The sequence below is a fragment of the Shigella sp. FC1544 genome (genome assembly GCF_001722145.1).
GTDB lineage: Bacteria > Pseudomonadota > Gammaproteobacteria > Enterobacterales > Enterobacteriaceae > Escherichia > Escherichia coli.
On sequence record NZ_MECT01000022.1, the window covers coordinates 1 to 44,074 of the forward strand.

Sequence of the window (44,074 nt, forward strand, 5' to 3'; positions counted from 1 at the left end):
GATGCTCAAAGAATTAAACTTCGTAATGAATTACGTGTTCACTCTTGAGACTTGGTATTCATTTTTCGTCTTGCGACGTTAAGAATCCGTATCTTCGAGCGCCCACACAGATTGTCTGATAAATTGTTAAAGAGCAGTTGCAACGCGCTTTAGCGCACTGTCGCGAGGTGGCGTATATTACGCTTTCCTCTTTCAGAGTCAACCCTGAATTTCAGGATTTTTCTCTTCAACCGAACCGGCTGTTTGTGTGAAGTGATTCACATCCGCCGTGTCGATGGAGGCGCATTATAGGGAGTCGTCTCAGGAAGACAAGTGGAAAAATGCATTTTTATTTCAATCGCTCATCTTTTAATCATTATGCCGGTTTTTGCTGCTTTTTTATCGCTTGCGGCAGGTCTGCCAGGCTATTTAACACCCAATCCGCCGCGTTTTCTGCTTCAGGCGTAATAGGTTTACCCGTACGCACCAGCACTTTTGTTCCCACGTTCGCCGCAGCCGCTGCCTGCATATCTTCTAATTTATCGCCCACCATATAAGAAGCGGCCATATCAATATGCAAATAATCGCGTGCTGACAAAAGCATCCCCGGATGTGGTTTACGGCAGTCGCAGACCTGGCGAAACTCTTCAACACTACCCTGCGGATGATGCGGGCAATAATAGATACCATCCAGATCGACATCTCGGTCCGCCAGCGACCAGTCCATCCACTCGGTCAGCGTTTCAAACTGTGCTTCGGTAAATTTACCGCGAGCAATGCCAGACTGGTTGGTTACTACCACCAGCACAAAGCCCATTTTTTTTAGCTCGCGCATGGCGTCAATAACACCGTCGATAAATTCAAAGTTGTCGATCTCATGGACATAGCCGTGATCGACATTAATGGTGCCATCACGGTCAAGAAAAATTGCGGGTACGCTCTTTGCCACCTTTTATAGCTCCTTAATAAGGCATGTGACGCTAGTATCGCATGTTTCGACCTGCAAGAAAGTGCTCTTCGCATAAACCTGATTGATTTAGACGTCTGGATGCCTTAACATCCATTTCATTGACGGCGTTGCCCGTTTCAGGCATTCGAGATGCCACGACTAACTTAATGACGATAATAAATAATCAATGATAAAACTTTCGAATATCACCAAAGTGTTCCACCAGGGCACCCGCACCATCCAGGCGTTGAACAACGTCAGCCTGCATGTGCCAGCTGGACAAATTTATGGCGTTATCGGTGCCTCAGGCGCGGGTAAGAGTACGCTTATACGTTGTGTAAACCTGCTGGAGCGCCCAACCGAGGGTAGCGTGCTGGTCGATGGCCAGGAACTGACCACGCTGTCAGAATCCGAGTTGACCAAAGCTCGCCGCCAGATTGGTATGATTTTCCAGCATTTTAACCTGCTCTCTTCGCGTACTGTTTTTGGCAACGTGGCTCTGCCGCTGGAGCTGGACAACACACCGAAAGACGAGATCAAACGTCGCGTGACGGAATTGCTGTCATTGGTTGGTCTTGGCGATAAGCATGATAGCTACCCGTCGAATCTTTCCGGTGGGCAGAAACAACGTGTGGCGATTGCCCGTGCATTAGCCAGCAATCCCAAAGTATTGCTGTGTGATGAAGCCACCAGCGCGCTGGACCCGGCAACGACACGTTCTATTCTCGAACTGCTGAAAGACATTAACCGCCGTCTGGGTTTGACGATTCTGTTGATCACCCACGAAATGGACGTTGTGAAGCGTATTTGTGATTGCGTGGCGGTCATCAGCAATGGCGAACTGATCGAGCAGGACACGGTAAGTGAAGTGTTCTCGCATCCGAAAACGCCGCTGGCGCAGAAGTTTATTCAGTCGACCCTGCATCTGGATATCCCGGAAGATTACCAGGAACGTCTGCAAGCGGAGCCATTTACTGACTGCGTGCCGATGCTGCGTCTGGAGTTTACCGGTCAATCGGTCGATGCCCCACTGCTTTCTGAAACCGCGCGTCGTTTCAACGTCAACAACAACATTATTAGCGCGCAGATGGACTACGCCGGTGGCGTTAAGTTCGGCATCATGCTGACTGAAATGCACGGCACACAACAAGATACGCAAGCCGCCATTGCCTGGCTGCAGGAACACCATGTAAAAGTAGAGGTACTGGGTTATGTCTGAGCCGATGATGTGGCTGCTGGTTCGTGGCGTATGGGAAACGCTGGCAATGACCTTCGTATCCGGTTTTTTTGGCTTTGTGGTTGGTCTGCCGGTTGGCGTTCTGCTTTATGTCACGCGTCCGGGGCAAATTATTGCTAACGCGAAGCTGTATCGTACCGTTTCTGCGATTGTGAACATTTTCCGTTCTATCCCGTTCATTATCTTGCTGGTATGGATGATTCCGTTTACCCGCGTTATTGTTGGTACATCGATTGGTTTGCAGGCAGCGATTGTTCCGTTAACCGTTGGTGCAGCACCGTTTATTGCCCGTATGGTCGAGAACGCTCTGCTGGAGATCCCAACCGGGTTAATTGAAGCTTCCCGTGCAATGGGTGCCACGCCGATGCAGATCGTCCGTAAAGTGCTGTTACCGGAAGCATTGCCGGGTCTGGTGAATGCGGCAACTATCACCCTGATTACCCTGGTCGGTTATTCCGCGATGGGTGGTGCTGTCGGTGCCGGTGGTTTAGGTCAGATTGGCTATCAGTATGGCTACATCGGCTATAACGCGACGGTGATGAATACGGTACTGGTATTGCTGGTCATTCTGGTTTATTTAATTCAGTTCGCAGGCGACCGCATCGTCCGGGCTGTCACTCGCAAGTAACGTTCAACACAACATAAATAATTGAAGAAGGAATAAGGTATGGCGTTCAAATTCAAAACCTTTGCGGCAGTGGGAGCCCTGATTGGATCACTGGCACTGGTAGGCTGCGGTCAGGATGAAAAAGATCCAAACCACATTAAAGTCGGCGTGATTGTTGGTGCCGAACAGCAGGTTGCAGAAGTCGCGCAGAAAGTTGCGAAAGACAAATATGGCCTGGACGTTGAGCTGGTAACCTTCAACGACTATGTTCTGCCAAACGAAGCATTGAGCAAAGGCGATATCGACGCCAACGCCTTCCAGCATAAACCGTACCTTGATCAGCAACTGAAAGATCGTGGCTACAAACTGGTCGCAGTAGGCAACACTTTTGTTTATCCGATTGCTGGTTACTCCAAGAAAATCAAATCACTGGATGAACTGCAGGATGGTTCGCAGGTTGCCGTGCCAAACGATCCAACTAACCTTGGTCGTTCACTGCTGCTGCTGCAAAAAGTGGGCTTGATCAAACTGAAAGATGGCGTTGGCCTGCTGCCGACCGTACTTGATGTTGTTGAGAACCCAAAAAATCTGAAAATTGTTGAGCTGGAAGCACCGCAGCTGCCTCGATCTCTGGACGACGCGCAAATCGCTCTGGCAGTTATCAATACCACCTATGCCAGCCAGATTGGCCTGACTCCAGCGAAAGACGGTATCTTTGTCGAAGATAAAGACTCCCCGTACGTAAACCTGATCGTAACGCGTGAAGATAACAAAGACGCCGAGAACGTGAAGAAATTCGTCCAGGCTTATCAGTCTGATGAAGTTTACGAAGCAGCAAACAAAGTGTTTAACGGCGGCGCTGTTAAAGGCTGGTAATTTTTAGGCTGTTTCCACAATTTGTAATATCATTCAGGATGGGCACTTGCCCGTCTTGTCATTTTTACAAGCTCCTGATTCAATATTGACGTTTTGATCATACATTGAGGAAATACTATGCGTGCTTTACCGATCTGTTTAGTAGCACTCATGCTAAGCGGCTGTTCCATGTTAAGCAGATCCCCTGTCGAACCCGTTCAAAGCACTGCACCCCAGCCGAAAGCGGAGCCTGCAAAACCGAAAGCGCCGCGCGCCACGCCGGTCCGAATTTATACCAATGCAGAAGAATTAGTCGGCAAACCGTTCCGCGATCTCGGTGAAGTCAGTGGCGACTCTTGCCAGGCCTCTAATCAGGACTCTCCGCCGAGCATTCCAACCGCGCGTAAGCGGATGCAAATCAACGCCTCTAAAATGAAAGCCAATGCGGTATTACTGCATAGCTGCGAAGTCACCAGCGGTACGCCAGGCTGCTATCGTCAGGCTGTATGTATCGGCTCTGCGCTTAACATTACGGCGAAATGAGCAGTTTCCAGTTCGAGCAAATAGGCGTTATTCGCTCGCCCTATAAAGAAAAATTCGCCGTTCCGCGCCAGCCAGGTCTGGTAAAAAGCGCCAACGGCGAACTGCATCTCATTGCTCCCTACAACCAGGCCGACGCCGTTCGCGGCCTGGAAGCGTTCAGCCATTTATGGATCCTTTTCGTCTTTCATCAAACGATGGAAGGCGGCTGGCGTCCGACTGTGCGTCCACCGCGCCTCGGCGGTAACGCCAGAATGGGGGTTTTCGCAACACGCTCTACTTTCCGCCCTAACCCAATTGGTATGTCGCTGGTAGAGCTGAAAGAGGTTGTTTGCCATAAAGACAGCGTGATTCTGAAGCTCGGCAGTCTGGATCTGGTCGATGGTACGCCGGTAGTGGATATCAAACCGTATCTCCCCTTTGCCGAATCGCTTCCCGATGCCAGTGCCAGCTATGCGCAAAGTGCGCCAGCTGCAGAGATGGCGGTGAGTTTTACCGCAGAGGTCGAAAAGCAGCTTTTGACGCTGGAGAAGCGTTATCCGCAGTTAACGCTGTTTATCCGCGAAGTACTGGCGCAGGACCCGCGCCCGGCCTATCATAAAGGTGAGGAAACGGGCAAAACCTATGCCGTCTGGCTACATGATTTTAACGTTCGCTGGCGCGTCACCGACGCAGGTTTTGAAGTCTTTGCGCTGGAACCGCGTTAAATTCACGCCCTTCTCTTTTGACATTTCTTTTGCACTGGTAAACTAAATCACTTTTTTTGTCCCAGGCTCGCCTTGAGCCTGTTCTACCTTCCAACTGGAACCGTAACAACATGCGTACTAGCCAATACCTGCTCTCCACTCTCAAGGAGACACCTGCCGACGCCGAGGTGATCAGCCATCAGCTGATGCTGCGCGCCGGGATGATCCGCAAGCTGGCCTCCGGGTTATATACCTGGCTGCCGACCGGCGTGCGCGTTCTGAAAAAAGTCGAAAACATCGTGCGTGAAGAGATGAACAACGCCGGTGCAATCGAGGTGTCGATGCCGGTGGTTCAGCCAGCCGATTTGTGGCAAGAGAGTGGTCGTTGGGAACAGTACGGTCCGGAACTGCTGCGTTTTGTTGACCGTGGCGAGCGTCCGTTCGTACTCGGCCCAACTCATGAAGAAGTTATCACTGACCTGATTCGTAACGAGCTTAGCTCTTACAAACAGCTGCCGCTGAACTTCTATCAGATCCAGACCAAGTTCCGCGACGAAGTGCGTCCGCGTTTCGGCGTCATGCGTTCCCGCGAATTCCTGATGAAAGATGCTTACTCTTTCCATACTTCTCAGGAATCCCTGCAGGAAACCTACGATGCAATGTATGCGGCCTACAGCAAAATCTTCAGCCGCATGGGGCTGGATTTCCGCGCCGTGCAAGCCGACACCGGTTCTATCGGCGGCAGCGCCTCTCACGAATTCCAGGTGCTGGCGCAGAGCGGTGAAGACGATGTGGTCTTCTCCGACACCTCTGACTATGCAGCGAACATTGAACTGGCAGAAGCTATCGCGCCGAAAGAACCGCGCGCTGCTGCTACCCAGGAAATGACGCTGGTTGATACGCCGAACGCGAAAACCATCGCGGAACTGGTTGAACAGTTCAATCTGCCGATTGAGAAAACGGTTAAGACTCTGCTGGTTAAAGCGGTTGAAGGCAGCAGCTTCCCGCTGGTTGCGCTGCTGGTGCGCGGTGATCACGAGCTGAACGAAGTTAAAGCAGAAAAACTGCCGCAGGTTGCAAGCCCGCTGACTTTCGCGACCGAAGAAGAAATTCGTGCTGTGGTTAAAGCCGGTCCGGGTTCACTGGGTCCGGTAAACATGCCGATTCCGGTGGTGATTGACCGTACCGTTGCGGCGATGAGTGATTTCGCTGCTGGTGCTAACATCGATGGTAAACACTACTTCGGTATCAACTGGGATCGCGATGTCGCTACCCCGGAAGTTGCAGATATCCGTAACGTGGTGGCTGGCGATCCAAGCCCGGATGGCCAGGGTACGCTGCTGATCAAACGTGGTATCGAAGTTGGTCACATCTTCCAGCTGGGTACCAAGTACTCCGAAGCACTGAAAGCCTCCGTACAGGGTGAAGATGGCCGTAACCAAATCCTGACGATGGGTTGCTACGGTATCGGGGTAACGCGTGTGGTAGCTGCGGCGATTGAGCAGAACTACGACGAACGCGGCATCGTATGGCCTGACGCTATCGCGCCGTTCCAGGTGGCGATTCTGCCGATGAACATGCACAAATCCTTCCGCGTACAAGAGCTTGCTGAGAAACTGTACAGCGAACTGCGTGCACAAGGTATCGAAGTGCTGCTGGATGACCGCAAAGAGCGTCCGGGCGTGATGTTTGCTGATATGGAACTGATCGGTATTCCGCACACTATTGTGCTGGGCGACCGTAACCTCGACAACGACGATATCGAATATAAATATCGTCGCAACGGCGAGAAACAGTTAATTAAGACTGGTGACATCGTCGAATATCTGGTGAAACAGATTAAAGGCTGATGCCAGAAAGGGGCCTGAATTTCAGGGCCCTTTTTTACATGGATTGTATAAAATGGATAAACCAAAGGCGTACTGCCGCCTGCTTCTCCCCAGCTTTCTTTTACTTTCGGCTTGTACCGTTGATATCAGCCAGCCAGACCCATCAGCCACAGCAGTAGATGCCGAGGCAAAAACATGGGCTGTCAAATTCCAGCATCAAAGCTCTTTCACCGAACAATCAATAAAAGAAATAACGGCACCTGATCTCAAACCCGGCGATTTGCTGTTCTCCTCAAGCCTTGGGGTAACCTCATTTGGAATCCGCGTCTTCAGCACTTCCTCTGTGAGTCACATTGCAATCTTTCTGGGTGATAATAACGTTGCAGAAGCGACAGGCGCTGGCGTCCATATTGTTTCCCTTAAAAAAGCGATGAAGCATAGTGATAAGCTTTTCGTCTTACGAGTCCCGGATCTTACCCCGCAACAAGCCACAGATATCACCGCGTTTGCCAATAAAATCAAAGATAGCGGTTATAACTATCGCGGCATTGTCGAATTTATTCCCTTTATGGTGACTCGCCAGATGTGCTCACTGAATCCGTTCTCCGAGGATTTTCGCCAACAGTGCGTCAGCGGCCTGGCGAAAGCGCAGTTAAGCAGTGTGGGCGAAGGAGACAAAAAGTCGTGGTTTTGTTCGGAATTTGTCACTGATGCATTTGCCAAAGCCGGACATCCACTTACACTGGCGCAATCGGGCTGGATTAGCCCTGCCGATCTGATGCATATGCGTATTGGTGATGTCTCTGCGTTTAAGCCAGAAACGCAGTTACAGTATGTTGGGCACCTGAAGCCAGGGATTTATATCAAGGCGGGTCGCTTTGTTGGTTTGACCCGGTGATAAAGTAAATGCCTTATCCGCCTTAAGGTATGAGGGGGGTTGTAGGCATGATAAGACGCGCCAGCGTCGCATCAGGCGTTGAGCACCATTGCCGGATGCGGCGTAAACGCCTTATCCGGCCTACAAAAAACGTGCAAATTCAAAATGTTGAAATATATCCTTCTGGCCTGTTTTGCGTTTGTTTCTGCCTTAAGCAGGTTTACTGCCCCAAACTACTGCAATCCTTATTCGGGTAAAATTTACCCGCCGTATCGGGCGCTAATACTTTGGTTGGCGCACCAGTATCCGGATTAGCCTCAAGCGTAAAGTGACCTTCTACTGACAGTAACACCGGTTTTTCACTGTGACCGCGCGCAGCCAGGTAGCCACGCTCCAGCTCTGCGTTATTCGCTACCATGAAACGTTTTCCGGTCGCGCAATCAGTGAAGGTCGCCGCATCAGCCATATAAAAATACATGCCTCGCAGGGTCATCGGCGTCATAGGCAAACTGGATTGTGCCGGTTCCAGCGTATAGTTGAACTGCGATTCAATCGGATTGCCTTCACGATCGAGCATCTCCAGCGCATCGCCTTTCGCCCGATAATATGACTTTTCACCTTTGCTGTCGGTTAATACCAGCTTGTCAGCGGTTCGCGCCCATGTACCGTAGGAAGCGAAGGAGGAAGGTTCTTCACGAGCACCGAGATAACGCTCATTCATCACCCATGTTCCGTCTTTTTCGAGGAACAGAGAGGTTTCGATTCCTTCACAATCAGCACACGGCAGCACGCCGCGCCAACTTTGCGGCATCGGTTTCAGTTCGGCAGCCTGTGCTGGAGAAAGCGTATCGACTTCGGCCCGGTTATTACATCCCATCAGAGTAAAGAGGCTGATTACAGCCATCGCTGTCACTATCGCTTTTTTCACCATCTATTCCTTCTTTTTATTCCCGACCGCTGCGTACTTTGCCGCGCATCGCCTTCACGCTTGATTTTTGTGCTTTCTATGCCAGCCTGCGCTCTTTCGATGCACGGGTGGGCCGCGTGGGTCGTCGGGCTTTTTGTTCTGTTGTTAAATCTTTAATCACTGCCACCAGCCGGGCTAGCGCGGCTTCGCGGTTCAGTTCCTGACTGCGGTATTCCTGTGCCTTAATGACAATCACGCCATCACTGCTGATCAAATGATGGCTGGCGGCGAGCAGACGCTCTTTGTAATACTCTGGCAGGCTGGACGCCCGAATGTCAAAACGCAGATGAATGGCCGTTGAGGTCTTATTAACATGCTGCCCGCCCGCGCCCTGCGCACGAATGGCGGTGATCTCAAGCTCACCATCGGGAATAGCAACATGTCGGGAAATCACAATCATGAAGGTTGTTGCCAGGCGGTTAAGTTAACTTCCAGATTATTCTTATCGTCCGATAACCAGATCACGCCATCCTGAATCGTTGCCTGCAGCGTCATGGTACGATCGGCAAAGGCGCTTACTTTCGCCAGTTGTTCATCGTCCAGATACCAGACGGAAAGATTGGCAAACTGCACACATTTGCTCTGATTTTGCTGCCACCAGATTTGCACCGCCCGACTATTATAGGTAAACAGCGCCACTTCTGCGGCCTGGGTGCAGGCTTTCTTAATCCGCCGCTCATCCGGCAGCCCCAGCTCAATCCACAAATCAATGCCCAGGTGATCGTTACGCAGCCACGCTTCCGGCTCATCATCGGCACACAAACCACGGGTAAATTGCAGACGTTCATCAGCATATTTCAGCCACGCCAGCAGGCGCAGCATCATACGCTCCTGGGTTTCTGAAGGGTGGCGCGCCAGCGTCAGAGAGGCATCGAGAAACTGGTTGCGGTCGAGATCGGCCACATTAACCGTCGCTTTATAAATTGTCGCTTTAAGCGCCATAAGAAAACTCCTTTCGAATCAGGAGGCCATTGTAACGGAATACGTGCAGTTGCGGCGCTGATATTGCAGAAATGAGTGTGGTATAGTCACCTTGCGAAACAGAGTTTATCTTCGTAGGCTTAGACTTGCATCCACGGTTAAGTCAGTGTGCTGACAGGAGGGCATGTGGAAAAATATTGTGAGTTAATACGCAAGCGGTACGCGGAAATCGCCAGCGGAGACTTAGGATACGTTCCGGACGCGCTGGGCTGCGTTTTGAAAGTGCTGAATGAAATGGCTGCCGACGACGCCCTTTCTGAGGCTGTCAGGGAAAAAGCAGCATACGCTGCGGCAAACTTACTGGTGAGCGATTATGTCAATGAATGATACGTATCAACCAATCAATTGTGATGATTACGATAATCTTGAGCTCGCCTGCCAGCATCATTTAATGCTGACACTTGAGCTGAAAGATGGCGAAAAATTGCAGGCAAAAGCCAGCGATTTAGTCTCCCGCAAAAATGTGGAGTATCTGGTCGTCGAGGCCGCTGGCGAAACCCGTGAGCTACGTCTGGATAAAATTACCAGCTTTAGCCACCCGGAAATCGGTACGGTGGTGGTGAGCGAGTCCTGATTGACTTTCGCCGGATGCGACGTTTGATGCGTCTTATCCGGCTTTCACTTAACTAAGCGTTTTCTGCCAGACAAAACTTACGCCATTCTCACCTTCAGCCACACCTTCTTGCGTCACAAATACCCCTGCCGCCGCAATCAGCGTTTCGCCATAAAACAGCAGTGGCGTGGTGTCACGTAGCCACGGCGGCACGCCTAACTCTTGCCAGATTTTCTTCAGCTTACGTCCGCCGTTGCGCCCGACAATATGCAGCAATCCTGCCGATTTGAAACGCACGCTGACCGCTTCGTCTGCACGCGGAGGGCGAATATCGCCTCCCGCAGTAAGCTGTACGCTTCCCAGCCCCGCCGGTAATTCCAGCGGTTGTAGCCACGTCTGCCACGGCATAATGGTTTCACTTTGCCCGGTGACGGATTTAATCCACCACAGTTGCGACTGATAGCGGCGGATTTCAAACGCGCCCAAGCGTAAACAGGGGGAGGCATCTTCCCGCGCCAGCGCCACTTCCTGCCAGATCCGCACCAGCGCGTCGCGGGAAGGCATTGGTGCATTCTGCCCTGCCAGCCAGCGACGGATAATCGCCGCGCGGCGGGCATCACTCATCGCCAGCATTGGCGCAATCTGCAGCGTCCCCTGCGACGTTTGGCAGTGTGCTAAATCATCCGCCAGCAGTTCATCCAACAGACTCTCTTGTTCAGCACAAAGTGCGGCGCTGCGGGCCGTTGCTTCCGCAAAATGCGGCCAACGCTGCTGCAATAACGGCACTACGCGCAGGCGCAGAAAGTTACGATCGTATGAGTCGTCCTGATTACTTTCGTCTTCAATCCAGCGTAAACCATGCGCCAATGCCCACTGCGCCAGTTCCCCCCGCGTGCGGGCAAGCAACGGGCGGATAAGCCGTGTTCCGGCAAACTCCGAAACTTCCGCCATAGCCGAAAGCCCGGCAGGGCCGCTACCGCGTTTTAGCGCCAGCAGAAAGGTTTCACATTGATCGTCGAGATGTTGCGCGGTGACCAGCACTTCGCCGGGCAATAGGGTACGGGCAAATGCCTGATAACGCGCCTGCCGCGCCTGGGCCTCAATCCCCAGCCCCTCTTGCGCAAGTTGTACGCGTTCGACCACCAGCGGCACCTGCCACTGTTGGCAGACGTTTTCGCAATGCGTAACCCAGGCATCGGCATTGGCACTTAAACCGTGATGCACATGAATAGCGCGCAGAGTGACGCCCGGATTTTCCGTCCGCCACTGCACCAACTGATGCAGCAGAACGGTGGAGTCAAGCCCGCCGCTAAAGGCGACCAAAATCTGGCGTGAGGTGAGAAGTTGTCTATTGAGCGTGAGTGTCATGATGGTGCGATTTTACAGTAGCAATGCCCGGCACGTTACCGGGCAAATGCGGCGATGACAAGCCTTACTGCTCATACAGTTCCAACGGCAGCCCGTCCGGATCGTTAAAGAAGGTGAAGCGTTTTTGCGTGTATGGATCGACACGGATGGCTTCACACTTCACGTTATGGCTTTCAAGGTGCGCCACTGCCGCATCGATGTCATCAACGCTAAAAGCCAGATGACGCAGGCCGCAAGCTTCCGGTCGGCTGGGGCGCTCCGGCGGGAACGGAAAAGAGAAAAGCTCAATCACATATTGCCCATTAAGCGCCAAATCCCCTTTCCACGAGTCGCGCGCTTCGCGATAGACTTCGCTTTGCAGCGTGAAACCAAGAATATCGCAGTAGAAAGCTTTGCTCACCGCATAATCCGTCGCAATAATCGCAATATGGTGAACCTGTTTTAAACCCAGCATAACGTCTCCTTTATTTGTTAACAGCACGTTACTCGCCCGTAAGCCGCTCTGGCAAGTTATCCCGCCATTTTTAGGACTCGTACGCGGTAAACGCCGTCTTCGTCCTGTTTCGCGCCGTGAATATCCGCTTCAAAACCGGGGTAATGTTGCCCTACGGAACAAAGCATCAGTAGAAAATCGAGTACCGTGCGGCTCTCTTTGGTCAGCATTTCTCCTGGCATCAACAGCGGTACGCCCGGTGGATAAGGCAGGATCATATTTGCCGATACTCTACCGACCAGTTGTTCCAGCGCAATGGTTTCTACTTCACCTTTAATCTGTCTCTGCCATGCCTGATGTGGCGTCATGATCATTTCCGGCAAAGTATCGAATGCCCACAACATCAAACCGGGAAGATCGTGTTTACGAATCAGCTTATGGATCCCTTGCGCCAGATCCTGAATACGCATATTGCGGTAGAAATCGGGATCTTCAGCATAGAGATCGGGTAGCATATTTTTGATCCGCAGGTTGAGATCGTAAGAGCGTTTAAATTCTGTCAACCCACGCAATAATCCCATTGCTTTGGTTTTATCGATACCAATACTAAAGAGAAACAGCAGGTTATAAGGGCCGGTTTTCTCTACTACGATCCCACGTTCGTCGAGGAATTTTGCCACCAGCGCCGCCGGGATCCCCTCCTCGCTCATATTGCCCTGTTCGTCCATCCCCGGTGTCAAAATAGTGACTTTAACCGGATCGAGAAACATATGATCGGCATCCGCATCGTTAAAGCCGTGCCACTGTTCGCCTGGCGCAACGGGCCAGCATTCGGCTTCATCCACCTGCGGCGGTTGCCAGATATCGAAAAACCAACCGTCAGACTCTTCCCGCAACCGCTGGACCTCTTTGCGAAAATGCAGCGCCCGCTCCACCGAACGGTTAATCAGCCGTTTGCCCGGATTACCACGCAGCATCGCCGCCGCCGTCTCAACCGAAGCAACAATGGGATAACTGGGCGAGGTGGTGGTATGCATCATAAAGGCTTCGTTAAACGCCTCTTCGTCATACTCGCCTTTAATGTGGATCAGCGAAGCCTGCGATAACGCCGCCAGCATTTTGTGGGTCGATTGCGTTTCGAAGATCACTTTTCCCGCAACACGCTCGCCGCTCATACCACTTTTCCCCTGGTAGATCGGATGAAAATGGGTGTACGGCACCCAGGCGGAATCGAAGTGGATCGACGGGACATCCAGCGTCTGTTTGATCCAGTCGGTGTTGTAGAGCAAGCCATCATAGGTGGAGTTGGTAATCACCGCATGAACCGGCCATTGTGCCTGCGTGGTGGCAGCGACTTTCTCTTCGATGCTGTCGCGAGTAAATTCACGGTGCGGGATCCCACCAAGAATCCCCAACGCATTACGCGTCGGTTTCAGCCAGACTGGCACTACATCGTTCATCATCAACAGATGCGCCAGCGATTTATGACAATTGCGGTCGATCAACAGCGTACTGCCGGATGGCGCGGCGTACATACCCACAATTTTGTTCGACGTCGATGTTCCGTTGGTAACGATATAACTCTGTTCCGCGCCAAAAGTCCGCGCGATGTACTCTTCCGCTTCCAGGTGTGGCCCGGTGTGGTCGAGCAACGAACCAAGCTCGGTGACCGAAATAGAGACATCAGCCTTGAGGGTATTCCCGCCGAAAAAATCATAAAACAGGCAGCCAACCGGGCTTTTTTGATATGCGGTGCCGCCCATATGCACCGGCGTACAAAAGGTGTACTTCCGCTCTTTAACGTAGGTAAACAAGGCTTTCGTGAACGGCGGCGTAATGTTATCAAGATATTCGTTGGTGTACTGACGCATACGAATGGCGATATCTTCCGCCTGCCCCAGCGCATATTCAAAAAACCAGAGCGCCATCCGCATATCCTGCACGCTGACATCCATCGTCGAGTGGGTGTTGATGAAGGCATAAAGCGGGAGATATTCATTAAGTTGATTGATATCGCTGCATAAATCGAGACTGTACTCATCCCAGTCAAAAATCACGCCGCAAATTCGAGGGTTATGTTCGATAAATTTCAGCAAATCAACGCTGTTTTGTGGCCAGATAATCTGAAAGCCTTGCGCCACCAGCGCCGACTCCAGTTCTTTGATGGGCTCATCTTTATAAAAGACGCCATGCGGTCCCATAATGGCAATGATGTTCATGTGTTCCTCCTGGAAAATCCTTCCTTAATCATAGCCTGCTCAAACCGTGGCGATAAAAAAGGGCCACCGAAGTGACCCTTTTTCAGAACTTTTGCGAATTACGCGTAACCGTAGCTCATCAGGCGCTGATAACGACGATTTTTTAAATCTTCAGTGCTTAACACATCGAGATCGGCCAGATCCGCCAGCAGTTGCGCTTTCAACGATGCCGCCATCGCTTCCGGGTTACGGTGAGCGCCGCCCAGCGGTTCCGGGATGATGGAGTCGATCAGTTTCAGCTCTTTCAGACGCGGAGCGATGATACCCATCGCTTCAGCCGCCAGCGGCGCTTTGTCGGCGCTCTTCCACAGAATGGACGCACAACCTTCCGGCGAGATAACGGAATAGGTGCTGTATTGCAGCATATTCACTTTATCGCCCACGCCAATCGCCAGCGCACCGCCAGAACCACCTTCACCGATAACCGTACAAACTACCGGTACGCCGAGGCGAGACATTTCACGCAGGTTGCGTGCAATGGCTTCAGACTGACCACGCTCTTCTGCGCCCACGCCAGGATAAGCCCCCGGGGTGTCGATAAAGGTGATGATAGGCATCTTAAAGCGTTCAGCCATTTGCATCAGACGCAGTGCTTTGCGGTAACCTTCTGGCGCTGGCATACCAAAGTTACGGCGAATTTTTTCTTTGGTTTCACGACCTTTTTGATGACCAATGATCATCACCGGACGACCGTCAAGACGGGCGATACCACCGACGATAGCTTTATCGTCTGCATACGCGCGGTCGCCAGCCAGTTCGTCAAATTCATCAAATGCCAGGTGAACGTAATCCAGGGTATAAGGACGCTGTGGATGGCGTGCCAGTTGCGCAATCTGCCATGCACCGAGATCGGCGAAGATTTTACGTGTCAGTTCTACGCTTTTTTCACGCAGACGATGCACTTCTTCATCGATGTTAATATCCAGTTTCTCATCCTGACGGCTAACCGCAGTCAGAGAATCGATTTTCGCTTCCAGCTCTGCAATCGGCTGTTCAAAATCAAGGAAATTCAGACTCATAGTATTCCTGTATTAGTCAAACTCCAGTTCCACCTGCTCCGAACCAATGAGGCCACGGAGATCGTTTAATAAACGATCGCTCGGATAGACACGCCACGTCGCGCCAAAACGCAACCGCGCGCGTGCATCCGCCCTCTGATAGTAGAGATGTACTGGAATTGTCCCAGAGCGGTGGGGTTCCAGAGACTGACGGAGTCGGTTTAAAAGCTGGTCATCAATTTGCCTGTCCGTCAGCGAGATAGCAAGCCCGCTAGCATATTTTTCTCGGGCTTCGTCAATATCCATCACTTCGCGAGCGGTCATTTTAAGCCCACCGCTGAAGTCATCAAAGCTGACCTGTCCGCTGACGATAAGTATGCGGTCTTTTTCCAGCAATTGCTGGTATTTATCCAGGGCGTCAGTAAACAACATCACTTCCAGCCGCCCGGAACGGTCATCCAGCGTGCAGATACCGATACGATTGCCGCGCTTGGTGACCATAACCCGCGCGGCAACAACGAGCCCCGCAGCCGTGATGACTTTACCACGTTCTGTCGGGTGCATGTCTTTCAGCCTTACGCCTCCGACATAACGCTCAATCTCTTTTAAATACTGGTTGATAGGGTGTCCCGTAAGGTACAGACCTAACGTTTCACGTTCCCCATCTAACACCACCTGCTCCGGCCACGGTTGGCAGCTGGCGTAGGATTGTTCAATTTGTTCCGGCTCTTCGGCCAGCACGCCGAACATATCGGCCTGACCGATAGCTTCCGCTTTCGCGTGTTGATCTGCCGCTTTTAACGCATCACCCAGCGAGTTCATCAGCGCCGCGCGGTGTGGCCCAAGACGGTCAAACGCCCCGGACATGATCAGTTTTTCCAGCACCCGCCGGTTTAACTTTTTGGTGTCGGTACGGGCGCAGAGATCAAACAGTTCGCGGAAGTAGCCGCCTTTATTACGGGCTTCGATGATGGCCTCAATCGGACCTTCACCTACCCCTTTGATGGCGCCAATACCATACACGATTTCGCCGTCGTCGTTGACGTGGAAATGGTAAAGACCGGAGTTTATATCTGGTGGCAGGATTTTCAGCCCCATCCGCCAGCACTCATCCACCAGGCCCACCACCTTCTCGGTGTTGTCCATATCGGCGGTCATTACCGCCGCCATAAACTCCGCCGGATAGTGCGCTTTCAGCCATAACGTTTGATATGACACCAAAGCATAGGCCGCAGAGTGCGATTTGTTAAATCCGTAACCCGCGAATTTCTCCACCAGGTCGAAGATTTTCATCGCCAGTTCGGCGTTGATTCCGTTCTTTTCTGCACCTTCAGCAAATACAGAACGCTGCTTAGCCATCTCTTCCGGCTTTTTCTTACCCATCGCACGACGCAGCATATCCGCGCCACCGAGGGTATAACCAGAAAGCACCTGCGCAATCTGCATGACCTGTTCCTGATACAGGATGATGCCGTAGGTTGGCTCCAGTACCGGTTTCAGGCTTTCATGCTGCCACTGTACGTCCGGATAGGAGATTTCTTCGCGACCATGTTTACGGTCGATAAAGTTATCCACCATCCCTGATTGCAACGGACCTGGGCGGAACAGCGCCACCAGTGCGATCATATCTTCGAAGCAGTCAGGTTGCAGACGCTTGATCAGGTCCTTCATGCCGCGCGATTCAAGCTGGAATACCGCCGTGGTTTCCGAGCGTTGCAGCATGTCGAAGCTTTTCTTGTCATCCAGCGGGATCGCGGCGATATCCAGCGGCGGCTCGCCATTCTTCGCCCGCCGCTTGTTGATCATCTCCAGCGCCCAGTTGATGATGGTGAGCGTACGCAAACCAAGGAAGTCGAACTTCACCAGTCCGGCGTATTCAACGTCGCTTTTATCAAACTGGGTGACCGGATGTTTGCCCTCTTCATCGCAGTAAAGCGGCGCAAAATCGGTAATTTTGGTCGGCGCGATAACCACCCCACCGGCGTGCTTACCGGCGTTACGGGTGACCCCTTCCAGTTTGCGCGCCATGTCGATCAGCGCCTTAACTTCTTCATCCGCTTCGTAGATTTCCGGCAGCTGCGGCTCGGCTTCAAACGCTTTCGCCAGCGTCATCCCCGGATCGGGCGGGATCAGTTTCGAGATACGATCGACAAAGCCGTACGGATGCCCCAGCACGCGGCCTACGTCGCGGATCACCGCTTTCGACGCCATTGTACCGAAGGTGATGATCTGCGATACCGCATCACGACCGTACATGTCCGCTACGTGCTCGATAACCTGATCGCGTTTCTCCATACAGAAGTCAACGTCGAAGTCAGGCATGGAGACACGTTCCGGGTTAAGGAAACGTTCGAACAGCAGGTCAAATTCCAGCGGATCGAGGTCGGTGATTTTCAGCGCGTAGGCCACCAGTGAACCCGCACCGGAGCCACGGCCTGGCCCTACCGGTACGCCGTTATCTTTCGACCACTGGATAAATTCCATAACGATGAGGAAGTAGCCCGGGAAGCCCATCTGGTTGATAACCTGAAGTTCAGTCTCCAGACGTTCGTCATATTCCGGGCGGCGCTTAACACGTTCTTCCTCGTCAGGGAATAAAAAGGCCAGACGCTCTTCCAGGCCCTCTTTTGCACGCTTGACCAGATAATCTTCGGTGCTCATGTCCCCGGTCGGGAACTGCGGCAGGAAGTATTCACCAAGACGCACAGTTACGTTACAGCGTTTGGCGATCTCAACGGTGTTGGCAAGGGCTTCGGGGATGTCGGCAAACAGCTCACACATCTCCTCTTCGCTACGCATATATTGCTGCGGCGAATAGTTACGCGGGCGTTTAGGATCGTCGAGGGTAAAGCCGTCGTGGATCGCGACGCGGATTTCGTGTGCGTCAAAGTCGCTGCTGTCGATAAAGCGCACATCGTTAGTCGCCACGACGGGCAAACCGCGCGCTTCCGCCAGTTCCACCGCCGCGTGCAGATAGCTTTCTTCATCCGGCCTGCCGGTGCGGATCAGCTCGAGAAAATAGCGATCCGGGAAGTGTTCTTCATAAAACGCGACACACTCATCTACCAGCGCGCTGTTACCACGCAAAAGACTGCGTCCGACGTCGCCCATGCGCCCGCCGGAAAGAAGGATCAACCCTTCATTTAATTCGATAAGCCAGTCGCGATCGATGATCGGCCCAGCGGCACCGTACCCGCGCTGATACGCTTTTGAGATCAGCAACGTCAGATTCTGATAGCCGGTATTGTTCGCCGCCAGTACCGTCAGGTGGGTTAACTCATCACCCAGCAGGTCGCACTGGACGTTAAAATCTGCCCCGACGATAGGCTTAATCCCTGCGCCATGTCCCGCTCCGTAGAACTTCACCAGACCACAAAGGTTGGTGAAATCGGTGATCGCCAGTGCTGGCATACCCAACGCCGCCGCCTTTTTTACCAACGGTGCAGTTTTGGCCAGGCCATCGATCATCGAGTAGTCGCTGTGCACCCGCAGGTGTACGAAACGTGGTTCAGACATCTTCAGATTCCGGTTTACTTAATCTCGACACAAGAATCAGGACGCAAGTCCCAGTGCGCGTTTGACAGGCCCAAAGCTGCGCCGATGGTGTTCGGTCGCGCCGTGTTCAGCCAGTTTTTCCAGATGAAAAGCGGTTGGGTACCCTTTGTGTTGGGCAAAACCATATTGCGGGAAAACAATATCCAGCGCCGCCATTTCGGCGTCACGCGTCACTTTCGCCAGGATAGACGCGGCACTGATTTCCGGTACGCGGCTATCGCCTTTCACCACAGCCATCGCAGGCATCGGTAATTTCGGGCAGCGGTTACCATCAATCAACACATATTCCGGCGCAATATGCAGCCCAGCGACGGCACGCTGCATCGCCAGCATGGTCGCATGAAGAATGTTCAGCTCGTCGATTTCGTGGGGTTCCGCGCGGCCCAGACTCCAGCTCAACGCTTTCTCTTTGATCTCTTCACAGAGCGCCAGACGGCGTTTTTCGCTCAGCTTTTTGGAATCATTCAGCCCGGCAATCGGGCGCGCCGGGTCAAGGATCACCGCAGCGGTGACGACCGCGCCAACTAACGGCCCGCGTCCGACTTCATCCACACCCGCAACCAGCTGCGTGTGCGGATAAACAAATTCGATCATTGTGCTAACTCCAGAACGGCTTGTGCCGCCTGCTCATCGGCATTGCAGCGGATCTGCTGATGCAGTTCACGGAAGGTATCGTGCATCGCGTGGCTGATTTTCCCGTTCGCCAACAGCGGTAACAGCGCCGCAGCCAGTTTTTGCGGCTCACACTCTTCCTGCAATAACTCTTTGACTAACTCTCTGCCCGCCAGCAGATTTGGCAGCGAGACATAATCAGTTTTCACCAGCCGCTTCGCCAACCAGAAGGTAAAAGGCTTCATGCGATATCCCACCACCATCGGGCATTTCGCCAGCATACACTCCAGGGCTGCCGTACCCGACGCCAGTAGCGCCGCATCGCTGGCGACCATCGCCTCACGGCCCATCCCATCCAGCAAATGAACTGAAAAGTCTGGCGCGACTTCAGCTTTGATGCGTTCAAACTGCTCGCGGCGTTTGGCATTCACCAGTGGCACCACGATTTCGAGATCCGGATATGTCTGGCGCAAAAGCTGGGCCGTTTTCAGGAAATCGGCACTAAGCATTTCAACTTCTGCACCACGGCTCCCCGGTAGCAACGCCAGGCAGTGGGCATCGTGAGGGATCCCCAGCACATCACGGGCGGCATTTTTATCTGGATCTAATGGCATGGCATCAGCCATGGTATGACCGATAAAGCGGCACGGTACGTTGTATTTGTCATAAAACGCTTTTTCGAAAGGCAGAAATGCGAGCACCAGATCGGTGGCTCTGCCTATTTTGAAAACACGTTTCTGTCGCCACGCCCAGACTGACGGACTGACGTAATGAATGGTTTTGATACCCTGCTTTTTGAGGTTACCTTCAAGAGTAATATTGAAGTCAGGCGCATCAATACCAACAAAAACATCTGGCTTCAGTTCGCCAAAACGCTTTGTCAGATCGGCACGAATATGCAGTAAGCGACGCAGACGACCGAGCACTTCAACAATGCCCATCACCGCCAGTTCTTCCATTTCGTACCAGGCTTCGCAGCCTTCAGCCTGCATTCGTGGCCCGGCAACACCAACAAAGCGGGCGTTGGGCACACGTTCTTTCAGAGCGCGGATTAAACCGGCCCCCAGGATATCGCCGGAGGTTTCTCCGGCGACCAGGGCAATCGTTAATGGACGCTGTTCAGTCATTAACGAATCAGACCGCGCGTTGAGCGTGAAAAGAAATCGGTAAAGGCTTTCACTTCCGGATATGTTTCCGCCAGTTCAGCAATTTCCGGTTTCACTTCATCGAGCGTTTTACCGCTACGATAAATCAGCTTATACGCATTGCGGATAGCGGTAATCGCCTCACGGCTGAATCCGCGGCGCTTCAGCCCTTCGATATTGACACCGAACGGCGTTGCGTGGTTACCCTGCGCAATGACATAAGGAGGGACGTCCTGCGCCACACCGGAGCAGCCGCCAACCATCACGTGCGCACCAATGATGCAGAACTGATGGACTGCGGTCATGCCGCCGATGATCGCGAAGTCGTCAACCGATACGTGACCCGCCAGCGTTGCGTTGTTGGCGAGAATACAGCGGTTACCTACCGTACAATCGTGCGCAATGTGCGCGTTGATCATCAGTAAGTTGTCGCTGCCCACCTTCGTCAATCCACCGCCCTGGACTGTGCCACGATGAATGGTGACGCTTTCGCGAATGCGGTTACGATCGCCGATTTCCACACGGGTCGGTTCGCCAGCATATTTCAGATCCTGGTTAACTTCGCCGATGGAGGCGAACTGATAAATCTCATTATCGCGGCCAATTTTAGTATGACCATTCACGACAACGTGAGATTTCAGTACGGTACCCTCACCAATTCCGACATGGGGTCCAACGATACAAAAAGGACCAATGTGTGCGTTCGCGCCAATTGACGCGCCCTCTTCCACAATGGCGGTTGGATGCACAAAGGCGGATTTATCAATCACGTATCAGGCCTCCCGGCTACGAGCACACATCATCGTTGCTTCGCAAACTACTTTACCATCGACCAGAGCAACCCCTTTAAAACGGGTCAGGCCGCGGCGCGTTTTTTCGAAAGTGACTTCCATGATCATTTGATCGCCAGGCACGACCGGGCGCTTGAAGCGCGCTTCGTCAATACCAGCGAAGTAGTACAGCTCACCCGGTTCCAGTTTTCCTACGCTTTTAAACGCCAGAATACCTGTTGCCTGTGCCATTGCTTCCAGAATCAGCACACCCGGGAAAATCGGTTTTCCAGGGAAATGGCCCTGGAAGAATGGCTCATTGACAGAGACATTTTTTACTGCGCGCAGAAAACGACCTTCTTCAAAATCCAGCACGCGATCCACCAGTAAGAACGGGAAACGGTGCGGCAGAAGTTCTAAAATCTCTTCAATCTGCAGAGTATGAGTGTTAGTAGTCAAGATACTCTTCCTGTCAAAATATAAGAAACGACAATAATAACACGCCTGCCGCAATCGTAAGAATGAGACAGGCCGTAAAGTTTGGCGAACAAAAGATGGAACGTTAGTCTTGTTGATTAACCTTGCGCTCAAGCGATTTCAGACGCTTGCTCATGTCATCAATGTTCATCACCAGTGCAGCGGTTTTGCGCCAGACTTTGTTGGGTTGCAGCGGAATGCCTGAGGAATAGACGCCTGGTTCAGTGATGGGACGCATCACCATACCCATGCCCGTAACCGTCACTTTGTCGCATATTTCCATATGCCCGTTGATTACGCTGGCTCCGCCGATCATGCAGTAACGACCAATTTTCAGGCTGCCCGCCATAATGACGCCACCGGCAACCGCCGTATTGTCGCCAATCACGACGTTATGTGCAATCTGGCACTGGTTATCAATGATCACGCCATTGCCAATAACAGTGTCATCCAGCGCGCCGCGATCGATGGTAGTACAGGCACCGATCTCCACGCGATCGCCAATAATTACGCGACCAATCTGTGGGATCTTAACCCAGTTACCACGATCGTTGGCATAACCAAAGCCGTCTGCGCCTACCACTGTTCCGGACTGGATCAGGCAATTCTGACCGATCTGGATCTCATGGTAAATGGTTACGTTCGCCCAGAGACGCGAACCTGCACCGATTTTGCTGTTTTTACCTACGAAGCAACCGGCACCGATAATCACGTTATCGCCCAGTTCAACGCCGGATTCAATCACCGCGTTAGCGCCAATCGATACATTGTTCCCCAGCTTCGCCGTCGCGTCGATCACCGCACTGGGTGCAATGTTCTGCGCGGGCTGCGGCGTGGTATCTAAAATTTGCGCCATGCGCGCGTAAGTCAGGTAGGGATTCTTCACTACCAGCGCGGCACTTTTCGCGAAAGGAAGATCGTCCTGGGTCATGACAACCGCGGACGCCTGGCACAAGCCTAAATGCTCACGGTATTTTGGGTTAACCATGAACGTAATGTGACCTGTTTGTGCAGATTGCATGGACGCAACGCCGGTGATGACGATATCGCCATCACCGTGTAGTTCTGCATCCAACTGCTGCGCTAAATCAGCCAGTCGAATTGAAGGCATTACTTATTTAACCTGTTTCAGTACGTCGGCAGTGATGTCTTTTACATCGCTGCTGTTGTAAGCAACGGCGTTTGCATCAACAACCAGATCGATATCCTGGCTGTTGGCAACGGATTTCACAGCAGTCTGGATACGAGTAACCAGTTTGCCGCGTTCTTCGTTGGAACGACGTGCGCGATCCTGCTCAAAAGCCTGCGCTTTCTGAGCAAAAGTCTGGCGCTGAGCCATCACGTCTTTTTCCAGCTTAGTGCGATCGCTGCCCGCTTTCATGGACTGCAGCTTTTTCATTTTAGCCTGCAGATCGGTTTCCATACGCTGCAGTTCGCTGGCACGGCCTTTGAACTCATTTTCCAGCGTGTTAGAAACACCGGTTTTCTGCGCTACCTGCTGGAACAGGCTGCCCATATTGACGATTGCAATTTTGTCAGCCGCCTGAGCAGAAGTTGCCAGTGCTAAACCGAGACCTGCCGCTAATAACCACTTTTTCACAATAAACTCCTTACCATCCCATTTGCACCGGAGGGTGCAGTTCTTTGCGTGGCCCGGCGATCTTATATTGATCGCCTAAAGTCATCGCTACACTACCACTACATTCCTTTGTGGAGAACACTTACCAGGTTTTACCGATGTTAAACTGGAACTGTTCTGCCTTGTCTCCATCGTACTTTTTGAACGGCTGGGCGTAGGAGAACACCAACGGCCCCAATGGGGACATCCATTGTAATGCGATACCCGCAGACATACGGATATTGCTTGGATCACTATAGTCCGGATATCCAGAATATTGGCTGGAATCCCAGTTTGTATCCCAAACGGTACCCATATCCCAGAAGAAGGAAGTACGAACCGAGTTAGCATACTTATCGCTAATAAACGGCGTCGGGGTGATGAACTCGAGGCTGGCAACCGCCATGGCGTTACCGCCTACAGCATCATCCGATTTACACAGGTCTTTCGCGCCGTCCTGAGTCGCACATTCGTAATCATAGTCCGGATCATAATTACTGGCCTGATGCGGGAAGTAAACTGCTTTCGGACCAATGGTATTGGACTGGAAGCCACGGACGTGCTGGAACCACCGGCATAGAAGTTCTCGTAGAACGGCATCTCTTTGCCGCCTAAACCATCACCATAACCCCAGCGGGTACGCCCCAGAACAACCCATTTGTGATCGTCATCGATCGGCACATAAGTCGCCGTGTCTAACGTCACTTTGTAGTATTCGTTATCCGATCCAGGAATGGTCACTTTACCGGTCAGGTTGACACGTGAACCATCTGTCGGGAAGTAACCACGGTCAAGCTTGTTATAGGTCCAACCATAGTTGAACGTGAAGTCGTCCGTTTTGAAGCTGTTATCCTGATCAGAGGTGCTCGGATGTTCACCCATAGAGTACAGATAACGCCACATCGCAACCTGAGGCTGCATGTTGGACAGGGAGTTATGTACATAACCCAGACCTGCACGCAGCGAGTTATATTCGTTGATCGGGAAGCCCAACGTCACGTCTGTACCATAACTCTTGTTGGTATAGTCGGACAGGTCGGCGTCATCTGCCTGGAAGTCATTATAGAAGAGACGACCACCGAGGCTTACACCATCTACAGTGAAGTACGGGTTGGTTACCGACAATTCAGCATAGGTCTGGTAATCGTTTTTGGTCCCGTTGATACCAACAGCATAACCTGTACCTAACCAGTTATCCTGTTGCACGCCAGCCTGGAAGCTCACGCCACTTTCAGTACCGTAACCAATCCCGAAGTTGAAGCTACCGGTGTTACGTTCTTTCACCTTGTAGACTACATCTACTTGGTCCGGGCTACCCGGAACACGTTGGGTATCGGTATCGACAGTTTCAAAGAAGCCCAGACGATTCAGACGCTCCTTACCCTGATCGACCAGATCGCTTCCCAGCCATGCACCTTCCATCTGACGCATTTCGCGACGCAGGACGGCATCTTTCGAGGTATCGTTACCTTCAAAACGGATCTTACGCACGTAGAAACGGTTACCCGCATCAACGTTCACGCGTAATTTAACGGTTTTGTCGGCATCGTTAATTTCAGGCATCGACTGTACGCGCGGATAGGCATAACCATAGCGACCGAGAAGCTTTTTGATGTCATCTTCCATCTTGGTCACTTTGGTGCCGTTATACAGCTCGCCCGGCTCGATCTTAGTCAGCTGCTCAATTTCAGCGGAGTGCCCGGCAAGGTTGCCGCTCACTTCAACGCCAGAAAGCTTGTACTGATCGCCTTCGGTAATGTTCACCGTGACGTAAATACCTTTTTTATCTGGCGTCAGACTGACCTGGGTAGAGTCGATGTTGAAACGGGCATAACCGCGATCCAGATAGTAGCTGCGCAGGGTTTCAAGGTCGCCCGCCAGTTTCTGTTTCTGGTATTTACGATCGCCTACCACGTTCCACCACGGCACTTCGTCACGCAGTTGGAAATGAGAGATCAGTTCGTCGGTGGTGAAAGCATGGTTACCAACAATGTTAATTTGCTGGATTTCAGCTGACACACCTTCCTGGAACACCAGTTTTAGGTCAACACGGTTGCGCGGCAGCGGGGTCACGACAGCTTTTACGCTGGCGCTATATTTACCGACGCTGTAGTAGAAGTCTTCCAGACCTTTCTCGATATCGGCAATGGTGGTGCGATCGAGGGATTCGCCCACACGCACACCAGAAGCCTCGAGGTTTTGCTTCAGCATGTCATCTTTCACCGATTTGTTACCGGAGAAAGTAATGCTGGCAATGGTCGGACGTTCTTTTACCTGAACCAGAAGGGTATCACCATCACGAAGGACGCGAACATCCTCAAAGTTGCCGGTAGCAAACAGAGCGCGAATGGTATTACTGATATCTTCATCATTAACCGTGTCGCCTGTACGCACCGGCATACTGAGGAGGGCCGCACCAACGGCGACACGCTGAAGGCCTTCGAAATGAATATCTTTCACTACGAACCCTTCAGCACCGTATACGGTGGCGCTGCTAAACAGCAGCGACGCTATGAGCAACTTTTTCATCGCCATCGTTATTATGCGTTCTTCCTAACTAACTCTCATAACCGAGAGAAATCATTGAAAAGTGCAAGCCCCATTAACAGCACCAGCAGAATCGAGCCAATGCGATAACAAAAGTCTTGAACCCGCTCGGATACCGGTCCGCCCTTGATCTTTTCGATCGCAAGGAACAGCAGATGCGCCCCGTCAAGTACGGGCAACGGAAACAGGTTAATTATCCCTAAGTTCACGCTAATAAGCGCAAGAAACGGCAGGTAATAAACTACCCCGAGTTCCGCTGTCATCCCAGCCCCCTTGGCGATAGAGATCGGCCCACTGAGGTTGTTCAGTTTCACATCACCGGTGATCAATTTTCCCAGCATACTGACCGTCAGCTTCATCAGCTGCCACGTTTTGTCCGTGGCTTCGACGATGGCGTTGAACGGCCCATACTGGCGTACAACTTTATACTCATCTGGCAAAGGAATGACTTTCGGCTCAATACCGACAAAACCAATCGCTTTACCATTACCCGGTTTACTCTCCGGGATTAATGTCAAAGACAAGGGACTTCCCTGCCTTTCGATTTCTAACGCTAAGGATTTACCCGGGTTATCCCGGACAAGCATCACAAAGGTCACCCACTGCGTTAAGGGCTGACCATCGACTTTAACGATCCTGTCGCCTGCTTGCAAACCTGCCTTGCTTGCCGCCGAGTTTGGCTGCACATTTTCCAGTACAGGTTCAATTTGCAGCCCACGAGGACGAATCCCCAGCGAAGATACCGGATCTTCTTTATCAGGCTCAAACGCCCAGTGACGTAAATCGAGCTTTACATCCCGCCGTTGGTCGCTGCCAAATGGCGCTACTGTAATGGTGGTGCTTTCATCGCCAATTTTATCGACCAACTGCAAACGCACGGCATCCCAATCAGGCGTTTCGATACCATCTACGGCTTTTAGTTCCGTACCTGGTGCAATTTGTGCTTCCGCAGCTATCGAATTGGCTGCTATTTCACCAACCACCGGACGTACGCCAGGCACACCAATAATAAAAACCAGCCAGTAGGCAAAGATAGCAAAAATGAAGTTTGCAACCGGACCTGCGGCAATAATCGCCGCTCGTTGGCCAACAGATTTATTATTGAAGGCATGGTGGCGGAGTTCCGGAACGACCGGTTCTGCGCGCTCATCCAGCATTTTGACATAACCGCCCAGCGGGATCAGGGCGATAACATATTCGGTGCCGAGCTTATCAGTTCGCCGCCAGAGCGCCTTACCAAACCCTATTGAGAAACGCTCAACGCGAACACCACAACGCCGGGCAACCCAGAAATGACCAAATTCATGCACGGTGATAAGTACACCCAGTGCAACGATGAACGAAGCCAAATCCCAGAGAAAACTCAGCATATTACCTTCCGTTAAAGCGTCCTGAATACCAGTAACAACAAGCAAGCAAAGACCGGTACCGCAGCCGTCAGGCTATCAATACGATCTAAAATACCACCGTGTCCTGGAATTAAATGACCGCTGTCCTTAATTCCTGCTTCACGCTTAAACATACTCTCGGTCAGATCGCCGAGCACTGAGGCTAACGCTGCGACAATAGAGCAAATGAGTAAGGTGACGGGAGCGACGTCGAGATTCGCCCACATGCCATAACCCCATGAGATTACCGCTGCAGTAGCGAGTCCACCTATAAAGCCTTGCCAGGTTTTACCCGGAGAAACCTTCGGTGCCAGCTTATGTTTACCAAACAATTTGCCAAACATATATGCGCCGGAGTCAGCGCCCCATACCAGGATCATGACATAGAGCAGCCATATTGCGCCACTGTAATGATTCTCGTCATAGTGCCAGGCCCGTAACGCCAGCATGCCCCAGAAGAAGGGAACAATGGTTAGCACGCCAAAAATAAGGCGCAATGTTTTAGAGTTACGCCAGATTGCTGCGGAACCTGGGTAAAACAGCACCAGCAATAGCGCGACAATCCACCAACCCAGCGAAGCCCAAAGTGAGATTTCAACCAGCGGTTGATGAATATTTCGGTGATATTCCGGCAACAGAAAAAGCATCAGCGCCAACAATAACCCGCATAACACCGCCAACCATACTCGCTGCGAACGAGTGGTAAAACCGCTAAGCTGTCCCCATTCCCACGCTGCCAGCATGCAGACCACCAGCGTTACAATGGCGAACCCCACCGGCGGCAACAGAAACAACGCCGCGATGACGACGGGTATTAACACAAAAGCAGATATCAGGCGATACTTCAGCAAAAGCGCCCCCCATCAGGCTGTTTCATCACCGGGCTCGGTGCCGCCGAAACGACGCTCTCGATTAGCAAAGGCATTTAACGCCCCTTCAAAGTCTTGTTCATCGAAATCGGGCCAGAGAACATCTGTAAAGTAAAGTTCGGCATAGGCAATTTGCCAAAGCAAAAAGTTACTAATGCGATGCTCCCCCCCAGTCCTAATTACTAAATCTACAGGGGCCAGTTCATGCATACAGACATGCTGGTTTAGCATCTCTTCATCTATCTGATCTGGTTGCAGGTTTCCTTGCTGCACCTTTTCAGCCAGTTGCCTGACTCCCTGGACTATATCCCAACGTCCACCGTAGTTCGCCGCAATATTCAGCGTCAGACCGGTATTCCCGGCTGTTAGCGCTTCAGATTTACGAATACATTCTTGCAAACGCGAGTTAAAGCGACTGGTATCGCCAATAATACGCAGACGCACGTTATGTCGGTGCAGACTTTTTACTTCGCTATCGAGCGCCCACACAAACAGTTCCATTAACGCACTGACTTCCTGCGCTGGTCGGTTCCAGTTTTCACTACTAAAGGCATACAGCGTTAACGCCTCAATACCGTTGTTGGCCGCAAAAGAGACAGCCCGGCGGACGGATTTTGCCCCGGCTTTATGCCCAAAGGCACGAATCTTCCCTTGCTTTTTTGCCCAGCGACCATTGCCGTCCATAATGATCGCAACATGACGGCAGCCATGCGCTGGCAATTTTTCGCTAAGTGGTTGAGTAGCAGACAACATCACGCGTTTTTTATTCCCTGACAGGGTTTACGGTACTCAGGAATACTGAAGCCTATACAAAAAAAAGCCGTGCAAAACCACGGCATACCTGACCTTATAAAGCCAACTACTTACGATCAGATGGCGCAGACTATATCACTGAAGCCCTACGCTAACAAATAGCGAGACTCTCTGTAGCCGGATTATCCTCAGCTTGCGAGACGCATCACCTCTTTTCTGGCGACTTCACGCGCGTTCGCATCAACAGATAACACATCGTCCACACATTGTGGTTCGCGCATATCCATTTTTTCCAGTACCGATAAATTCAACGCAGCGATATCCGTAAAGCGGATTTGTTGCGCAAGAAAAGCAGCAACGGTGATTTCGTTTGCGGCATTCAATGCTGTCGTCGCTGCCTGACCTTGTTCGAACGCCTCCATCGCCAGTTTCAGGCATGGATAACGATCATAATCCGGTGCGGCAAATGTCAACGCACTTAGTTTGCAAAGATCGAGCGGCTTCACGCCAGAGTTCACGCGATTCGGCCATGCCATGGTGTGGGCAATTGGCGTACGCATATCCGGTTCCCCCAGCTGCGCCAGAACACTGCCGTCCTGATAGCGCACCATTGAGTGAATCACTGACTGCGGGTGAATCAGCACTTCCATCTGGCTGGCGCTGGCGTTAAACAGCCAACGCGCTTCAATGTATTCCAGACCTTTGTTCATCATGGTAGCCGAATCGACAGAAATTTTACGCCCCATCGACCAGTTCGGATGACGGCAGGCTTGATCCGGCGTCATTGTTGCCAAATCGCGCAATGGCGTCTCACGGAAAGGGCCACCAGACCCGGTAAGTAAAATGGACACCACGCCATTTTGCTCAAGGTCAGCGTATCCCAGATTATGCTGGATAGGTTGCGGTAAACTCTGAAAAATGGCGTTATGTTCGCTATCGACCGGTAACAATTGCGCTTTGCTCTGCTTTACGGCGTCCATAAACAGACGTCCGCAGGTAACCAGTGATTCTTTATTGGCCAGCAAAATGGTTTTACCCGCGCGGATCGCAGCAAGCGTAGGTAACAGCCCAGCAGCGCCAACAATGGCTGCCATCACCTGATCAACATCCTCAAGCGCTGCCATATCGCAAGCGGCTTGTTGCCCACTTAAGACTTCGGTGCGGCTACCCTGTTGCTGTAGCATCGTTTTAAGAAGTTTCGCACTCGCTTCATCGTCCATTACGGCATAGCGGGGAGAGAATTCCAGGCACTGTTCTACCATGCGAGTGACATTTTTGCCTGCCACCAGCGCAACTACGCGGAAGTGTTCGGGATTATGGCGCACCACGTCCAGCGTGCTGCAACCAATCGAGCCGGTCGAGCCCAGAATGGTGAGTTGCTTCATGAAACATCCAGAGTTGAGACAGAATAAAAAGCAAAACGCCGCCAGCCGATCCGCAAGGATCTACTGAGCGGCGTTTTTGTCGTTCAAGAAATCAGAACTGCATCAGTTCTGCTTCTTTGTCTGCCAGCGCCGCTTCAATTTTCTTGATTGCAGCATCAGTCAGTTTCTGTACATCGTCCTGAGAACGGCGATCGTCGTCTTCGCTGATCTCTTTATCTTTCAACAGTGCTTTCACTTTGTCGTTCGCGTCACGACGCACGTTACGTACTGCAACACGCGCTTGTTCTGCTTCACCACGAACGATTTTGGTCAGATCTTTACGACGTTCTTCCGTCAGCGGCGGCAGCGGAACACGGATGTCGCTACCCGCAGAGTTCGGGTTCAGGCCAAGATCGGACGCCATAATCGCTTTTTCAACGGCCGGAGACATTGAACGATCAAACACGTTGATTTTCAGAGTACGGGAATCTTCTACCGTTACGCTTGCCAGCTGACGCAGCGGCGTCGGCGTGCCGTAATATTCCACGACAATGCCATCCAGCAGGCTGGGAGAAGCACGACCCGTGCGTATTTTGCTGATTTGGGTTTTGAACGCTTCTACGCATTTGTCCATGCGTACTTCAGCATCTTTTCTGATATCGCTAATCACGTTACGAATCCTTGAAAACTTGTCTCAGTCAGACCAGACAGTCACACACAGTGGAAGTGTGCTAAGTATAGCCCTGATTAAACATATTACGGGTAATCGTCTGGATTATTAGGCTATTTTATTTGCCATTTTGGCCCCGAGCAGTGCTCGCCATCCTCACGTACTTTTGTACGCTCCGGTTGCTGCGCGCTGGCCGTGACCAAACTGCCTGCAACAATAACGCCTTATAACCAGACTTACGCCCCCGCGATACTTACGCGGAATCTTACCCTTATTTATCCATCACGGGAATTATTCCGTGATTAAAGTCCCTTCTTTTTCACCCATTACCACACGGCGCAGCGCACCCGGTTTGTTCATATTGAAAACACGAATCGGTAATTTATGGTCACGAGCCAGCGTGAAGGCCGCCAGGTCCATGACTTTCAGCTCTTTTTCCAGCACTTCGCTGTAAGTCAGTTGCTCGTACATGGTTGCGGTTGGATCTTTCGCCGGATCAGCGGTAAACACGCCGTCAACTTTGGTTGCTTTCAGCACCACATCGGCTTCAATTTCGATACCACGCAGGCAAGCTGCTGAGTCGGTGGTAAAGAACGGGTTACCTGTACCGGCGGAGAGGATCACCACACGGTTGTTGCGCAACAGGCTGATAGCTTCTGCCCAGCTGTAGCTGTCGCACACGCCATTCAATGGAATAGCGGACATCAGACGAGCGTTCACATAGGCGCGGTGCAGTGCATCACGCATTGCCAGGCCGTTCATTACGGTCGCCAGCATCCCCATGTGGTCGCCCACAACACGGTTCATACCCGCTTTCGCCAGACCAGCGCCACGGAACAGGTTACCCCCACCAATCACCACACCAACCTGAATACCCAGTTCAACCAGTTCTTTGATTTCCTGAGCCATACGATCCAGTATGCTTGCATCAATACCGAAGCCTTCAGTGCCCTGCAGAGCTTCGCCACTCAACTTAAGCAGAATGCGTTTATAGACGGGTTTTGCATTGGTAGCCATGTTTCTTTCCTGAGACTGTCAACGATTGAAATGAATTAATACTAGCGACATTGTACGTCGCTTTTCAGCGCAGCCCCACAAGGGTTAGCTGAATTTACAAGATGGGCACAAAAAGAAGCCGCCCTCAGGCGGCTCCTTTTTGATAATTAAGACTGCTTGGACATCGCAGCAACTTCTGCTGCAAAGTCAGTCTCAACTTTCTCGATGCCTTCACCCACTTCGAAGCGGATGAAGCCAGTCACTTCAGCGTTATGCTCTTTCAGCAGCTGACCAACAGTTTTGCTTGGTTCCATAACGAACGGCTGACCGGTCAGAGAAACTTCGCCGGTGAATTTCTTCATGCGGCCTTCAACCATTTTCTCTGCGATTTCTTTCGGCTTACCAGACTGCATCGCGATATCCAGCTGTACCTGGTATTCTTTTTCTACCACTTCAGCGGATACGTCTTCTGGTTTGATGAATTCTGGCTTGCTTGCAGCAACGTGCATAGCGATGTGTTTAACCAGCTCTTCGTCAGCGCCTTTAGCAGCAACCAGAACGCCGATACGCGCACCGTGCTGATAAGAACCCAGAACGTCGCCTTCCAGCGCAGCAACGCGGCGAATGTTGATGTTTTCACCAATTTTCGCTACCAGCGCAACACGTTCTTCTTCGAACTGTGCTTTCAGAACTTCAACGTCAGTGATTTTGCCAGCAACAGCTGCGTCCAGAACTTTGTCTGCGAACGCCTGGAAACCAGCGTCTTTTGCAACGAAGTCAGTCTGGCAGTTAACTTCCAGAATGATGCCGTAGTTGCCGTCGATTTTGGTTTTGATCACGCCGTCAGCAGCAACGTTGCCTGCTTTTTTCGCTGCTTTAATAGCACCGGACTTACGCATGTTTTCGATTGCCAGCTCGATGTCGCCGTTAGCTTCAGTCAGTGCTTTTTTGCAATCCATCATGCCTGCGCCAGTACGCTCACGCAGCTCTTTTACCAGGGATGCGGTAATTTCAGCCATTCTAAAATCCTCGGAGATGTGATCTGCCCGGCATTAAACCGCACAGATATAAAAGTGAAAAAGGGGGCCATATGCAGGCCCCCTAACCAAACGTGTACTACCTGGTCTATAAGGGCTCTCCCCCTTCATATTTCGCGCCGCAGATGCGTTATCTTCGCTCGCTCATCCCGGTCACTTACTGATGTAAGCTCCCGGGAATTCTCGAGCTTGCCGCCTTTCTGCAACTCGAACTATTTTGGGGGAGTTATCAAGCCTTATTACTCAGCTTCTACGAAGCTTTCTTCCGCCTGGGAAGCCAGATCCTGAGAACGGCCTTCACGTACGGTTGCAGCAACAGCGCCCAGGTACAGGGTCACAGCACGGATTGCGTCGTCGTTACCCGGGATAACGAAGTCAACACCGTCCGGATCAGAGTTGGTATCAACGATAGCAAATACCGGAATACCCAGGTTGTTTGCTTCTTTGATAGCAATGTGTTCGTGGTCAGCATCGATTACAAACAGAGCGTCCGGCAGACCGCCCATGTCTTTGATACCGCCCAGGCTGTTTTCCAGTTTCTCCAGCTCACGAGTGCGCATCAGCGCTTCTTTCTTGGTCAGCTTTTCGAAAGTACCGTCCTGAGACTGAGTTTCCAGGTCTTTCAGACGTTTGATGGACTGACGAACGGTTTTCCAGTTAGTCAGCATACCGCCCAGCCAGCGATGGTTCACGAAGAACTGGTCGCAGCTCAGAGCAGCGTCTTTCACCGCTTCGCTTGCAGCGCGTTTAGTACCAACGAAAAGGATTTTACCTTTGCGAGAAGCAATCTTGTTCAGTTCAGCCAGAGCTTCGTTGAACATCGGTACAGTTTTCTCAAGGTTGATGATGTGAACTTTGTTACGCGCACCGAAGATGAACGGCTTCATTTTCGGGTTCCAGTAACGGGTCTGGTGACCGAAGTGAACACCAGCCTTGAGCATATCGCGCATGGAAACAGTTGCCATGATTAAAACCTCTATATAAAAGTTGGGGTTATGCCTCCACGTATCCCATATTACCGACCCCAAAGGGCACCCCGGAATATGTGCCGATACGTGTGTGTTGTTACACAAAGTGAGATTGTCGCTTCCGTCCAGTCTGTGTATACGAAATGGATCGGAAGTCCGGCGCGCTTTATACCACAAATACGTCATGGACACCAATAATTGTTGGCGCTGTGTACAGCATCAGACGTTGAATTTTCTATTATAGAAAACGTTCAGTGGCACGTTTGGCGAAATTCAGAATGATTCTCAATTTGCCCGGGTGTGATACCATTGACGGCACTTACATATATATTGTCGGTATCACCGACGCTGATGGACAGAATTAATGGCTATCTCAATCAAGACCCCAGAAGATATCGAAAAAATGCGCGTCGCTGGCCGACTGGCTGCCGAAGTGCTGGAGATGATCGAACCGTATGTTAAACCGGGCGTCAGCACCGGCGAGCTGGATCGCATCTGTAATGATTACATTGTTAATGAACAACACGCGGTTTCTGCCTGCCTCGGCTATCACGGCTATCCGAAATCCGTTTGCATCTCTATTAATGAAGTGGTGTGCCACGGTATCCCGGACGATGCGAAGCTGCTGAAAGATGGCGATATCGTTAACATTGATGTCACCGTAATCAAAGATGGTTTCCACGGCGATACCTCGAAAATGTTTATCGTCGGTAAGCCGACCATCATGGGCGAACGTCTGTGCCGCATCACGCAAGAAAGCCTGTACCTGGCGCTGCGCATGGTCAAACCAGGCATTAACCTGCGCGAAATCGGTGCGGCGATTCAGAAGTTTGTCGAAGCAGAAGGCTTCTCCGTCGTTCGTGAATATTGCGGACACGGTATTGGTCGCGGCTTCCATGAAGAACCGCAGGTGCTGCACTATGACTCCCGTGAAACCAACGTCGTACTGAAACCTGGGATGACGTTCACCATCGAGCCAATGGTCAACGCGGGTAAAAAAGAGATCCGCACCATGAAAGATGGCTGGACGGTAAAAACCAAAGATCGCAGCTTGTCTGCACAATATGAGCATACTATTGTGGTGACTGATAACGGCTGCGAAATTCTGACGCTACGCAAGGATGACACCATCCCGGCGATAATCTCGCACGACGAATAAGATGAAGCCGGCGAATGCCGGCTTTTTTAATGCGATAATTTAATCTTATGAGTGGCGCACAATGAATACCCTTCCAGAACAGTACGCAAACACCGCTCTCCCCACCCTGCCCGGTCAACCGCAAAATCCATGCGTCTGGCCCCGTGATGAATTAACCGTCGGTGGGATAAAAGCCCATATCGATACTTTCCAGCGTTGGCTGGTGATGCCTTTGACAATGGGATCTCTGCAGAACAGTTGATTGAGGCGCGCACCGAGTTTATCGACCAGCTCCTGCAACGATTATGGATTGAAGCGGGATTCAGCCAGATTGCCGACCTGGCATTGGTCGCCGTCGGTGGCTACGGTCGTGGCGAGCTGCATCCACTTTCTGACATCGATTTACTGATTTTAAGCCGTAAAAAGCTCCCGGACGATCAGGCGCAAAAAGTGGGCGAGCTGTTAACGCTGCTCTGGGATGTAAAGCTGGAAGTCGGTCATAGTGTGCGCACGCTTGAAGAGTGCATGCTGGAAGGGTTATCGGATTTAACCGTCGCCACCAATTTAATCGAATCCCGCTTATTAATTGGCGATGTTGCGCTCTTCCTCGAACTGCAAAAACATATTTTTAGCGAAGGATTCTGGCCTTCCGACAAGTTCTACGCGGCGAAAGTTGAAGAACAGAACCAGCGCCATCAGCGTTACCACGGCACCAGCTACAATCTTGAACCAGACATCAAAAGTAGCCCTGGCGGCTTGCGCGATATCCACACTCTGCAATGGGTGGCCCGCCGTCATTTTGGCGCAACATCGCTGGATGAAATGGTTGGGTTTGGCTTCTTAACCTCAGCGGAGCGGGCGGAATTAAACGAATGTCTGCATATACTGTGGCGTATTCGCTTTGCCCTGCATCTGGTCGTCAGCCGTTACGATAATCGCCTGTTATTCGATCGCCAACTTAGCGTCGCTCAGCGTCTGAATTACAGTGGTGAAGGCAACGAACCGGTCGAGCGGATGATGAAGGATTACTTCCGCGTTACACGCCGCGTCAGTGAACTCAACCAGATGCTGCTGCAACTGTTCGATGAAGCCATCCTCGCCCTTCCTGCCGACGAAAAACCACGTCCAATCGACGATGAGTTTCAGCTACGCGGTACGCTAATCGACCTGCGTGATGAAACACTATTTATGCGCCAGCCGGAAGCCATCTTGCGTATGTTCTACACCATGGTGCGCAACAGTGCGATCACCGGCATTTACTCCACCACGCTGCGCCAGTTACGCCATGCCCGTCGCCATCTGCAACAACCGCTGTGTAATATTCCGGAAGCACGAAAACTGTTTTTGAGCATTCTGCGTCACCCCGGAGCGGTGCGGCGCGGGCTATTGCCAATGCATCGCCATAGCGTGCTCGGCGCGTATATGCCGCAATGGTCGCATATCGTCGGGCAGATGCAGTTTGATCTGTTCCACGCCTACACGGTGGATGAACATACTATCCGCGTGATGCTGAAACTGGAGAGTTTTGCCAGTGAAGAAACGCGCCAGCGCCATCCGTTGTGTGTGGACGTCTGGCCGCGCCTGCCGTCAACTGAGCTGATTTTCATCGCCGCGCTGTTTCACGATATCGCCAAAGGACGCGGCGGCGACCACTCCATTCTCGGTGTTCAGGATGTAGTGCATTTTGCAGAACTCCACGGGCTGAACTCACGCGAAACACAGCTGGTTGCCTGGCTGGTTCGCCAGCACTTGCTGATGTCGGTGACAGCACAACGCCGCGATATTCAGGACCCTGAAGTCATCAAGCAGTTTGCCGAAGAAGTTCAAACGGAAAATCGTCTGCACTATCTGGTATGCCTGACAGTGGCTGACATTTGCGCCACCAACGAAACGCTGTGGAATAGCTGGAAGCAAAGTCTGTTGCGCGAACTCTATTTTGCCACCGAAAAGCAGCTACGACGCGGAATGCAAAACACGCCGGATATGCGCGAACGGGTTCGCCATCACCAACTCCAGGCACTGGCACTACTGCGCATGGATAACATCGACGAAGAGGCGCTGCACCAAATTTGGTCACGCTGTCGTGCTAACTATTTTGTCCGCCATAGCCCAAATCAACTGGCCTGGCATGCCCGCCATTTATTACAGCATGATTTAAGCAAACCACTGGTATTGCTTAGCCCGCAGGCTACGCGTGGAGGCACCGAGATTTTTATCTGGAGCCCGGACCGCCCCTATCTGTTTGCCGCCGTCTGTGCCGAATTAGACCGCCGCAATTTAAGTGTTCACGACGCACAAATTTTCACCACTCGCGACGGTATGGCGATGGATACCTTTATCGTGCTGGAACCCGATGGCAGCCCGCTGTCCGCAGATCGTCATGAGGTTATTCGGTTTGGTCTGGAGCAAGTACTGACGCAAAGTAGCTGGCAGCCACCGCAGCCCCGTCGCCAACCCGCCAAATTACGCCATTTTACTGTTGAAACCGAAGTAACGTTTTTGCCGACCCATACCGACCGCAAATCGTTCCTTGAGCTTATCGCGCTCGACCAGCCAGGACTGCTGGCGAGAGTCGGGAAAATTTTTGCCGATCTGGGAATTTCGCTTCATGGTGCCCGAATTACAACCATTGGCGAGCGAGTAGAAGATTTATTCATAATTGCCACCGCTGACCGGCGTGCGCTTAATAACGAGTTGCAGCAGGAAGTGCATCAGCGGTTGACAGAGGCCCTCAATCCAAACGATAAAGGGTGATGTGTTTACTGATATGAAAAGAGTTTAACAATGCAGCAGTTACAGAACATTATTGAAACCGCTTTTGAACGCCGTGCCGAGATCACGCCAGCCAACGCAGACACCGTTACCCGCGAAGCGGTAAATCAGGTGATCGCCCTGCTGGATTCCGGTGCACTGCGTGTAGCGGAAAAAATTGACGGTCAGTGGGTGACGCATCAGTGGTTGAAAAAAGCGGTGCTGCTCTCTTTCCGTATTAATGATAATCAGGTGATCGAAGGGGCAGAAAGCCGCTACTTCGACAAAGTGCCGATGAAATTCGCCGACTACGACGAAGCACGTTTCCAGAAAGAAGGCTTCCGCGTTGTGCCACCAGCGGCGGTACGTCAGGGTGCGTTTATTGCCCGTAACACCGTGCTGATGCCGTCTTACGTCAACATCGGCGCATATGTTGATGAAGGCACCATGGTTGATACCTGGGCGACCGTCGGTTCTTGTGCGCAGATTGGTAAAAACGTCCACCTTTCCGGTGGCGTGGGCATCGGCGGCGTGCTGGAACCGCTGCAGGCTAACCCAACCATCATTGAAGATAACTGCTTCATTGGCGCACGCTCTGAAGTAGTTGAAGGGGTGATTGTCGAAGAAGGTTCCGTCATTTCCATGGGCGTATACATTGGTCAGAGCACCCGTATTTACGACCGTGAAACCGGCGAAATCCACTACGGTCGCGTTCCGGCGGGGTCTGTGGTTGTTTCAGGTAATCTGCCGTCAAAAGATGGCAAATACAGCCTCTACTGTGCGGTTATCGTTAAGAAAGTTGACGCGAAAACTCGCGGCAAAGTCGGCATTAACGAACTGCTGCGTACCATCGACTAAAAGTATGCACACGGGCAGCACGACGCTGCCCGATTTTTTTTGCAGGGATGAGCGATGATTTCACGCCGCCGATTGTTGCAGGCTACTGCCGCGACGATAGCCACGAGCTCAGGTTTCGGTTATATGCATTACTGGGAGCCAGGCTGGTTTGAATTAATCCGTCACCGCCTCGCCTTTTTTAAAGACAACGCAGCACCATTCAAAATTCTTTTTCTGGCCGATCTCCATTACTCTCGTTTTGTTCCTTTAAGCCTGATTTCTGACGCGATTGCTCTTGGCATAGAACAAAAGCCCGATTTGATATTACTGGGCGGCGATTACGTATTATTTGATATGCCGCTGAATTTTTCGGCGTTTAGTGATGTCCTCTCCCCCCTTGCCGAATGTGCGCCGACGTTTGCCTGCTTCGGCAACCACGATCGCCCTGTTGGTACAGAAAAAAATCACTTAATTGGCGAGACGTTGAAATCAGTGGGCATCACGGTGTTGTTTAACCAGGCTACGGTGATCGCCACGCCGAACAGGCAATTCGAACTGGTAGGCACCGGTGACTTATGGGCCGGACAATGCAAACCACCTCCCGCCAGCGAAGCAAATCTGCCAAGACTGATGCTGGCACATAATCCCGACAGCAAAGAAGTCATGCGTGATGAACCCTGGGATCTGATGCTGTGCGGCCATACTCACGGCGGGCAACTGCGCGTACCGTTGGTTGGTGAACCTTTTGCCCCTGTCGAAGATAAACGTTACGTCGCCGGATTAAATGCCTTTGGCGAACGACACATCTACACAACCCGTGGCGTGGGCAGTTTGTATGGTTTGCGTCTGAACTGCCGCCCGGAAGTAACGATGCTGGAACTGGTGTAGAACGTGAATTTTATCACCACAATAAAGCAGGTAATTTTTTGATTTTTACGCCATGATAGAAGTCTGGAAGAAAAAGGCTTTCTGCGATCACAGTCGAGCCGGGCGGGCCAGGCCAAATGCTAAAATAAGCACAATTTACTGACTCATTTTGAGGTAACGCTATGTACGACAATCTGAAAAGTCTGGGTATTACCAATCCTGAAGAAATTAATCGTTACAGCCTCCGGCAGGAAGCCAACAACGATATTCTGAAAATCTATTTCCAGAAAGACAAAGGCGAGTTTTTCGCCAAGAGCGTTAAGTTTAAATATCCGCGTCAGCGTAAAACGGTCGTCGCTGATGGTGTGGGTCAGGGTTATAAAGAAGTCCAGGAAATCAGCCCGAATCTACGGTATATCATTGATGAGCTTGATCAAATCTGCCAGCGTGACCGCAGCGAAGTTGATCTTAAGCGTAAGATCCTCGACGACTTACGTCACCTGGAGTCAGTCGTAACCAATAAGATCAGCGAGATTGAAGCCGATCTGGAAAAACTAACGCGTAAATAATCCCGAATTGACGGTTAATTCGGGCATTCCCCTCTCCCCTTCGGGCTGAGGGGAATGAGACAGCGCCGCCTCAACCTTAACGCATAACCTACCGCTCTTCATCCAGTTGTAACGCCACATACAGCAGCAACCTGTCATCAAAATTGCCCAAATCAAGCCCGGTCAGTTCCGATATACAATTAAGCCGATACTCCAGGGTATTACGATGAATAAACAACGCCTTTGACGTTGCCAGCGGTTGCACATTGTGACGAAACCACGCCGCCAGCGTTCGTCGCAGCAAGCCGTTATTGTCCATCGCTTTCAGCCGCGCCAGCGGTCGCGCCAGTTCGTTGGCCTGCCAGTCGCCACGCAAACTGTCGAGTAACACAGGTAACATCAGATCCTGATAAAAATAGCAGCGACTTTCTGGCATCCGCTGTTTACCCACCACCATCGTCGTTTTCGCCGTACGATAGGATCGGGCAATACTGCCAGGACCGGTAAAATAGTTGCCCAGTGAAACGCGAAAACGCAGCTGGCCGTACTCTTTCATGCGGGTAATCAGTTGTTCAACTCGCTTACGATGATCTTCTGCATCCCAGCGCCCAAAAGAGTTCAACGCCGGTTTCAACACCACCATTTCGGTTAGCGAGACAATCGCCACCAGATTATTACGCTCGGGCGTAGTCAGCGCGTTTTGCAGTTGTTGTAACTCCGCCATTGCGCTGTCCACACCAAGCTGACCGCTGTCGACCTCAACAATAGCCACCACTCGCGGTTGATTGAGATCGATCCCCAGCCGTTGCGCCCATTCAGTAAGTGCGGGAGTATTCTCCTCTGCCTGAATCAGGTTCATCACCAGTTCCTCCCGCAAACGGCTATCCTGCGCCAACAAGTGCATCAACCGCGACTGTTCCAGCATCATTTCAGCCGTCATGCAGACCAGTTCGCCATATTTACGCAGATTCTCTGGTTCACCTGTCAGGCCAATTACGCCGACAATTTCACCTTCCAGCCGTAACGGTAGATTAATCCCTTGCCGCACACCGTGCAGATGACGTGCCACCGCGTCATCGATATCGACGACTCGTCCCTGTGAAAGTACCAGCAATGCACCTTCGTGCAATTCACCAATACGCTCACGATCGCCGCTGCCGATAATTCGCCCACGGGCATCCATTACGTTGATATTGGTATCGATGATGCGCATGGTACGTGCCACAATATCCTGCGCCATTTTGGTATCAAGATGCCAGCCAGCCATAAGTCCTCCGTTATGCACGGCTTAGCATAAGGAAGTACGTAACGTACGGCATTGTGCAAATGCCTAAAGGATGATGAAGATGTATGGAGTTGTGGTGAAGTTCACAGATTGTAAGGAGAACCCCTTCCCGTTTTCAGGAAGGGGTTGAGTGAGATTACTGCATTAACAGGTAGATGGTGCTGTCGCCGCGCTGAATGTTCAGTGCCAGCACAGACGGTTTGCTGTCGAGAACTTTACGCAGTTCAGCGATGTTTTTCACTGCCTGCTGGTTCGCGCCAATAATCACATCACCTTTCTTCAGGCCGATCTGCGCAGCCGGAGTGCCCGTTTTCACGTTGTTCACTACCACGCCCTGATCTTTGCCTTTGTTGCTCATCTCAGCGCCTTCAATGCCGTTGAAGATGGAGCTGGAATCAACCTGATTCTGGCTGCTCTGCTGCAGTTCTAGGTTCACGTTAACCTGCTTACCGTCGCGCAGTAAGCCCAGGGTCAGTTTGCTGCCCACCGGCATAGTACCCACCTGAGCACGCAGTGCGGCAAAGCTGCTGATCGGCTTACCGTTCAGTGAGGTGATCACATCACCCGCTTTAATGCCCGCTTTTGCAGCGGAGGAATTAGGCAGAACCTGGCTTACGAAAGCACCGCGCTGGGCGTCAACTTTCATCGCTTTCGCCAGTTCGGAGTTCAGCTCAGTCCCCATAATACCCAGCTCACCGCGTTTCACCTGGCCGTATTCCACCATCTGCGAGGTCAGGTTTTTCACCATGTTGCTCGGGATTGCAAAACCGATACCGATGTTGCCGCCGTCCGGTGCGAGGATCGCGGTGTTGATACCGATCAGTTCGCCGTTCAGGTTAACCAGCGCACCACCGGAGTTACCACGGTTGATCGCTGCATCGGTCTGGATGAAGTTTTCGTAGTTTTCAGCATTCAGGCCGCTACGCCCCAGCGCAGAGACAATCCCGGAAGTTACCGTCTCGCCCAGACCAAACGGGTTACCAATCGCTACGGTGTAATCACCCACGCGCAGTGCATCAGAATCCGCCATCTTAATTGCGGTCAGGTTTTTCGGGTTCTGGATTTGGATCAGCGCGATATCAGAGCGCGGATCTTTGCCGACCATCTTCGCGTCGAACTTACGGCCATCGCTCAGCTGGACTTTAATCACCGTCGCGTTATCAACAACGTGGTTGTTGGTGACGACATAGCCTTTATCGGCATCAATGATGACGCCGGAACCCAGCGCCATGAATTTCTGTTGCTGGCCGCCACCATTACCGCCCTGGCCACCCTGGCAGAACGGAGAGCTCTGGAACGGAGAACCTTCCTGGCAGAACGGAGAATCATCACCGAAGAACTGCTGGAAATTACGCGGCATACGCGGCGTATTAACGGTTGTGCTACCTTCTACGTTAATGCTGACCACTGAAGGCATCACCTTTTCGAGCATCGGTGCAAGGCTTGGCATCTGCTGGGCTGTCGTTGCTGAAGAAGTCTCAGCCGCCGTTGCAGAGAGCGGAGATAACGCCAAACCTAAACTCAGAGCCAGTGCACTCAGTGCTAATGTGGTTTTTTTCATGTATTTCAGTCTCGATTAACAGATAACGCAAAATTGCTGTGTTCTTCAGATTCGTTTTATAGCGCGAAGTTCCGAACTAAAGTTTCTGCAAAAGGTAAAAATTTATTGTTCGTCTTTACAAAAGCCTGGTTATTGTTCTACGGCCATCAGACGTCGGTATTCATCCCACGCATAGAGGTCGGTCATACCGCTGATATAATCCTGCAGCAGGCGGCAACGGTAATAATATTCCCATAGCGGAAACTCAGGAGAATCTGACGGTAATTTACTGACAGCCTCGACATAGGCCAGCCGATGGCGCGTCGAGAGTTTGTGGAATAAGCGCGATTCAATAGGGAAACGTTTCACCCGTTCTTTTTCTACCAGTTCAGTAAAGTCGGATAACGACAGGCTTAATAAAGGACGATAAATCTCTAATAATCCGCTAATGACCCGATAGCCCTGCAATTCAAGCTGCTCGACATCTGGATGGCTAAGCACATGTTTTACAGCGACATTTTTATATAGCTTAAGAAGATCGCTGCATTCGCTGGCATCTTCCAATAATGCATGATTAAACGTTCCGGCGAAAATCGCAGGCAGATTATCAATAAATCGTTGTGCCGCATAGGGTACCAGTTTATTTAGGGTGTTTACCCGTAAATACATAAAAAACTGATCTTCCGTACTGCGGCTTAAACTATTTGAGCGTGATTTTTCCCAGGCATTTTCAACCACCAGCGAAAAGAGCGAACCTTTCTCATGCTGGCCCCACGCTTCGTGCAAATGATGATAAAGCTGCTCAACGGTACATATTCTTTTCTCTACCGCATCTTCAAGGTCTGCCACACAATAGGAGATGTCGTCGGCGGTAATGACTCCAACTTACTGATAGTGTTTTATGTTCAGATAATGCCCGATGACCTTGTCATGCAGCTCCACCGATTTTGAGAACGACAGTGACTTCCGTCCCAGCCTTGCCAGATGTTGTCTCAGATTCAGATTATGTCGCTCAATGCGCTGAGTGTAACGCTTGCTGATAACGTGCAGCTTTCCCTTCAGGCGTGATTCATACTGCGGCCAGCCATCCGTCATCCATACCACGACCTCAAAGGCCGACAGCAGGCTCAGAAGACGCTCCAGTGTGGCCAGAGTGCGTTCACCGAAGACGTGCGCCACAACCGTCCTCCGTATCCTGTCATACGCGTAAAACAGCCAGCGC

38 protein-coding genes and 4 pseudogenes are annotated in these 44,074 nt (G+C 51.7%); 14 read left to right on the forward strand and 28 right to left on the reverse strand.

The annotated features are described in order from the left end of the window. Positions 1–355: 355 nt before the first annotated feature. Positions 356–928 (reverse strand): D-glycero-beta-D-manno-heptose 1,7-bisphosphate 7-phosphatase, encoded by a 573-nt coding sequence (gmhB, locus tag BGK49_RS01785; RefSeq protein ID WP_001140195.1) that lies wholly within the window; start codon positions 926–928, stop codon positions 356–358. A 187-nt stretch (positions 929–1,115) separates the two neighbouring features. On the opposite strand from gmhB, the gene metN reads away from it, so the two are divergent. From metN to BGK49_RS01820, 7 genes are all read left to right on the forward strand, one after another. Then, on the forward strand, positions 1,116–2,147 hold the full coding sequence (gene metN / locus BGK49_RS01790; RefSeq protein WP_000593994.1) for a methionine ABC transporter ATP-binding protein MetN: 1,032 nt from the start codon (positions 1,116–1,118) through the stop codon (positions 2,145–2,147). Next, on the forward strand, positions 2,140–2,793 hold the full coding sequence (locus tag BGK49_RS01795) for a methionine ABC transporter permease MetI (protein ID WP_001294606.1): 654 nt from the start codon (positions 2,140–2,142) through the stop codon (positions 2,791–2,793). The genes metN and BGK49_RS01795 overlap by 8 nt, the downstream gene beginning before the upstream one ends. Before the next feature lie 39 nt (positions 2,794–2,832). Beyond that, positions 2,833–3,648 (forward strand): methionine ABC transporter substrate-binding lipoprotein MetQ, encoded by an 816-nt coding sequence (metQ, locus tag BGK49_RS01800; protein ID WP_000874224.1) that lies wholly within the window; start codon positions 2,833–2,835, stop codon positions 3,646–3,648. A gap of 117 nt (positions 3,649–3,765) precedes the next feature. Further along, the gene (gene rcsF, locus BGK49_RS01805; RefSeq protein ID WP_001202329.1) at positions 3,766–4,170 is read left to right on the forward strand and encodes an Rcs stress response system protein RcsF; all 405 of its coding nucleotides are present in this window, start codon (positions 3,766–3,768) and stop codon (positions 4,168–4,170) included. Continuing rightward, positions 4,167–4,874, forward strand: a complete 708-nt coding sequence (gene tsaA / locus BGK49_RS01810) for a tRNA (N6-threonylcarbamoyladenosine(37)-N6)-methyltransferase TrmO (protein ID WP_000094009.1) — start codon at positions 4,167–4,169, stop codon at positions 4,872–4,874. The genes rcsF and tsaA overlap by 4 nt, the downstream gene beginning before the upstream one ends. Positions 4,875–4,984: 110 nt before the next feature. After that, positions 4,985–6,703: a proline--tRNA ligase gene (gene proS / locus BGK49_RS01815; RefSeq protein ID WP_001260712.1), complete on the forward strand. Its 1,719-nt coding sequence runs from the start codon at positions 4,985–4,987 to the stop codon at positions 6,701–6,703. A gap of 52 nt (positions 6,704–6,755) precedes the next feature. After that, entirely contained in the window at positions 6,756–7,580 is an 825-nt protein-coding gene (locus BGK49_RS01820; protein ID WP_005039402.1) for a YaeF family permuted papain-like enzyme, read from the forward strand. Between the two features lie 199 nt (positions 7,581–7,779). Here the strand turns inward: BGK49_RS01820 and nlpE are convergent, their stop codons facing one another. The 3 genes from nlpE to BGK49_RS01835 all read right to left on the reverse strand — a co-directional run bounded on the left by nlpE (position 7,780) and on the right by BGK49_RS01835 (position 9,468). Beyond that, the gene (gene nlpE / locus BGK49_RS01825; protein ID WP_000239180.1) at positions 7,780–8,490 is read right to left on the reverse strand and encodes an envelope stress response activation lipoprotein NlpE; all 711 of its coding nucleotides are present in this window, start codon (positions 8,488–8,490) and stop codon (positions 7,780–7,782) included. Positions 8,491–8,563: 73 nt separating this feature from the next. Then, a complete protein-coding gene (arfB, locus tag BGK49_RS01830; RefSeq protein WP_000635540.1) occupies positions 8,564–8,926 on the reverse strand; it encodes an alternative ribosome rescue aminoacyl-tRNA hydrolase ArfB in 363 nt (120 codons plus the stop codon). Next, positions 8,923–9,468 carry a YaeQ family protein gene (locus tag BGK49_RS01835; protein WP_001185292.1) on the reverse strand — a complete coding sequence of 182 codons (546 nt, stop codon included), beginning with the start codon at positions 9,466–9,468 and terminating at the stop codon, positions 8,923–8,925. Before BGK49_RS01835 ends, arfB begins: the two co-directional genes overlap by 4 nt. 165 nt (positions 9,469–9,633) lie before the next feature. Here BGK49_RS01835 and BGK49_RS01840 point away from each other — a divergent pair, with 165 nt between their 5' ends. Together BGK49_RS01840 and rof are read left to right on the forward strand one after the other, a co-directional pair. Then, entirely contained in the window at positions 9,634–9,834 is a 201-nt protein-coding gene (locus BGK49_RS01840; protein ID WP_000417058.1) for a YaeP family protein, read from the forward strand. Beyond that, complete coding sequence (gene rof, locus BGK49_RS01845; RefSeq protein ID WP_000062312.1) at positions 9,821–10,081, forward strand: Rho-binding antiterminator; 261 nt, start codon at positions 9,821–9,823, stop codon at positions 10,079–10,081. The genes BGK49_RS01840 and rof overlap by 14 nt, the downstream gene beginning before the upstream one ends. 48 nt (positions 10,082–10,129) lie before the next feature. Here the strand turns inward: rof and tilS are convergent, their stop codons facing one another. From tilS to rpsB, 20 genes and pseudogenes are all read right to left on the reverse strand, one after another. Further along, positions 10,130–11,428 (reverse strand): tRNA lysidine(34) synthetase TilS, encoded by a 1,299-nt coding sequence (tilS, locus tag BGK49_RS01850; protein WP_000176566.1) that lies wholly within the window; start codon positions 11,426–11,428, stop codon positions 10,130–10,132. Between the two features lie 64 nt (positions 11,429–11,492). Beyond that, complete coding sequence (locus tag BGK49_RS01855; RefSeq protein WP_000901098.1) at positions 11,493–11,882, reverse strand: VOC family protein; 390 nt, start codon at positions 11,880–11,882, stop codon at positions 11,493–11,495. A 56-nt stretch (positions 11,883–11,938) separates the two neighbouring features. After that, complete coding sequence (gene ldcC / locus BGK49_RS01860; protein ID WP_001021028.1) at positions 11,939–14,080, reverse strand: lysine decarboxylase LdcC; 2,142 nt, start codon at positions 14,078–14,080, stop codon at positions 11,939–11,941. 98 nt (positions 14,081–14,178) lie between these two features. Continuing rightward, positions 14,179–15,138: an acetyl-CoA carboxylase carboxyl transferase subunit alpha gene (gene accA / locus BGK49_RS01865; protein WP_000055735.1), complete on the reverse strand. Its 960-nt coding sequence runs from the start codon at positions 15,136–15,138 to the stop codon at positions 14,179–14,181. A gap of 12 nt (positions 15,139–15,150) precedes the next feature. Then, positions 15,151–18,633, reverse strand: a complete 3,483-nt coding sequence (dnaE, locus tag BGK49_RS01870) for a DNA polymerase III subunit alpha (protein WP_001294777.1) — start codon at positions 18,631–18,633, stop codon at positions 15,151–15,153. A 36-nt stretch (positions 18,634–18,669) separates the two neighbouring features. After that, positions 18,670–19,266: a ribonuclease HII gene (gene rnhB / locus BGK49_RS01875; RefSeq protein WP_000569419.1), complete on the reverse strand. Its 597-nt coding sequence runs from the start codon at positions 19,264–19,266 to the stop codon at positions 18,670–18,672. After that, positions 19,263–20,411, reverse strand: a complete 1,149-nt coding sequence (gene lpxB, locus BGK49_RS01880; RefSeq protein WP_000139665.1) for a lipid-A-disaccharide synthase — start codon at positions 20,409–20,411, stop codon at positions 19,263–19,265. The genes rnhB and lpxB overlap by 4 nt, the downstream gene beginning before the upstream one ends. Continuing rightward, positions 20,411–21,199: an acyl-ACP--UDP-N-acetylglucosamine O-acyltransferase gene (gene lpxA / locus BGK49_RS01885; RefSeq protein WP_000565978.1), complete on the reverse strand. Its 789-nt coding sequence runs from the start codon at positions 21,197–21,199 to the stop codon at positions 20,411–20,413. Before lpxA ends, lpxB begins: the two co-directional genes overlap by 1 nt. A gap of 3 nt (positions 21,200–21,202) precedes the next feature. Next, complete coding sequence (fabZ, locus tag BGK49_RS01890; protein WP_000210739.1) at positions 21,203–21,658, reverse strand: 3-hydroxyacyl-ACP dehydratase FabZ; 456 nt, start codon at positions 21,656–21,658, stop codon at positions 21,203–21,205. A 103-nt stretch (positions 21,659–21,761) separates the two neighbouring features. Then, positions 21,762–22,787 (reverse strand): UDP-3-O-(3-hydroxymyristoyl)glucosamine N-acyltransferase, encoded by a 1,026-nt coding sequence (gene lpxD / locus BGK49_RS01895; RefSeq protein ID WP_001139282.1) that lies wholly within the window; start codon positions 22,785–22,787, stop codon positions 21,762–21,764. 3 nt (positions 22,788–22,790) lie between these two features. Beyond that, positions 22,791–23,276 carry a molecular chaperone Skp gene (skp, locus tag BGK49_RS01900; protein WP_000758956.1) on the reverse strand — a complete coding sequence of 162 codons (486 nt, stop codon included), beginning with the start codon at positions 23,274–23,276 and terminating at the stop codon, positions 22,791–22,793. A 121-nt stretch (positions 23,277–23,397) separates the two neighbouring features. Further along, positions 23,398–25,829: pseudogene (gene bamA, locus BGK49_RS01905) on the reverse strand (outer membrane protein assembly factor BamA). A 29-nt stretch (positions 25,830–25,858) separates the two neighbouring features. Continuing rightward, positions 25,859–27,211: a sigma E protease regulator RseP gene (rseP, locus tag BGK49_RS01910; protein WP_005031252.1), complete on the reverse strand. Its 1,353-nt coding sequence runs from the start codon at positions 27,209–27,211 to the stop codon at positions 25,859–25,861. Positions 27,212–27,222: 11 nt separating this feature from the next. Continuing rightward, positions 27,223–28,080, reverse strand: coding sequence for a phosphatidate cytidylyltransferase (gene cdsA / locus BGK49_RS01915; protein WP_000922446.1), 858 nt, complete (start codon positions 28,078–28,080; stop codon positions 27,223–27,225). Between the two features lie 12 nt (positions 28,081–28,092). Beyond that, positions 28,093–28,851 (reverse strand): (2E,6E)-farnesyl-diphosphate-specific ditrans,polycis-undecaprenyl-diphosphate synthase, encoded by a 759-nt coding sequence (gene ispU, locus BGK49_RS01920; protein WP_005039433.1) that lies wholly within the window; start codon positions 28,849–28,851, stop codon positions 28,093–28,095. 188 nt (positions 28,852–29,039) lie between these two features. After that, positions 29,040–30,236: a 1-deoxy-D-xylulose-5-phosphate reductoisomerase gene (gene ispC / locus BGK49_RS01925; RefSeq protein ID WP_000811929.1), complete on the reverse strand. Its 1,197-nt coding sequence runs from the start codon at positions 30,234–30,236 to the stop codon at positions 29,040–29,042. 91 nt (positions 30,237–30,327) lie between these two features. Then, positions 30,328–30,885: a ribosome recycling factor gene (frr, locus tag BGK49_RS01930; RefSeq protein ID WP_000622418.1), complete on the reverse strand. Its 558-nt coding sequence runs from the start codon at positions 30,883–30,885 to the stop codon at positions 30,328–30,330. Positions 30,886–31,176: 291 nt separating this feature from the next. After that, entirely contained in the window at positions 31,177–31,902 is a 726-nt protein-coding gene (pyrH, locus tag BGK49_RS01935) for a UMP kinase (RefSeq protein WP_000224573.1), read from the reverse strand. Between the two features lie 146 nt (positions 31,903–32,048). Beyond that, positions 32,049–32,900, reverse strand: a complete 852-nt coding sequence (gene tsf / locus BGK49_RS01940) for a translation elongation factor Ts (protein WP_000818114.1) — start codon at positions 32,898–32,900, stop codon at positions 32,049–32,051. Positions 32,901–33,157: 257 nt separating this feature from the next. Further along, complete coding sequence (rpsB, locus tag BGK49_RS01945; protein ID WP_000246884.1) at positions 33,158–33,883, reverse strand: 30S ribosomal protein S2; 726 nt, start codon at positions 33,881–33,883, stop codon at positions 33,158–33,160. 367 nt (positions 33,884–34,250) lie between these two features. On the opposite strand from rpsB, the gene map reads away from it, so the two are divergent. From map to BGK49_RS01970, 5 genes and pseudogenes are all read left to right on the forward strand, one after another. Continuing rightward, positions 34,251–35,045: a type I methionyl aminopeptidase gene (map, locus tag BGK49_RS01950; RefSeq protein ID WP_001018194.1), complete on the forward strand. Its 795-nt coding sequence runs from the start codon at positions 34,251–34,253 to the stop codon at positions 35,043–35,045. A 61-nt stretch (positions 35,046–35,106) separates the two neighbouring features. Further along, positions 35,107–37,778 (forward strand): annotated as a pseudogene (glnD, locus tag BGK49_RS01955) (bifunctional uridylyltransferase/uridylyl-removing protein GlnD). 30 nt (positions 37,779–37,808) lie between these two features. Beyond that, entirely contained in the window at positions 37,809–38,633 is an 825-nt protein-coding gene (dapD, locus tag BGK49_RS01960; protein ID WP_001186650.1) for a 2,3,4,5-tetrahydropyridine-2,6-dicarboxylate N-succinyltransferase, read from the forward strand. A gap of 54 nt (positions 38,634–38,687) precedes the next feature. After that, positions 38,688–39,500, forward strand: coding sequence for a phosphodiesterase YaeI (gene yaeI, locus BGK49_RS01965; protein ID WP_000625639.1), 813 nt, complete (start codon positions 38,688–38,690; stop codon positions 39,498–39,500). 161 nt (positions 39,501–39,661) lie between these two features. Continuing rightward, on the forward strand, positions 39,662–40,048 hold the full coding sequence (locus tag BGK49_RS01970) for a DUF3461 family protein (protein WP_000272197.1): 387 nt from the start codon (positions 39,662–39,664) through the stop codon (positions 40,046–40,048). A gap of 88 nt (positions 40,049–40,136) precedes the next feature. On the opposite strand, the gene cdaR is transcribed toward BGK49_RS01970, so the two are convergent. The 4 genes and pseudogenes from cdaR to BGK49_RS01990 form a co-directional block, all read right to left on the reverse strand. Next, positions 40,137–41,294 carry a DNA-binding transcriptional regulator CdaR gene (gene cdaR, locus BGK49_RS01975; RefSeq protein WP_000929437.1) on the reverse strand — a complete coding sequence of 386 codons (1,158 nt, stop codon included), beginning with the start codon at positions 41,292–41,294 and terminating at the stop codon, positions 40,137–40,139. A 154-nt stretch (positions 41,295–41,448) separates the two neighbouring features. After that, on the reverse strand, positions 41,449–42,873 hold the full coding sequence (gene degP, locus BGK49_RS01980; protein ID WP_000753946.1) for a serine endoprotease DegP: 1,425 nt from the start codon (positions 42,871–42,873) through the stop codon (positions 41,449–41,451). Between the two features lie 129 nt (positions 42,874–43,002). Further along, positions 43,003–43,722, reverse strand: a pseudogene (gene dgt / locus BGK49_RS01985) (dGTP triphosphohydrolase); the annotation flags it as partial. 15 nt (positions 43,723–43,737) lie between these two features. After that, a pseudogene (locus tag BGK49_RS01990) lies at positions 43,738–44,074 on the reverse strand (IS1-like element IS1X2 family transposase); the annotation flags it as partial.

What these genes read in the sequence shown, in the direction of transcription:
- ispC (WP_000811929.1), bottom strand. Translation starts at nt 30,236, where the DNA reads ATGAAGCAACTCACCATTCTGGGCTCGACCGGCTCGATTGGTTGCAGC.
- tsaA (WP_000094009.1), top strand. Translation starts at nt 4,167, where the DNA reads ATGAGCAGTTTCCAGTTCGAGCAAATAGGCGTTATTCGCTCGCCCTAT.
- lpxB (WP_000139665.1), bottom strand. Translation starts at nt 20,411, where the DNA reads ATGACTGAACAGCGTCCATTAACGATTGCCCTGGTCGCCGGAGAAACC.
- accA (WP_000055735.1), bottom strand. Translation starts at nt 15,138, where the DNA reads ATGAGTCTGAATTTCCTTGATTTTGAACAGCCGATTGCAGAGCTGGAA.
- arfB (WP_000635540.1), bottom strand. Translation starts at nt 8,926, where the DNA reads ATGATTGTGATTTCCCGACATGTTGCTATTCCCGATGGTGAGCTTGAG.
- metN (WP_000593994.1), top strand. Translation starts at nt 1,116, where the DNA reads ATGATAAAACTTTCGAATATCACCAAAGTGTTCCACCAGGGCACCCGC.
- pyrH (WP_000224573.1), bottom strand. Translation starts at nt 31,902, where the DNA reads ATGGCTACCAATGCAAAACCCGTCTATAAACGCATTCTGCTTAAGTTG.
- yaeI (WP_000625639.1), top strand. Translation starts at nt 38,688, where the DNA reads ATGATTTCACGCCGCCGATTGTTGCAGGCTACTGCCGCGACGATAGCC.
- dnaE (WP_001294777.1), bottom strand. Translation starts at nt 18,633, where the DNA reads ATGTCTGAACCACGTTTCGTACACCTGCGGGTGCACAGCGACTACTCG.
- rcsF (WP_001202329.1), top strand. Translation starts at nt 3,766, where the DNA reads ATGCGTGCTTTACCGATCTGTTTAGTAGCACTCATGCTAAGCGGCTGT.
- BGK49_RS01820 (WP_005039402.1), top strand. Translation starts at nt 6,756, where the DNA reads ATGGATAAACCAAAGGCGTACTGCCGCCTGCTTCTCCCCAGCTTTCTT.
- tsf (WP_000818114.1), bottom strand. Translation starts at nt 32,900, where the DNA reads ATGGCTGAAATTACCGCATCCCTGGTAAAAGAGCTGCGTGAGCGTACT.
- cdaR (WP_000929437.1), bottom strand. Translation starts at nt 41,294, where the DNA reads ATGGCTGGCTGGCATCTTGATACCAAAATGGCGCAGGATATTGTGGCA.
- nlpE (WP_000239180.1), bottom strand. Translation starts at nt 8,490, where the DNA reads ATGGTGAAAAAAGCGATAGTGACAGCGATGGCTGTAATCAGCCTCTTT.
- rnhB (WP_000569419.1), bottom strand. Translation starts at nt 19,266, where the DNA reads ATGATCGAATTTGTTTATCCGCACACGCAGCTGGTTGCGGGTGTGGAT.
- rseP (WP_005031252.1), bottom strand. Translation starts at nt 27,211, where the DNA reads ATGCTGAGTTTTCTCTGGGATTTGGCTTCGTTCATCGTTGCACTGGGT.
- BGK49_RS01970 (WP_000272197.1), top strand. Translation starts at nt 39,662, where the DNA reads ATGTACGACAATCTGAAAAGTCTGGGTATTACCAATCCTGAAGAAATT.
- dapD (WP_001186650.1), top strand. Translation starts at nt 37,809, where the DNA reads ATGCAGCAGTTACAGAACATTATTGAAACCGCTTTTGAACGCCGTGCC.
- BGK49_RS01855 (WP_000901098.1), bottom strand. Translation starts at nt 11,882, where the DNA reads ATGCTGGGTTTAAAACAGGTTCACCATATTGCGATTATTGCGACGGAT.
- BGK49_RS01795 (WP_001294606.1), top strand. Translation starts at nt 2,140, where the DNA reads ATGTCTGAGCCGATGATGTGGCTGCTGGTTCGTGGCGTATGGGAAACG.
- ispU (WP_005039433.1), bottom strand. Translation starts at nt 28,851, where the DNA reads ATGTTGTCTGCTACTCAACCACTTAGCGAAAAATTGCCAGCGCATGGC.
- ldcC (WP_001021028.1), bottom strand. Translation starts at nt 14,080, where the DNA reads ATGAACATCATTGCCATTATGGGACCGCATGGCGTCTTTTATAAAGAT.
- tilS (WP_000176566.1), bottom strand. Translation starts at nt 11,428, where the DNA reads ATGACACTCACGCTCAATAGACAACTTCTCACCTCACGCCAGATTTTG.
- map (WP_001018194.1), top strand. Translation starts at nt 34,251, where the DNA reads ATGGCTATCTCAATCAAGACCCCAGAAGATATCGAAAAAATGCGCGTC.
- rof (WP_000062312.1), top strand. Translation starts at nt 9,821, where the DNA reads ATGTCAATGAATGATACGTATCAACCAATCAATTGTGATGATTACGAT.
- proS (WP_001260712.1), top strand. Translation starts at nt 4,985, where the DNA reads ATGCGTACTAGCCAATACCTGCTCTCCACTCTCAAGGAGACACCTGCC.
- BGK49_RS01835 (WP_001185292.1), bottom strand. Translation starts at nt 9,468, where the DNA reads ATGGCGCTTAAAGCGACAATTTATAAAGCGACGGTTAATGTGGCCGAT.
- rpsB (WP_000246884.1), bottom strand. Translation starts at nt 33,883, where the DNA reads ATGGCAACTGTTTCCATGCGCGATATGCTCAAGGCTGGTGTTCACTTC.
- metQ (WP_000874224.1), top strand. Translation starts at nt 2,833, where the DNA reads ATGGCGTTCAAATTCAAAACCTTTGCGGCAGTGGGAGCCCTGATTGGA.
- degP (WP_000753946.1), bottom strand. Translation starts at nt 42,873, where the DNA reads ATGAAAAAAACCACATTAGCACTGAGTGCACTGGCTCTGAGTTTAGGT.
- lpxD (WP_001139282.1), bottom strand. Translation starts at nt 22,787, where the DNA reads ATGCCTTCAATTCGACTGGCTGATTTAGCGCAGCAGTTGGATGCAGAA.